Source organism: Acaryochloris sp. CCMEE 5410, assembly GCF_000238775.2.
GTDB lineage: Bacteria > Cyanobacteriota > Cyanobacteriia > Thermosynechococcales > Thermosynechococcaceae > Acaryochloris.
In genome coordinates, this window is record NZ_AFEJ02000001.1 from 115,343 (window position 1) to 173,013 (window position 57,671).

The 57,671-nt window shown below is 48.6% G+C and carries 44 protein-coding genes and 3 pseudogenes (1 of these 47 cut by a window edge); 18 read left to right on the top strand and 29 right to left on the bottom strand.

From position 1 onward, the window contains the following. On the top strand, positions 1–746 hold the 3' portion of the coding sequence (locus tag ON05_RS00505) for a hypothetical protein (RefSeq protein WP_010467588.1). 169 nt of this gene lie to the left of the window's left edge; only the last 746 of its 915 coding nucleotides appear in the window; the start codon falls outside the window, past its left edge; it ends in the stop codon at positions 744–746. A 169-nt stretch (positions 747–915) separates the two neighbouring features. Here ON05_RS00505 and ON05_RS00510 read toward each other — a convergent pair. Then, positions 916–1,797: pseudogene (locus tag ON05_RS00510) on the bottom strand (ISAs1 family transposase); the annotation flags it as partial. A gap of 47 nt (positions 1,798–1,844) precedes the next feature. Here ON05_RS00510 and ON05_RS00515 point away from each other — a divergent pair. Beyond that, entirely contained in the window at positions 1,845–2,111 is a 267-nt protein-coding gene (locus ON05_RS00515) for a helix-turn-helix domain-containing protein (RefSeq protein ID WP_262560989.1), read from the top strand. Positions 2,112–2,134: 23 nt separating this feature from the next. Beyond that, entirely contained in the window at positions 2,135–2,902 is a 768-nt protein-coding gene (locus ON05_RS00520; RefSeq protein WP_262560990.1) for an IS630 family transposase, read from the top strand. Between the two features lie 39 nt (positions 2,903–2,941). On the opposite strand, the pseudogene ON05_RS00525 reads toward ON05_RS00520, so the two are convergent. The 12 genes and pseudogenes from ON05_RS00525 to ON05_RS00580 all read right to left on the bottom strand — a co-directional run. Next, positions 2,942–3,151: pseudogene (locus ON05_RS00525) on the bottom strand (transposase family protein); the annotation flags it as partial. A gap of 96 nt (positions 3,152–3,247) precedes the next feature. Further along, on the bottom strand, positions 3,248–3,679 hold the full coding sequence (locus ON05_RS00530) for a hypothetical protein (RefSeq protein ID WP_175307167.1): 432 nt from the start codon (positions 3,677–3,679) through the stop codon (positions 3,248–3,250). Continuing rightward, positions 3,676–4,218 carry an IS630 family transposase gene (locus ON05_RS00535; protein ID WP_262560991.1) on the bottom strand — a complete coding sequence of 181 codons (543 nt, stop codon included), beginning with the start codon at positions 4,216–4,218 and terminating at the stop codon, positions 3,676–3,678. Before ON05_RS00535 ends, ON05_RS00530 begins: the two co-directional genes overlap by 4 nt. Before the next feature lie 13 nt (positions 4,219–4,231). Continuing rightward, positions 4,232–4,735, bottom strand: coding sequence for a winged helix-turn-helix domain-containing protein (locus ON05_RS00540; RefSeq protein ID WP_010482719.1), 504 nt, complete (start codon positions 4,733–4,735; stop codon positions 4,232–4,234). 3 nt (positions 4,736–4,738) lie between these two features. Continuing rightward, positions 4,739–4,963 (bottom strand): hypothetical protein, encoded by a 225-nt coding sequence (locus ON05_RS00545; RefSeq protein ID WP_010479586.1) that lies wholly within the window; start codon positions 4,961–4,963, stop codon positions 4,739–4,741. A gap of 75 nt (positions 4,964–5,038) precedes the next feature. Then, positions 5,039–7,501, bottom strand: a complete 2,463-nt coding sequence (locus tag ON05_RS00550; RefSeq protein ID WP_010479584.1) for a hypothetical protein — start codon at positions 7,499–7,501, stop codon at positions 5,039–5,041. A 16-nt stretch (positions 7,502–7,517) separates the two neighbouring features. Next, complete coding sequence (locus tag ON05_RS00555) at positions 7,518–9,761, bottom strand: hypothetical protein (RefSeq protein WP_010479582.1); 2,244 nt, start codon at positions 9,759–9,761, stop codon at positions 7,518–7,520. A gap of 3 nt (positions 9,762–9,764) precedes the next feature. Then, positions 9,765–11,498: a cyclic nucleotide-binding domain-containing protein gene (locus ON05_RS00560; RefSeq protein WP_010479580.1), complete on the bottom strand. Its 1,734-nt coding sequence runs from the start codon at positions 11,496–11,498 to the stop codon at positions 9,765–9,767. A 4-nt stretch (positions 11,499–11,502) separates the two neighbouring features. Next, a complete protein-coding gene (locus ON05_RS00565) occupies positions 11,503–12,885 on the bottom strand; it encodes a hypothetical protein (RefSeq protein WP_010479579.1) in 1,383 nt (460 codons plus the stop codon). Positions 12,886–12,982: 97 nt separating this feature from the next. Next, positions 12,983–14,038, bottom strand: a complete 1,056-nt coding sequence (locus ON05_RS00570) for a phage tail protein (RefSeq protein WP_010479576.1) — start codon at positions 14,036–14,038, stop codon at positions 12,983–12,985. Positions 14,039–14,068: 30 nt separating this feature from the next. Then, positions 14,069–16,246 carry a putative baseplate assembly protein gene (locus tag ON05_RS00575; protein WP_010479574.1) on the bottom strand — a complete coding sequence of 726 codons (2,178 nt, stop codon included), beginning with the start codon at positions 16,244–16,246 and terminating at the stop codon, positions 14,069–14,071. A 7-nt stretch (positions 16,247–16,253) separates the two neighbouring features. Then, entirely contained in the window at positions 16,254–16,658 is a 405-nt protein-coding gene (locus ON05_RS00580) for a GPW/gp25 family protein (RefSeq protein WP_010479572.1), read from the bottom strand. A 477-nt stretch (positions 16,659–17,135) separates the two neighbouring features. On the opposite strand from ON05_RS00580, the gene ON05_RS00585 reads away from it, so the two are divergent. From ON05_RS00585 to ON05_RS00595, 3 genes are all read left to right on the top strand, one after another. After that, positions 17,136–17,480, top strand: coding sequence for an NAD(P)H-quinone oxidoreductase subunit M (locus tag ON05_RS00585; RefSeq protein ID WP_010479570.1), 345 nt, complete (start codon positions 17,136–17,138; stop codon positions 17,478–17,480). 3 nt (positions 17,481–17,483) lie between these two features. Continuing rightward, positions 17,484–17,903: a secondary thiamine-phosphate synthase enzyme YjbQ gene (locus ON05_RS00590; protein WP_039781808.1), complete on the top strand. Its 420-nt coding sequence runs from the start codon at positions 17,484–17,486 to the stop codon at positions 17,901–17,903. Between the two features lie 297 nt (positions 17,904–18,200). Further along, positions 18,201–18,485, top strand: a complete 285-nt coding sequence (locus ON05_RS00595) for a hypothetical protein (RefSeq protein WP_010479566.1) — start codon at positions 18,201–18,203, stop codon at positions 18,483–18,485. A gap of 121 nt (positions 18,486–18,606) precedes the next feature. Here the strand turns inward: ON05_RS00595 and ON05_RS00600 are convergent, their stop codons facing one another. The 5 genes from ON05_RS00600 to ON05_RS00620 all read right to left on the bottom strand — a co-directional run bounded on the left by ON05_RS00600 (position 18,607) and on the right by ON05_RS00620 (position 27,650). After that, on the bottom strand, positions 18,607–21,105 hold the full coding sequence (locus ON05_RS00600) for an acyl-CoA dehydrogenase (protein WP_010479564.1): 2,499 nt from the start codon (positions 21,103–21,105) through the stop codon (positions 18,607–18,609). Positions 21,106–21,651: 546 nt separating this feature from the next. Then, the gene (locus ON05_RS00605; protein ID WP_010479561.1) at positions 21,652–22,833 is read right to left on the bottom strand and encodes a thiolase family protein; all 1,182 of its coding nucleotides are present in this window, start codon (positions 22,831–22,833) and stop codon (positions 21,652–21,654) included. A gap of 353 nt (positions 22,834–23,186) precedes the next feature. Beyond that, entirely contained in the window at positions 23,187–25,571 is a 2,385-nt protein-coding gene (locus ON05_RS00610; protein ID WP_010479559.1) for a 3-hydroxyacyl-CoA dehydrogenase/enoyl-CoA hydratase family protein, read from the bottom strand. A 37-nt stretch (positions 25,572–25,608) separates the two neighbouring features. Further along, positions 25,609–26,469 carry an AMP-binding protein gene (locus ON05_RS37990; RefSeq protein WP_316964253.1) on the bottom strand — a complete coding sequence of 287 codons (861 nt, stop codon included), beginning with the start codon at positions 26,467–26,469 and terminating at the stop codon, positions 25,609–25,611. Continuing rightward, on the bottom strand, positions 26,400–27,650 hold the full coding sequence (locus tag ON05_RS00620; RefSeq protein WP_262560996.1) for an AMP-binding protein: 1,251 nt from the start codon (positions 27,648–27,650) through the stop codon (positions 26,400–26,402). The genes ON05_RS37990 and ON05_RS00620 overlap by 70 nt, the downstream gene beginning before the upstream one ends. Positions 27,651–27,913: 263 nt before the next feature. Between ON05_RS00620 and ON05_RS00625 the strand changes: the two are divergent. Then, a pseudogene (locus tag ON05_RS00625) lies at positions 27,914–27,988 on the top strand (CopG family transcriptional regulator); the annotation flags it as partial. Here ON05_RS00625 and ON05_RS00630 read toward each other — a convergent pair. Continuing rightward, positions 27,956–28,927, bottom strand: coding sequence for an alpha/beta hydrolase (locus tag ON05_RS00630; RefSeq protein WP_010479554.1), 972 nt, complete (start codon positions 28,925–28,927; stop codon positions 27,956–27,958). The pseudogene ON05_RS00625 and the gene ON05_RS00630 sit on opposite strands and share 33 nt — an antisense overlap. Positions 28,928–29,277: 350 nt before the next feature. Between ON05_RS00630 and ON05_RS38295 the strand changes: the two genes are divergently transcribed. Beyond that, positions 29,278–29,370, top strand: coding sequence for a hypothetical protein (locus tag ON05_RS38295; protein WP_396149713.1), 93 nt, complete (start codon positions 29,278–29,280; stop codon positions 29,368–29,370). 17 nt (positions 29,371–29,387) lie between these two features. Continuing rightward, positions 29,388–30,485 carry an IS630 family transposase gene (locus ON05_RS00635; protein WP_010482591.1) on the top strand — a complete coding sequence of 366 codons (1,098 nt, stop codon included), beginning with the start codon at positions 29,388–29,390 and terminating at the stop codon, positions 30,483–30,485. A gap of 50 nt (positions 30,486–30,535) precedes the next feature. On the opposite strand, the gene ON05_RS00640 is transcribed toward ON05_RS00635, so the two are convergent. The 5 genes from ON05_RS00640 to ON05_RS00660 all read right to left on the bottom strand — a co-directional run bounded on the left by ON05_RS00640 (position 30,536) and on the right by ON05_RS00660 (position 34,117). Continuing rightward, complete coding sequence (locus ON05_RS00640) at positions 30,536–31,546, bottom strand: RimK family alpha-L-glutamate ligase (protein ID WP_010480624.1); 1,011 nt, start codon at positions 31,544–31,546, stop codon at positions 30,536–30,538. Between the two features lie 18 nt (positions 31,547–31,564). Continuing rightward, a complete protein-coding gene (locus tag ON05_RS00645; protein ID WP_010480623.1) occupies positions 31,565–32,518 on the bottom strand; it encodes a DMT family transporter in 954 nt (317 codons plus the stop codon). 52 nt (positions 32,519–32,570) lie between these two features. Continuing rightward, a complete protein-coding gene (locus ON05_RS00650; protein WP_262560998.1) occupies positions 32,571–33,278 on the bottom strand; it encodes a cysteine dioxygenase family protein in 708 nt (235 codons plus the stop codon). A gap of 322 nt (positions 33,279–33,600) precedes the next feature. Next, the gene (locus ON05_RS00655; protein ID WP_010480621.1) at positions 33,601–33,789 is read right to left on the bottom strand and encodes a CPXCG motif-containing cysteine-rich protein; all 189 of its coding nucleotides are present in this window, start codon (positions 33,787–33,789) and stop codon (positions 33,601–33,603) included. Positions 33,790–33,895: 106 nt separating this feature from the next. Further along, positions 33,896–34,117 (bottom strand): DUF2949 domain-containing protein, encoded by a 222-nt coding sequence (locus ON05_RS00660; RefSeq protein ID WP_010480620.1) that lies wholly within the window; start codon positions 34,115–34,117, stop codon positions 33,896–33,898. A gap of 564 nt (positions 34,118–34,681) precedes the next feature. Here ON05_RS00660 and ON05_RS00665 point away from each other — a divergent pair. The 4 genes from ON05_RS00665 to ON05_RS00680 all read left to right on the top strand — a co-directional run bounded on the left by ON05_RS00665 (position 34,682) and on the right by ON05_RS00680 (position 40,272). Then, positions 34,682–35,869, top strand: coding sequence for a sigma-70 family RNA polymerase sigma factor (locus tag ON05_RS00665; RefSeq protein ID WP_010480619.1), 1,188 nt, complete (start codon positions 34,682–34,684; stop codon positions 35,867–35,869). Next, positions 35,866–37,002 carry a DUF1822 family protein gene (locus ON05_RS00670; RefSeq protein ID WP_010480618.1) on the top strand — a complete coding sequence of 379 codons (1,137 nt, stop codon included), beginning with the start codon at positions 35,866–35,868 and terminating at the stop codon, positions 37,000–37,002. The genes ON05_RS00665 and ON05_RS00670 overlap by 4 nt, the downstream gene beginning before the upstream one ends. 74 nt (positions 37,003–37,076) lie before the next feature. Continuing rightward, positions 37,077–39,557 carry a CHASE2 domain-containing protein gene (locus tag ON05_RS00675; protein ID WP_010480617.1) on the top strand — a complete coding sequence of 827 codons (2,481 nt, stop codon included), beginning with the start codon at positions 37,077–37,079 and terminating at the stop codon, positions 39,555–39,557. A gap of 46 nt (positions 39,558–39,603) precedes the next feature. Continuing rightward, positions 39,604–40,272 carry a COP23 domain-containing protein gene (locus ON05_RS00680; RefSeq protein ID WP_010480616.1) on the top strand — a complete coding sequence of 223 codons (669 nt, stop codon included), beginning with the start codon at positions 39,604–39,606 and terminating at the stop codon, positions 40,270–40,272. A gap of 223 nt (positions 40,273–40,495) precedes the next feature. Here the strand turns inward: ON05_RS00680 and ON05_RS00685 are convergent, their stop codons facing one another. The 5 genes from ON05_RS00685 to ON05_RS00705 form a co-directional block, all read right to left on the bottom strand. Beyond that, the gene (locus tag ON05_RS00685) at positions 40,496–40,933 is read right to left on the bottom strand and encodes a universal stress protein (protein ID WP_010480615.1); all 438 of its coding nucleotides are present in this window, start codon (positions 40,931–40,933) and stop codon (positions 40,496–40,498) included. A 55-nt stretch (positions 40,934–40,988) separates the two neighbouring features. Beyond that, positions 40,989–43,721 carry a cation-transporting P-type ATPase gene (locus tag ON05_RS00690; RefSeq protein ID WP_010480614.1) on the bottom strand — a complete coding sequence of 911 codons (2,733 nt, stop codon included), beginning with the start codon at positions 43,719–43,721 and terminating at the stop codon, positions 40,989–40,991. A gap of 253 nt (positions 43,722–43,974) precedes the next feature. Continuing rightward, positions 43,975–44,478 carry a universal stress protein gene (locus ON05_RS00695; RefSeq protein ID WP_010480613.1) on the bottom strand — a complete coding sequence of 168 codons (504 nt, stop codon included), beginning with the start codon at positions 44,476–44,478 and terminating at the stop codon, positions 43,975–43,977. A 258-nt stretch (positions 44,479–44,736) separates the two neighbouring features. Further along, positions 44,737–45,849 (bottom strand): cell wall metabolism sensor histidine kinase WalK, encoded by a 1,113-nt coding sequence (locus ON05_RS00700; RefSeq protein ID WP_010480612.1) that lies wholly within the window; start codon positions 45,847–45,849, stop codon positions 44,737–44,739. Then, positions 45,843–46,559, bottom strand: a complete 717-nt coding sequence (locus ON05_RS00705; RefSeq protein WP_010480611.1) for a response regulator — start codon at positions 46,557–46,559, stop codon at positions 45,843–45,845. Before ON05_RS00705 ends, ON05_RS00700 begins: the two co-directional genes overlap by 7 nt. Positions 46,560–47,034: 475 nt before the next feature. Here ON05_RS00705 and ON05_RS00710 point away from each other — a divergent pair, with 475 nt between their 5' ends. From ON05_RS00710 to ON05_RS00730, 5 genes are all read left to right on the top strand, one after another. Continuing rightward, the gene (locus ON05_RS00710) at positions 47,035–48,282 is read left to right on the top strand and encodes a transposase (RefSeq protein WP_262561000.1); all 1,248 of its coding nucleotides are present in this window, start codon (positions 47,035–47,037) and stop codon (positions 48,280–48,282) included. Continuing rightward, positions 48,233–49,228, top strand: coding sequence for an IS4 family transposase (locus tag ON05_RS00715; protein WP_262561002.1), 996 nt, complete (start codon positions 48,233–48,235; stop codon positions 49,226–49,228). The genes ON05_RS00710 and ON05_RS00715 overlap by 50 nt, the downstream gene beginning before the upstream one ends. Positions 49,229–49,261: 33 nt before the next feature. After that, positions 49,262–49,600: a transposase gene (locus ON05_RS00720; protein WP_071826412.1), complete on the top strand. Its 339-nt coding sequence runs from the start codon at positions 49,262–49,264 to the stop codon at positions 49,598–49,600. A 110-nt stretch (positions 49,601–49,710) separates the two neighbouring features. Further along, positions 49,711–53,748, top strand: coding sequence for a serine protease (locus tag ON05_RS00725; RefSeq protein ID WP_010481923.1), 4,038 nt, complete (start codon positions 49,711–49,713; stop codon positions 53,746–53,748). A gap of 323 nt (positions 53,749–54,071) precedes the next feature. After that, on the top strand, positions 54,072–57,200 hold the full coding sequence (locus ON05_RS00730; RefSeq protein WP_262561003.1) for a serine protease: 3,129 nt from the start codon (positions 54,072–54,074) through the stop codon (positions 57,198–57,200). Positions 57,201–57,671: the final 471 nt, after the last annotated feature.

The window sequence follows — 57,671 nt, forward strand, 5'->3', positions numbered from 1 at the left end:
AGGAGGATGTATTGGAGCAAGTGATTGTGCCCAGTCTTTCGAGCAATTTGCGCTGGTTTTTCTATAGCCTCCAGCCTACGCCTCAGGTATTGAACCTTTTAGTCCATCAAGTCTCCCCCCATACGAGTGATCAATGGGGATGTCCACCGATTCCGAAGTTGTATCGGCAGGGAGATGCACTAATGGAATGGGATCACAACTGTTTTTGGCTGAAGTTGACAGAACAGGAAGCCCAAACGCTCTATGCTACAGGGATACCTGTAAGCGGTCCCTACACCCATCGTCGTCAATATCATCTTGAGTTACAGGATCTGGAAGCAGATTGGTTGACGTTACTAGATTTTTGTATCCCTAAAGCTGATCACGTTATGTTTCAGGCGGACCCAGTTAAGATCTCTGCCCAGGATCAAACGGATGAGAAGATTTGGCAATGGTCTCCATCTGCTGAATTACAGGTTGAAGGGAGCTGTTCTAAAGATGGAAAGACCTGGACCTTTCCGCTTACCTCAACGGTAGAAGCATTTTTACGATCAAACGATTGTCTAGGGGAATGGCATTTGGGCAATAAACTGCCAGAAGATCCTTGCTTGCTGGCTGGGAATGAACAGATATTAATCACCGTTAGTCATGAAGAGCTGATATGGGTAAGGTTGCTGGAATCAGAGTTTCAAGCGCTAAAAGCATCAGAACTGGGAATGCTATTCCCTTATCCAGACTGTGAGACTTCGACTGGAATGAACTGTTGATAGGTTGTTAAACTCTGAAAATCCTGATTGCCCCTCAATGTCATTGCAGTAAACGGAACCTGTGGTTGATGTTAATGTACTGCTAATAAAGTCGAGCAATTCTTTTATCCTTAGCATTTATTAACTCTGGCCAATATTTATTAGACGTTGGACTGAGGGCAGGGCTGTTTTAAGTTAGCAGCGAAAAAATAATATCGACCCGATTAGCAAGCTTAGTCATCGCGGTTTTGAGGGATTGATAGTCGTTTAGCCGCAGGATATTAATCCCAATAGTTCTAAGCACTGACCAATTGAGCAGTGCTTGTTCATCTTCGAGTCGATAATCATCTTCGCCAAAAACAACATCCTTCGGCCAATGCAACCGATTTTCAATGCCCCAATGTTCTCGGACCAGAGATTGCCAATGATGGGGTGAGGTGGCAGCTGAACTGATGTAATAGGCGGTATTGTGATACTCCTTTCCTTTGCGAGTACCCCATCGTTGGACACAAAGTACAGAGCGAATTGCTGTCCATTCTTGTAGGGCTATGCCGACAGGCTCATAAACCTGTATACACCGATGTTCATCTCGTCCTCTACTTTGGGCGGAGTGGATGTGCTCAGCCATGGGTTTAAGACACTCAAAGTAAGTCTGGAGGTGGTCGTAAAGTCTTCCCTGGTTGGATTTGACCGCCACGAGATAGTCATTACCCGAGGCCACAATCTTCTCAAGTGTTTTTTTGGGCGTGTAAGGCATCCATGGTAATCAGTAAGCCATCGAGTTGAAGGGTTTCCAACAGTGCCTGCACGACTTTGATTTCGCTATTATCCTCCTGAGTGAGGGCTTCGAGCTTGAGGGTGATGCCTGCTTCCACCGCAAATAAACTCACCAAGCCCACAAACGCTGCTTCCCCTTGGCATCTGTCAGCCCCTGACGAATCCGTTTGCCATCAATGGAGGCTGCATAATTATCGGGAGAGTGAGTCTGGGCTTTCGAGAGCATCCATGCTTCAAATTGGTGGCTCAACGCGTGGAAGTCAAGCCCCTTCATCACTCGACGAAAGGTACAGTGATACCAAATCCGATTTATATAACTCCGATATAATGCATAATTAGAGAATGCCAAGAAAACTATATCTCAAACCCCATTTTTCGCCTGACGAGCTGAAGTCTCATTACCGAGCCAGCCAAGACCCAGTAGAATCGCGCCGCTGGCATCTACTATGGCTCGTCAGTGAGCAAACAACCCTGACTCAAGCAGCCCAAGTGGTCGGTCTCAACTACGATTACGCTCGAGAAATCGTCAGGGAGTATAACCACAATGGCGCCCATGGGTTACGCAACCGACGCAAGATAAGCGACCTCATCAATCTCGCAGTCTTCTGACTCAAGACCAATGTGCACAATTGTTGACTCGTCTACAAACCCCACCCGCCGACGGTGGTCTATGGAACGGACCTAAAGTAGCCCAGGTCATCGCTCAGATGACCGGAGTCGAGAAGGTGTGGCCCCAACGCGGTTGGGACTATCTCAAGCGATTGGAGCAGTCCTTGCAATGCCCACGTCCTCATCATCGTAAAGGTGAACCAGAGGCCCAAGCCGCTTTTAAAAAACTGCCTGAGTACAAAGCAGAATTGGAGCGACGCTACCCTAATGCTCAGGTCGAAGTTTGGTCTTTTGATGAACATCGTTTAGGCCTTAAACCCATTATTCGAAAGATTTGGGCACCTGTGGGTCAGCGTCCAATTGCTGAGGTGGACCATCGCTATGAATGGACCTATCTGTATGGATTCGTTCATCCCGCAACTGGCAATACCGAATGGTTCATTCTGCCTCGGGTCAATGGAGAATGGTTTAATCAAGCCCTACAAAGCTTTGCTCAGCAAGTTGGAGCGGGAAAGCACAAACAGATTCTTCTCGTTCTCGATGGAGCCGGATGGCATACCTGTAAGAATCGGGTGGTGCCACCTGGCATTCATCTGAAGGTTTTACCCCCCTATTCTCCAGAGCTACAGCCCGCTGAACGGTTGTGGCGGCTAGCGGACGAACCACTGGCCAATCGGTGTTTTGAGACCCTGGATGACCTCGAAGATGTTCTCGAGCAGCGCTGTCGAACTTTAATGACCATGCAATCGGACATTAAAGCTCTAACGCAGTACCATTGGTGGCCAGCTTGACAGATGAGATATTTCGGGGGTTAATGAGTCGGATTTGGTATGAGACGGAACTTCAAGGCTCTCAAGTCCCAATAGCTCACTTAAAGGCTGGCGATAATCGCTCGTAAAGGTTTCTAAGGGGCGATATCCCTGGTATCCAGCAAGCATACCCATCACCATCAACAGCAACAGAAGCCATAACGGATGAGTACGGCCATGGGCACTGCGGAAATCCGGGACTTGCTTCAAAGTATCGATTAGATGGCTCATCGGTCTCTCTACTGTTGGTCAGTAGAACCATCCTATTTTTTCTAGGAGTAACGTAAAACAACCCTGGGACTGAGGGTAGAAATGCAAAGCACAATATTATGATTCTTCTGGCAAAATTGCCTCTAGATAAGGTTCAATATAGTTGCGACCCTGTTCAAGATAGTAGGGAGTAAAAAGGGACTCAAACTCTTGAGCTACGACCTGTGTGGCGGATTCTAGCCGCTGGCGGCCATAGACCAAGAATTGTGCTGCGGACGAAGCATAGTATTCTCGCTCCGCACCCTCAATATGCTTTTTAAAGGCAGCATGATAGAGCTCGCGGACCTCATTCATCAGCTGTTCAATCGGGGGTGAGAAGTGAATAGAGTCTCCACTGGGGAGATCGATTTGCTTGGCTAGAATAAATCCAATCACGGTTCTCATACATTCACGGGTCTGGTCTACCGAAAGGCACTGTGGGTCTTGTCGGCGAAATCCCCATTGATACCAAATCCGACTCATTAACCCCCGAAATATCTTATCTGTCAAGCTGGCCACCAATGGTAGTGAGTGAGAGCTTGAATGTCTGATTGCATTGTCATTAAAGTTCGACAGCGCTGCTCGAGCACATCTTCCAACTCATCCAGGGTCTCAAAGCATCGATTGGCCAGTGGTTCATCCGCTAGCCGCCACAACCGTTCAGCGGGCTGTAGCTCTGGAGAATAGGGGGGTAAAACCTTCAGATGAATGCCTTTAGGTACCACCAGATTTTTACAGGTATGCCATCCGGCTCCATCGAGAACGAGAAGAATCTGTTTGTGCTTTCCCGCTCCAACTTGCTGAGCAAAGCTTTGTAGGGCTTGATTAAACCATTCTCCATTGACCCGAGGCAGAATGAACCATTCGGTATTGCCAGTTGCGGGATGAACGAATCCATACAGATAGGTCCATTCATAGCGATGGTCCACCTCAGCAATTGGACGCTGACCCACAGGCGCCCAAATCTTTCGAATAATGGGTTTAAGGCCTAAACGATGTTCATCCAAGGACCAAACTTCGACCTGAGCATTAGGGTAGCGTCGCTCCAATTCTGCTTTGTACTTAGGCAGTTTTTTTAAAAGCGGCTTGGGCCTCTGGTTCACCTTTACGGTGGTGAGGACGTGGGCATTGCAGGGACTGCTCCAATCGCTTGAGATAGTCCCAACCGCGTTGGGGCCAAACCTTATCGACTCCTGTCATCTGAGCGATGACCTGGGCTACTTTGGGGCCGTTCCATAGACCACCGTCGGCGGGTGGGGTTTGTAGACGAGTCAACAATTGTGCACATTGGTCTTGAGTCAGAAGACTGCGAGATTGATGAGGTCGCTTATCTTTGCGTCGGTTGCGTAACCCATGGGCGCCATTGTGGTTATACTCCCTGACGATTTCTCGAGCGTAATCGTAGTTGAGACCGACCACTTGGGCTGCTTGAGTTAGCGTTGTTTGCTCACTGACGAGCCACAGCAGATGCCAGCGGCGCGATTCTACTGGGTCTTGGCTGGCTCGATAATGAGACTTCAGCTCGTCAGGCGAAAAATGGGGTTCGAGATATAGTTTTCTTGGCATTCTCTAATTATGCATTATATCGGAGTTATATAAATCGGATTTGGTATGAGTGCAACCATTGGTGACTTCCAGTACTCGCAATAGGGCCAGTTTATCTAGCTCTTTGGAATCGAACCGTTCTAAGGCCAAAATATGATGCTCAACCCGGTGCTGAAAACTGGCAAAATCAGCCTCAAAATATTGTCTGAGCTCCTTGATTTGGGACAGTTTCTGCCAGTTGGGCAACATGATGGTATTACCTCTATTGTTGCTAACAGTTTAGAGGAGCCCCCCATAAAAGACTGGGTTGTAATTATTCGTGAACTAAAACTGAGGCGGCAATTCTGCTGGTGGTGGCGAATTGCGATCGCGGGGTACGGGTTGAATACCGCCGGGTGGATCGGGTAAAGGCGGAGCAGGTGCTGCCGCTGCGTTGGGATCTACCCCAGGGGTTACCGCTGGAGGAGTTGAATTATTCGCCTCAGCACTTGCGGGGGCATCGGGCGCTTGAGCCACTGGAGCAGGAGGTGCCACGGTTTCAATCACCACGGATCGATTTTGTTGTTCGCCTTTGGCATTCGTGACTTGCAGGGTTAGGGTTTGGGTGGCAGAGGTGGGGCCAAATGATAAATTTGCCTTGCCCTGGAGAGGAACAGTCCCTGGGGCAGGCAGTAAATTGACCTTAGTATTTTTACTCCCTTTAACCTTCCAGGATACCTTCACGATCAACGGCGTTTGATCTTTGAGGGCAAACACATATTTCGGTTTTGCAATCTGGCCATTAATTTTGAATTCCTGGATTTGTACTGGCCCAGGCTGAATCTGGATCGGCTCGGTTTTTTGAATAATCGGAGATGGCTCTGCAGGCGGATTGGCCTGGGTTGGTTTCGGGTCGACTTTGAGCTCAAAGGTATAGGTCCCAGCGTCTTGAACCCCGGTTGGTACATTCAGACAAACTAGGGTTTGGACGTCCAAACGACAATTTTTTTGTAAGGACTGGGGAATACCTTGAGTGAAGTCAAATATTTTGGGAGCTGTGACTGGTGCATTATCTGCTCCCCGACTAATTAGTGTCACTTTGGTCCCTTTGATCTGGGTGATTTTCCAGTTCAGAAAAATCCCTGATGGTCCCTTTGGGGGAACCTGACCAATAGGTTCTGTATAGGTGGTCTTTGTAGATTCAAATTGTTGAATTTGAGGGGGAGGGAAGGGTTGAACCACAATTGCCTCTGTTTTGGCCGCAATGGGTTGAGGGACGCCCTCGGGTTGAGGGGAGAGAGACAGCTCAAATCGATAGGTGCCCGGTTTTCGTGCATCCGTCGGCACCTGCTGACACCGCAGGACCTCAGTTAGGGTACAAAAATGGCTAAGGTCTGAGGGCATTCCCTTTTGGAAATCGTAGACAAAGGGACCACTCATCACGACCCCGTCAGGAGAAACTCCTTTCAGTTGAAGCTGCTTGAATTTCTGAGGATTTTTTATGGTCCAGTTCAGTTCAATGGGACGACCATCGGCCTCTTTGAGAGTGTAGGTTGCTGGGGCAAAGCTGATAATCTCGGCTCGGGCTGGGGGACGGGTCAGTAACCACCATACGAGTAAGGCAATCCCAACTAAGGTGCCAAACAGGGTCAAAATAACCAGCAATAATTGCCACCAAGGTCGAGGTTCCCAAATCAATGCTCCTTGAAAGCGATTATTGGCAAGGGGGAGTTGCTGGGCATCTTCCAACTCCAGGGCAAAGTTGAGGGGGCGACCATAAAAGGGGCGCTTCCACCATTTGGTGGGCTGAACTTCTAAGCTGACCTTGGTCGAGGCATGGGGTAATAAATGGATTTGGGTGGGGTTAAGGGTATAGTCGCAGAGTTCTTCCGCGTCTAGATTTTGGACCTGTAAATTGAGGGTTCGTGGGGTATTCCCAGCATTGTGGAGTCGCAGTTCAAACCATCCGGACTGGCTCTTGACTTGGCTGACCAGGGAAATGAGCTCGATATCAACCTGGTAAATCGGTAAAACTTGTAAATAAACCGCTTCCAACAACACCAGTTCCGGGTTATTCATGGAAAACAGGCGGATGGTGGGGGTATAAATGCCTGCATCCGTACCTAGGGGCGGCTGAATCAATACCTGAATTTGACCCGTATCCCCTGGGTTGAGTTCAAGGGCTTCACTGGCAATCACAACGCCGGTCTGGGGTCCTTCTGGATAAATAATCTTGACCCATTCGGCAGGCAGGTCTGGACAGATGAGGCGGAATCGATCGACGCGATCGCATCGGTTATCCACCAGTACCGTTAAGGCCAACGCATCTCCAGCTTGTAAAGACAGGGGAGACTCGGACGTGGTGGTTGGGGTGATGCCTAAAACCGGATTGCTAACTTCTGCCGTTTCCCGGATGTAGGACAGCACCTGTAGCCGAGCCGGATAGCGGATCGGCGTCTCTTCTGGGTAATGTTTGGGGGCATCAATCGCTAAGGTATAGGGATAAAAGCCCGGTAGGGTTTCCGTTGGCACCTGAATGCGGAAGAACACCTCGCTACTTTCGCCTGGGTTTAGGGCCAGACTTTCGCGGGAGGAGGTACACCATTGGCTGACGATATCCGTGGGGTCCGTGATATCGATATGGATAATGGCACTGTGAATTCCATCGTTGGTGACGGTCACACTCAGCTCGAAAATTTCCCCCGCCTGAATGGCGACATCGCCGGAGGGGTTGCGGATAATGCCCAAGGGATTACCCACTTTCTGGGCTTGCAGGCCAATTTGATCAACATGGGTGAGGTCTGTCATGAGCTTGAATCATCCATTAGGGTTTGCCACAGGGGAGAGTTTGTCGCTGTATTCGGGCCTGAACGTCTTTGACCGTGGTCGAAAATAGACGCACTTGTGTATCATCGCTGCCGCTCAGCACGAGGATCTTGCCACCAATCACCTTCAGGTCCACACTGTTGATGCGATCGGAGGAGCGGGGATGCAGAATATTTTGAAAGAAGTTTGCCATGCTAACGGTAGAGGGTTCGTAGAGTTCAATCCCCTCTCGGAATTCAGGATCTCGTTGACCATTGGGCAACAAGGGCCACAGCATGACCCGACCATCATCACCACCGCTGGCTAGGTAACAGCCATCGTCACTCATAGACACGGATCGCACGGGCTGTATAGCCTCACTATGGGACCAGATTTCAGGCTTTAAGGTTTTGCAGGTGGTCGAATCCTGAAGGCAGGGGGCTAAATTCCACAGGGTAATATTGCCTTGGGTATCTGCGGTAGTCAGGAGCGTTGGCGTATCACGAGCTGTATCAATGCTTTGAATATAGTCGCGGTTGGTGCCTGATTCGGGATAGATAAGGGGCTCTAGGGCTTGTTTGGACTGCCAATTCCATAAGACCAGTTGATTTTGTTGACCTGCGATCGCAAGCCACTGATCAGGATTCCCCAACAGCACTGAATCGTAGATGGCGAAAGGCATTTTTTGCTCTTTGAAGATTTTGCGCTGTTGAGCCGTCCTCTGGGTTGCCCAGGCAACAATCGTGCCACTGCCATGACTACTGAACAAATAGCGAGAGTCTTGACTAAACTCCACATCCAAAACGCGATCAGCTTTTTCGTAGCTAAAGGTTTGCAGCGGATCTGTATGATCCGTATTTAAATCCCATAACTGAATTTGGCCATTTTCCAGACCCACCGCCACCAAATCGTTATTGACAGGGCGATAGGTAATTACACGAATGGCTTTTTGCTGCTGAGCCAATTGTTGGCCCCGCTGAATAATATTTTCCAAGTAGGGGAAAGCCCACCAAGCGCTGAGCCCTTGAACACTCCAACGAATCGCCGTCGTATCGTTAGAACTGGACACAGCCTGATCCGCAATACCGTTAAAGGCGACGGAGGTCACGGCCCCCCGATGACCATAATTGCGGTTGTATTGATTAAAGGGAGAAATCCACCATAGCCATACCCCGCCGACCAAAGCCATTAAAATCACGAGCCACAACGGGATCCGAGGTTTAACTTTTAGCAGGAGAACATGGGTTTCATCGCGACTATCAATGCGTTCGACATTTGACCAAACGGCCTCTACATGCAAGGTATGTTGCTTGGAAAAGCCCAACCAGTGGCGATCAGCTTCAGCAATTAACGACAGTTTGCCAGAATCCCCCAATCCCAACTTGATATTGTCTGGCATCACCTCAAAGGTGCAGTGAGAGGGTGGATCGACGATCTCTGCTTTCGCATGTTGATATAGGTTACTGTTATTTTTAAATTGCAATTCATAGATAACCGGAGGAGATTGCCAAAACTTCAATTGAAACTGCTCTGGAATGCAATGTTCCTCAGGCTGGGCCTGAAAGGCCACAAAACCTAAGGGATCAATTTTCAAATGTCCTTCAATTTGAGTGGGCGGCCCATAGGCATGACTCGCCTCAACCTGGAACCGATAGCCATGACTGGGAGCCTGCACTGGATCAGCAGGTACTTTACAGTTAAAGGTGGTTTGCACCCGCCCTCCAGGAGCCAGTTTTACGGTTTGCTCGTTGCCTTCCGGGAACCAACTGGCATCAATGCCTTGGAGACTGACGGTTGCAGTCGTTTTTAACTGACTGGGGTTATTGACCCATACCGGAATTTGAATTTCCTCTCCCGGATCAGCATCAAAATCTTCAACGGGTAAATTTAGCCCCAAGGGCACTGCCCCTGTTCCTTGCGCCAGAGTGAGCTTTAGAGACTCCCGTTCTTCTTCCTGTAGTTCAATAGAAAAAACCCTTACGGCTAGGCTCATTAAGCCCACAAACCCTGGCACGGGACTATCGGTGATCTCAATTTGGAATTGGGTCGTATCTCCAGGAGGATTTTTACTACTAATGTCTGGTGAAACGTGATACCACTTGTGCCCAGCTAGATGATTGGTCCCTGCCGCTGAGACCTCAAGCTGGAAACTAGCATACCGATCGCTGTGATTGACCACCTCCACGGCAAAGGCTGAGGGAGGACCTCCAGGGGTAAAGGCCAACTGCTTGGGTAATACTTGGGTGGCAAGCTGCTTTTCCATAGTCTAGATAGGGGGTAACTGAGATTGCAGTCGGTCTCGAATCCAGTTCAGACTTGAGATTTGATGTCCCTGCCATTCAGGTTTTCGTTGCCATAAAACATTGGCCGTTATATTCACTAAATGGGGATAGCGTTTGAGCAGCTTCAGCAGATCAGACGTTTCGACAATAAATAAGCTGGTTTGGTAAAACGTTTGCCCTTGAACGGGGGGAAGATCATCGAACAGCAAGCTGAGATCCCCCCAACAATTCCCCGCCGTCAAGGTGATGTTTTGATCGGGGAATTGAAGGCCGCCGAAGATCACGAAATAGACTTTGCCGGATTCGGGTATCAAGGATTCTTCTGCAGCTAGGTTTTGGCGATAGCCTCGATCTAAAAGCTGCTGGAACTCGATTTCAGGCCAATTTTGAAAATAATCTACCTGTCTAAGAATGTCGGCGAGTTGCGTATGGCGTTGCAGGAGGCGGTTACCCAATTGAGGAAATTGGCGCAGTAGCCGCTGAAAAGCCTGATCTTCAATCACAAAAAGCGTGGTTTGTTCAACCGCCAGGATGGTATTTTGGCGGGCAACCCCAGACAGTAAAGCCGTTTCACCAAATGCATCCCCGGAAACCCATTTATTTCCTTGTCGTTCAGGATGATCCATCTGGGACTGAATCACCCCGTTGAGAATGATATAAAATACTTGACCCAGCTCTCCTGCTCGAAAGATCACTTCTCCCGGCTCGTACTGGCGCTGATAGCCACAAGCGATTAAATCTTGAAGTTGATTTTCCGAAAAGTCCTGGAGAAAATCTACACTTTGCAAACACCGGAGTAGATCTAAATCCTGAGATTGTCCCAGTTGTTGCCGGACTTGGCGCGATTTTGCTAAAAGCTCGTGGGTATAGGGGATCTGAATTTGGCTTAATAACGCCTGGACAGAGTTAGGGACGGTATTGGGGGGGGCGACTGAAGCCTGTTGAGAGCTAGAAGGGCGATGGTAAACGTTGGTGAATAAGTGGTGTAAAGCTCCTGCCAATTGACCAATTTCATCCTTATGTCGGGCATGGTGGTGCAAATGTAGAATTTCAGCGCTGGATGCATCCAGAGGTCGAGTCGGAGCTTGCCGAAGCTGATGAGCCAATTGAGTGATGGGTTGGATTGGTTTTAAGACGGTTCGTCGAACTAAGTCATTCACTAACAACAGAATTAGGCCCCATAAGACGACCAACGTCCCCATCTCCATCCAAAAGTTGGCTTTCGCCAACTCTTTTACAGGCGCGGAAGGAATAAAAACGGCTTGAATCTGCAGGGTGCCATCTTGATCTAGACGTTGGGCAAAATAATAGTTTTCCTGGTCAGCATGGGTGATATAGCCGGATAAGGTTTCTTGGTCGATCTGTTTCTGGAATTGGGTTTTGAGGGCTTCGGCTAGCTCATCTATATCCGGGAGCATCGTGTCAGAGTTTGGCACCAAGACTTTGTAACACAAGGAGGGTTGAGTCTCGCACAAGGTGGAAACGACTGGGTAAGCCTCAGAGGCAGAATCGTCCTGATTGAGCTGATCCACCAATGCCATCAAGAGTTGCCCCCGAGACTTCAGCTCGTGATCAGCCTGCCTATGAACAGATTGATGAACGATCACCCCTGCGATTCCGGTCGTGGCCATAAAAACCATTGACAGAATAAGGCTGAATTTGGTGGTTAGGTTTAACCGTCGCCACTGACGTTGTAAGGTGCTGGCAATATAAGGCATAGCACTAAGGGGTAGATGCTGCAGGTGTGGCTAAGAGTTGACGATAATGCTGGCGCTGCCAAGCATAGTGAAGGATATTGGTGCCAAACTCTTGGGCCGTGCGAATCTGGTCCCGGGCAAACCCTTCTTTGCTGCCGCCGCCCCAAACCACTGATAAATCGCCCACCATCATCAGCAGATGGTCACTGAAAAACAGTTCGACCGGCTGTTGGTTGACGATGGGTAACGCACCAAATTGAAAGGGTTGGCATCGAATGGGGTGGTCTGCTTGCATGGTTTGCAGGGACTGTAGAGGCTGCCCCAATTGCTCAGCTAAGGTTCGAAAAGGGAGTCCTGTTTCATTTAGCTTGGCATTGAGAGCAGTTTGAGTAGCAGATAATTCGCGGGTAATATCTTGGCGCAACGGTTGGAGAGTCTGATGATCGGCAGATGCCCCCAACGCCTGTGAACGATCGATTTGAGACAGAGCTGTTTGTAGTTGGGCTTTAACGGTAAATAGTTCTGCTAACTGGGTGCCCCGAACTGAGACTTCCACCCACAAATATCCCCCTTGCATGAGGAAATATCGGAGCGATCGCACTTGCACATCCGTCAAAGATTGAGCCGATTGCGTCTGCAGGTACAGCACATCGTAATCCCTGAGATTAACCGCTTGATTGCGATCTACCAGCTCAATGGGATGGGGCGCAGCCACGGCCAGCAGATTGGGATACAGCACCTCAATGGATCTTAAAAAGGCTTGGAAATTAGTGACTGACTGCTGATTCTGAGGGGAGGGGGCAATGGGACTGACTTGAGCGATCTGAAGCACGGCTTGAGGGCGAGATCGCGGCTGTCGTCGATACCGCAAATCCACCTGGTTAATTTGGGGAAAGAAAGGATCCGTCGGAAGCTTTAGCTGAGCTTGGGGATCAATGATGATCCGACAAATTTCAACTTCTCCGGGGCCAGGGGGATGGGTCTTTTCATCAATTCGAAACACCTCCGTCAGCACAGGGTTTTCCTCCGACTGCTGAAGTTGTTCTGGATCGACGTATTGGAGAACTAAATAGATAGTGGTCGGTTGCTCCACCCGAGAAGCAATCCTAAAGTCGATGGGTTCAGGGACTACGATGCAATTGCCTTGGTCATCAATGGCCATGCCCGGTTGAACCTGCAGCCATCGTTGGTCTTGAAACGGCTGGGAGATTTTGTCCGGTGGGGAAATGGGATGGATGCCTAACCCACAGACAATCCCCGGCTGATGGAGGGATTGGTAATACAAACTCTGGCGTTGGCGATGGTAATCATAGGCCAACCGCCAGCGCTCAGCATTAATCAACAGCCCATCAGTCACCCGCAGACGTTGCAGGGGTTGGACCGGGGGAGTGGGTGGTGAGTAGGTCATGGAGGAACTAGGGTGAGATTGGAATTAATAGGTGTAAATAGGCAGGAATTAATAGGTGTAAATTTAAGAAGTAAGAATTAATAGGTGTGAAATAAAATCAGGACAATTCAATAGATAAGTCGTAGGTGCAAAACGCGGGCTTCTCCTGCTGGATGATCTTGTGGATAAGGGGTTCAGAGAGGGGCTGTTGGGGACGCAAACAAACGGAGAAATGGAAGGGCTTGCCCCCACCGACGGTGGATTCTTGACCCAGGTGAGTTTCCCCCAACACTAGCCCACGATTGAAGGAATCTTGAATGGAGATCTGCTTTTGGTCTTCTGGGACAAACTCTTCCAAGGGAAGCCCCGTATATAAATGCAGATAGAGCCGCAGCCCTTTTCGCGTGCCTCGCCATTGATAGAGCTGAATCGCCTGACGAATCAGGGACCGTTGCCGAGATAACGGCAATTCGGAGGCCAGCTGCCAGCCCACCCAATGGCCCAGAAAGGGAAGCAGGGTTTCAGGGGCTGTCAGGGGATCGAGATAAGCCCACAGGGTATCCAGGGTTTGAACGGCTGGTTCAAAGGCCTGCTCAAAAATATGGAGAAAGCGGCCAATAAAATCCACCTCTTTATAGATGTCGGGTAAGAAGGTGGGATAGAGACTGCGGGGGCGAACAAACAGTAAAAACTCCGCTGTCTCTAAGGTTAAGCCACTGGTCGCTTCGTTCGTCTCAGCATCAACAGTGCCGAAATACACACAGAGCCGCCCCCGAAAATCTAACCCCTGGGTTTGAATAAAGGCTGGACTAGACTCGGCTTCAAAAAAATCTTCCGGTAGGTGGAAGTATAAGACTGCTTCCATTTTGCTGCCAGGAGGCAAGGTTTGGCCTTCTTGCCCAATCCGACACCAGTCTAAAGGAAAGGTTCCTTCTGTCTCTAAGCTGATGCGAAGGGTGCGATCGCAGGTATTCTCCAGCTGCACTACAATTTCGCTCGGTTCCCCCGGATGGAGCACTTGTTGACAGAGATGGCTCTGTTGCCAAGCAAAAGGCGCTATCTCAGGCGTTACGGACTGTGACGCTGTTCTCACAATGGGTTGAGGCATCGTCGCCGCCACGGACATGGGGGCCAGTAGCAGTCTTAAGGGCAGTAGATCAGGGGAGGTGGTCATAGCAGTTACCGGGAAATAAGTTATCTCCTGTTACAGCAGACTGATAGCGTGACTAGAGCGAAGTGGGGCATTCTGCCAGGAGCAGAGCACCCCCAAAGGGCCTGGATCGATCACGGGTTCCTTGGGCAAAATCCGCTGCCAACGAGATTCCTGGCGACGGAGTTCAAACAGCTGTACGGTACCCAAATGACGAACCCCCGGCATGGGCTGAAACAGCGTCACAATATCCGAGGGATACACGGGACGCCCAAAGGGCCAACCTCGGCCATCGGGACCGCCAGTAATCGGATTTAGAAACCGATAGAGGGCGACCTGAAGCTGATGCCGCATCTCCGTTTGGGCCTCTGGATTGTTATAGTTTGGCTCTAGGGCCACTTCTGCCTGAACCGTTACCCCCACATAGTGTGGTTGGTCATAGCGAATGTCCATGCCCAGGAGACGACGGTCATCCAAGTAATCACTAATCTGGGTTTCCAGTTGGGGCGTCAAACTAAGAACATCTGGATGAAGCCCCTCGCCCCGCTCAATGGCGTCGGTACTCACCTGGGGAACAATCAGAAGTCGGACCTGCCCTGGGGTACCCGTTTGATCCGCAGGCAAACAGAGAACGCGTGCGACTGCCCCTCGACCTGCCGTTAAAGCTAACGTCTCAAAATCTTCTTGGGTGACCGCGCGATCGCGAGTCCGCAACATTTGCGGTACACGAATGACCGCAGCATCCAGGGATTCGGCATCAGTCCCATTCTGGGCGGGCTGATGATTGATCACATTAGCGACATAGGGCACCGCCGTTTTCAGAATCCGAATCATCCCGCTTTGCACATTGCCTTTCAGCCCTCCACCTGTGCGATAGGTGGCCATCCTCAGTTCAGCTCCCTTAGGGGGCACCTTGCCATATTGGCGTTTCAGAGCCTGCTGCTCAGGGCCTAGGGCCACGAGATCGGCATTGGATTGGGCCATTCGCTGTTGTGTTTGTACCTTGATTTGAGCGGGTTCTCGAATCAAAGGTCCAAACTGTAGCGCCCCCGTCAGGGCATCAATGGTGTAGTGCAGGTCTTCTGGCCCAGAGTCTGCAAAGTCCGAGACCTCCGTCCATCGCTGAGGAATGCCACCAATAGGGGTCACCAACAGGTATTCCGGGTCTCGGCGAGGCAGAATCGGTGCGGATTGAAGTTGAAAGGTTTGTCCAGGCGTGCCATCACTGGTTCCTAAAATTTCATTGTGGATTTGCAAAGATTGTGTCGTATCAACCGTCGCGCCAATGGCTTGCACAGACACCCCAACAATTTCTGGGGAACAACGATATCCCCATTGGGTGGCTTGTGCCGTTTCATAAACACATCGAATCCAGCGACCTTGATAGCTGGCAAAGTTAGTGACCGGCCAGTGTTGAGGCAGGTGTAAGATTACATCTGCTCCCTGGAGGGGATTACCATTTTGCCGAGTCAACCGGGCAAAGCTAAAGCCATCCGTATGGTCATCGGCTTCATTTAATAAAACGGGTTGCCAGTAGACCCCATTCCAAGCTTGCCATTGGCGGGGTGGACATTCAGGGTTAATCCCCGTGGGAGTTGCCGCTTCCCCCTTAAATGTCACGGAGATAACATTTCCTGCTGGCTGCTCTGGCTCAAAGACGAGATAAAAACAATTGCCTATTTGAGGTTGAGGATTGAAGCAGCTTAAGGCAGACCCTTGCCATTCTCCATCAGGATTTAAATTCCAGGATTCGGCAAAGCGATCTCGCACGAGCTGTGGCTCCATTTCAGCCCTATCAGCTGTCAGAAAGTGCCGCAGCTGGGGTTGCCCAATTGTGACAGGACGATCGGTGCTAAAGACAATCGCTTCTTCCGTCTCCGTGCGTAGGGTTGCCACTTCCGTATCCATCGGAATCGTGTAGTTTTCCGACAAACCTGCACTGAGGTAGAAGGTCACTGGCGTCTTTGCTGGGGAGGGGGGCTGCAGCCTGACCCCCATTAACTCTAAGAAGGTGACATAGTTGCGACGGGGCACCTGATTAAATCGCAGCAACATTTGGTCCGTTAGCCAGCTAAATAGCTCGACCAATGTAATTCCCGGATCGCTGGGGTTATGGTGGGTCCATTCAGGGCAATAGCGAGGGATGCGGAGTAGACATTCTTGCACGAGATCATCGAAACTGCGGTCATCGAGATCTGACTTGGGTAGCTTGGGTAAGAAATCAAACTCCATGTCTTGCCTAGGTAATGGGGGTCAGATAAAAGGGATAGACTAAACTCCGGTAATCGTGGGTTTGTTTAGGATGGTATTCGAGGGTGATATCAACCCGCCCTTCAATGGGGTCTGGTTCTGTATAAACACCATCTAGAACAATGCGGGGTTCCCACCGTTGCAAGGCTTCTGTGACGTACAGTCGAATCAGCAACAGGGTTTGAGTATTCATCGGGGCAAAAGTCAACTCGGAGAGACGGGAACCAAACTCAGGCCGATAGACCCGCTCCCCCAGTTTGGTCCCCAGAATGATTGCGATAGATTCTTCAATATTACGAATGGCGTGGGCACTAAATCGTAGGTTTCCCTGAGTATTCACCCCAATGGGAAACGTCCAACCCGTCCCCAAATGAGCAGTTTGACCGTCCACCATACCCCTGTCCCATCTCGTAGGGCTTACTATAAGGGCTAGGAACAAGAGGGACTATTGGCCAAAAGTCGTACCTATTCGGATGAAGGTCACTAATTCTTTGTCATTGGATCGGCCTTTACTCCTTTGACAAGGCAATCAACCGGGTTGGCCCATGGTTTGATTGCCTTACTTTTTACCCAAGGAAGCCTAATATCCCTATTAGCAAGAACTTCGGTCTTCTCAACAAGACTTAAAAAAAATAGGGCATTGAAAATGCCTAAGCGTAGAGCCGTTAAGTCATCTTGCCCTTAAAGTATTAACTCAAGGGAGCAAGGCTTGGTCTAGGTCAACAGCGTGTTTAGACTTTCACCTCAACCATTAGAAGTGGGAACCAACTATTTGGGAGGAAAGGTCAGATATTCCATAATTCATTGCCCCGAAGTTCCGACCCATGTTTACAATAGGTGCAGAGAAATTCTAGCGCTGAGACCTGAACCTATGCTACTGAAGTCCACGACTCGCCACATCCACATCTATACTGCCGAAGTGGATAATAACGAGTTGATTCCTAGCGAAAGCGTCTTAACCCTAGATGTGGACCCAGACAATGAGCTGGTTTGGAGTGAAGATGCCCTCCAGCGAGTGTATGCCAAGTTTGATGAATTAGTTGAAACTTATTCAGGTGAAGATTTAACCGACTATAACCTGCGTCGCATTGGTTCAGATTTGGAACATTATGTGCGATCGCTGTTGCAAAAAGGCATTGTGGGCTATAACCTCAGTAGTCGCGTACGCAACTTTAGTATGGGTCTACCCCAAGTCATCGCATCAGAATCTAAGTAGCGAATGGCGGTTTATCAAGACCACATTCGGTTCACAACCCATGGACATGGCGACATGCAGGATCTCACGGATCGAGTTCAACAGGCGATCCAAGATTCTGGCATACAAGCAGGTATGGTGAATGTGTTCAATATCGGCAGTACAGGAGCTATTGGTGCTATAGAATTTGAACCGGGTCTAAAACAAGACTTACCAGACCTTTTAAATCGGTTAATTCCTCCTAGCCAGGATTATGGGCATGAGCAAGCTTGGCATGATGGGAATGGACATTCCCACCTGCAGGCCACTTGGTTAGGACCTGAGCTTACTGTCCCCATTACTGCTGGCAGGCCTGTTCTAGGAACCTGGCAACAGATTTTTCATCTCGAATGTGATAATAAACCCCGTTCTCGCCAAGTGCTCGTCACAGTCTATGGTGAATAAGTGAGCTGTATCTTTTTAGAGGTTTCCAATGGCCTGGGAATTGCATGTTGTTTGCTGACATAGGGGCTATTGATATTGCTAACTTAACAGAAGAGCGTTTGCCCTCCGCGCAATAAAGCCTGTCGTAACCAAAGAATCAGTTACTGATTGAAATTGCCTTTGTTTGTCCACAGCATCCTATAAAAGTGAATTCAATCAAAGTGTAAGAGCTGTTAAGGTCCAAAACCGCCCCAGGACTTAAAGTTGTACACCGACTGACTAGCTTGATTGCTAGACGAGCATACGCTACATATCTATATGCGATTCGATTACACGAACGTCAAGATCTTAATTATTGATGAGAACTCATATTACAGGTTGGAGGATGCTGGTGCACTACAGGAGGTGTTGATGATGATGCCGACAGAAAAGCCATCCAATTCAAAACAGGCAAAAGCTAAAACCAAGAAAACGAAGCATCGACGACGCAAAGAAATATACCTGCAAAGGGGGGGTAATATTGGCGTTCCTAAACAGCCATTGCGATCGCGTTCTCCAGAACCTACCCATGAAAAATCAAGGAACTGGGAAGCAGCGTCGTAGCGGATGATTTTCCCTGAATTCAGGCTTTTAATGACTTTTTGGACATTGGTTGGACCTGCAATGCGCGTAGTGGAACATCAATAACGCCCATCGTTTAAGTTCCGTCCTGGGTCATTCACCTCTAGGCAGACGTTACAGGAGAATTTATACGTAAAGCCCCACTAGGTATAGAGTTTTTCTGCTGATATTCCTCTAATGTAAATGAGTCCACTTGAATGGTATTGCTACGTGAGATTTCTGCCTGTTGGAGAGATCTGGCTTCTTGAGTGTTGATGATTCCTTCCTCAAGGGCTTCTTCAACCAGCTTCGATGGTTTGGATGGAGGAAGTTGCCCTCTTGCTATAGCATTCTTAATGGTTTTCAGGATAGGGGCTGTCTGCACCGATAAACGTAAAGCTTCTTCCAGGCGACCCACCGCTTCTTCAGTATGATTTGGAAGATAAATATCACGAGTGAGTCGATCCCGTTCTGGCCCAGGCATCAATAGGATCTGAGCAACCTGGTGCCCCAATTCATCAGATGGCATTGTTCCAAGGGGACTCAGACGCCACAGCCCTAAAATGGGTTGGCGCAGGCCAGCACTTGGGATCGGAAGATTAGAAACAACTCCTTCAAATGCCTGTTGAATTTGAGCAAGGGCATACTGCATCGACCAATGCACTAAGGGTAAATCCTTCACCTGTTGTCCTTCAGCTTCAAAGCGCCGGAGTGTTGCTGACCCCAGATACATCCAGGCAAGCATGTCTGCAAAGCGCCCAGTTAGTTTTTCTCTACGCTTCAGAGAACCTCCCAATGACAGCATGGCTAAATCACTGAGGTTTGCGAAGGTCGCTGAAGCCCAGGCTAACTTGCGATAGTAAATTGCCGTTTCGCCTTGGACAGGAGAACGAGTGAGCCGCCCCCGTGTCAGGCATAACAGACCAGCCCGAACGCCGTTACGGACGATCAGGCCAAGATGAGACCAGAAAGCCTGATCAAAGGCAGCTACATCCGACTGCTCTAAGGCTAAAATCTCATCGTAAATATAAGGATGACTGCGAATCGCGCCCTGGCCAAATATCATTAATGATCGCGTCAGAATATTTGCCCCCTCCACGGTAATGGCAATCGGCATGGCCGTGTAGATACTGGCTAATAGGTTCCGTGGTCCTCGACAAATCCCGGCTCCCCCCAGAATATCCATACCATCCAGTACGGCACGACGGGCCAGTTCTGTAGTTTGGAATTTTGCGATTGCGGATACCACCGCAGGCTGCTCGCCGTTATCTACTGCGCCACAGGTATAGAGGCGGGCCGCATCAATCATGTAAGTGAATCCCCCAATCCGGGCTAGGGGTTCTTCAACCCCTTCAAAGCGGCCAATGGATAAACCAAACTGTTTACGGACCACAGCATGGGCACCCGCTACGCGAGCCACCAGTTTAGCCACCCCTGTACAAGTGGCCGGGAAGCTAATCCCACGCCCCGCTGCCAGAGTTTGCATGATCATTTTCCAACCCTGACCTGCTTGTTCAATGCCACCAATGATCTGCCCAATCGGAACAATGACGTCGTGGCCTTCTAACGGTGAATTATAGAAGGGGATGCCCATGGGATCGTGGCGACGGTTATGAATGACGCCAGGTGTTTCAGTCGGTATCAGAGCACAGGTAATGCCAGGGTATTCCCCTTTACCCAGAAGATTGTCAGGGTCGTGAAGTTGGAAGGCAAGGCCCAGGAGGGTTGCGATCGCACCCAGGGTAATATAGCGCTTGTTCCAATTGAGTTTGAGGTAGAGCTGATCATCCTCCCCTTTAAACACCACCCCACTAGACGTAATGCTGGCCGCATCTGATCCGGCTTGGGGTTCTGTGAGGGCAAAGCAGGGGATATCTTCACCTCTGGCTAAGCGGGGTAAATAGTGATGTTTCTGCTCCTTGGTGCCATAGCGAAGTAAAAGTTTAGCAGGTCCCAGGGAGTTGGTGACGCCAACCGTTGCCACATGGGTAAAGGAGCGGGAGGCCAGTTTGGCCATTACGGCGCTATAGGCCAGATTCGAGAAACCCAGCCCCCCATATGTTTCGGGAATCATCATGCCAAAAAACCGTTCCTGTCTGAGATAGGTCCAGACGTCGGGGGGGAGATCCTGACGCTGATAGATGTCCCAGTCACTGGCCATCCGGCAGACTTGTTCAACCGGGCCATCTAGAAAAGCTTGAATCTCAGGGGTGAGCTGGGGATAAGGTTCGCTGAGGATACGTTCAAAGTTAGGTTTACCCGTGAAAAATTCACCATCGACCCAGACGTTCCCTGCTTCGATCGCAGCTTTCTCCGTCTCTGAAATTTTGGGAAAGATTTGCAGTGTTTGGAGTGTTTTGACGACGAAGGACGTAAGTAGCTTTTGGCGGAGCCAAGGGACATTGAACACCAGCGCTACGAAGAGAAACAGGCTCCACACCCAGATTGGCGGATGGCTGAGGCTAAGGACTGCAGCAGCGAATAGCGACCAGCTCCACAGTGGGACACCGATGTATCCCAATAGGATGATTAGGGAGAGGGTGGCGAGTGAGATGATCTCCGGTCGGGCTACCTCCAGTAGAGGAGCTACGCTAACGACCATCGCAGTATTGATAACAGTCATGGCGGCCTCCGTAGTAGCTAGCGAATTTTGAACAAGGATTACGGCCCACTCTGTGGGTTATTTGAGTTGGACAATGGAACCACTGAATCCTGCATTGGCCCCCCAACTTTGGGAGGAGAAAATATCTAGTCTTGGGTCTAATGCAGTACGTACCGCACAACTTGTTGGGAGTACTTTGCAAAGAACGAGGTCTAGAATCTATGCGTCTTTCCCCCCAGAATTGATACCCCTGGCGAAATTCACATTCAGTTACATTAGGTGATTATGTCTATAGCTTTCACTGTTGCACTCGCCCCCTAAATCCCCCACCAGTGGGGGACTTGACCTGTTGTCTTGCACAGATTCTTAAGATCAGGTTTGAGCGAAAAGGGTTTGAGATTTTTGGCCCCATTATCCAGCCTAGCTATAGGCTCAAAGTCCCCCAGGATGGGGGATTTAGGGGGCACGAGAGGCTTTGCTATGTAAACAAATATTTATTTCGCCAGCGGTATCAGAATAGGGGGTTAGGGGGCCAGGGCAAAGCATTGGGCATAGACAGCAAAACAACTACAACATCAAGTTCTCAAATACTCCCGCAGCACCCATACCGCCCCCAACACACATGGTCACCAGTCCATAGCGAATCCCCCTCCGATTCATCTCGTGCAGGAGCGTGGCCGTCAACTTCGCCCCCGTGCAGCCCAATGGGTGACCCAGTGCGATCGCACCGCCATTCACATTCACAATCTCCTCATCTAGGCCAAGCTTTCGCATGACAGCCAAAGCCTGGGCTGCAAAGGCTTCGTTCAACTCAATCAGGCCGATATCCTTCAGAGATAAACCCACCTGCTTGAGCACCTTGGGGACCGCATCCACCGGGCCAATTCCCATAATTTCTGGCGGCACACCAACCACTGAGTAGCCCAGTAATCGGCCCAACGGCGAAATGCCCAACTCTCTGACCCTATGCTCACTCATCACCACCGTTGCTGCTGCGCCATCCGACATTTGCGAAGATGTCCCCGCTGTGACAGTGCCATCGACCTTGAACACGGGCTTAAGTTTGGCCAATGCCTCTAGGCTGGTATCGGCACGCGGTCCTTCATCCATTTCGAAAACCGTTTCAGTGGTTTGGGTTTGTCCATCCACTAACAATGTTTCCTTAACGGTGAAGGGAATAATTTCATCTTTGAAACGGCCCTTTTCGATGGCGGCGAGGGCTTTGTGATGCGATCGCAAGGCAAAAGCATCCTGATCAGTTCTAGAAATCTGGAATTCTGCGGCCACATTCTCTGCCGTAAGCCCCATCGACAAATAGGCTGCAGGGACCTCAGACAGCAAGTCTGGATTGGGTGTCAGATAATGTCCCCCCATCGGAATCAGACTCATGGATTCAGCTCCTCCGGCCACGATCACCTCTGCCTGACCTGTCATAATTGCTTGCGCGGCCATAGCAATGGTTTGTAACCCCGATGAACAAAAACGGTTCACGGTGCAGCCCGCAACGGAGTGGGGAAGACCCGCCCGCATAGCGATCACGCGACCTAGATTGAACCCCTGCTCCGCTTCGGGAAACGAACAGCCCATAATCAAGTCATCAACTTGTTCGGGTTCCAGGCCGGACACTTTCCCTAAAGCACCTTTGACGGCGGCAGCGCCCAAGTCGTCAGGACGACTGTTCCGCAAAGTGCCACGGGGGGCTTTTCCAACCGCAGTACGAACACTGCTTACGATATATGCCTTGTTCATCTCATTTACCTCGTTTTCAGTGGGTACTCTCCGTATCGCGCATAACTCACAATTTCTGTGCTGAATCGGGTGCTTTGCACTGGCCCCCCCGGCCCCCCAATTCTGGGGGGAGCATTCCTAAACGTTTGGGAAATCCCGATAGGTTGGTTGTTTTTGGTGGGCACATTGGTTGCGTCATCATTAGTTTGAGAATTGTGCCTCTCAGACTTGACCCATTTGGCAATCTCAAGGCTGAGAATTGAGTTCTCAGTAGATCTAGCTAGTGAACTAAAGGCCGCATTCGGTACATCACCCAAGATGAACGCTATTCTCCCCCCAGAATTGGGGGGCTGGGGGGGCGAATGCAGGATCTCCTAATTCCTCAACGGTTTCTTAGTTTTCAATGTATGCATAATCCGCTCCTGCGTTTTCTTCTCCTCAAATAGTGGCAAGAACATTTGCCGCTCCAGCCCTAACAAGTAGTCATCAGAAACCAACGTTGGCGCTGATAGATCACCCCCCGTAATCACGTAGGCTAAACGATTCGCCAAGAAGAGATCGTATTCAGAGATGTAGCCACCCTTTTGCATTAGATACGCCGCCGTTTCAAATGTGGCGCGGGCTGGTTTGCCCAACACCTGGATCGCATTGCGCTTGGGTGGCGGTGCATAGCCTTCATGGTCAAGCCGCAGGACTTCTTCTTTGGCAACATAGAGACGGCGATCGCTATTCATAACAATCAGTGCAGTGGGCGGTAGGTACCCCCAATCCTGAGCTTGGTAGGCGCTCCCAGCTACCTTCGCCATCCCAATATGCTCGAAGGCTTGCTTCAAAAATGGCTGAATATCACTGGGGTCATCGCTGGCAGCCTGTTCAGCAGCCCAGGTTGCCATGGTCATAATGCCGCCTGCACCGGGAATCAAACCGACGCTGAGTTCCACCAAGCCGATATAGGTTTCCGCCGCTGCCACCACGTGGGGAGAGGCCATCACCAGTTCGCAGCCACCTCCTAAGATTCGCCCTCGAATCGCTGCCACAATCGGTTTGGGGAAGTAGTGAATTCGCAGCATCAGGGCCTGAAACTGATCGAGGAGATGGGCAATGGCACCATGCTCACAATCTGTAAAGACATTGACCTTGTCTTGGTGCGAGAACTTGATCATGTCTGCCAGGTTGGCCCCAGCAGAGAAATGCTCCCCGTCATTACCAATCACCAAGCCGCGATAGTCGCCCGCCTCAACGATATCTAAGGCTTCTGAGAAACCATCCACCACAACTTGACCGAGGGTATTGCCCTTAGAGCGAAACTCAAACAGCGTTACACCATTGCCAATATCCAGCAAAGCTGCCTCGGCGTTCTGCCACAGCGTTTGGGCTGGATCAGTCTTGAACTGGGCCACCGTCAATTCATCTTGAGGCCCTTCCGTGGGGAGATAGCCATGCAGGGGTTGATAGACAAACCGTTCCCCTTTAGGACCAATGTCTTGATAGAAGCTATCAATCTCGGCAAGCCGCATTTTCTCCACCCACTGGGGGACCACAATTCCAGCGGCCTGCATATCTTGGATCACCTGACTGAAACCAATCGCATCCCAGATTTCAAAGGGACCCAACTGCCAGCCAAATCCCCAGCGCATGGCCTGATCAATGTTGAGGGGACTATCGGCAATTTCAGGAATCCGATGGGCACTGTAGCTCAAGATCTGCAGCATCGTTTGCCGGAAAAATGTTCCTGCTCGACCGAAATCTCGATAGAGGGTTCGCAGGCGTTCGGGAAGGGATTTAATTTTGGCAATGGTCTTCCAGTTCCCTAGCTGCAGGGACTGAGCCTTTTCGTATGTCAGGGTCTGCGGGTTGACGGAGAGGATATCTCTGCCTACTTTTTGATAGAAGCCCTGACCTGTTTTGGCCCCGAGATGTCCTGCCTCAACTAGGCGTTTCAGAATCTCAGGCACCTGGAAAACTTCACGACTTTCATCGTCAGGGATGGCAGGATAGAGATTTTCAGCTACATACAGCAGGGTATCGAGACCCACAATATCTGCAGTTCGGAAGGTTGCCGATTTAGGACGACCCACCAGGGTTCCCGTGAGGGTATCAATTTCTTCAATGGTGTACCCCTGTTCTGTAAAGGCTCGGATGCCGAGCATACTGATAAACACCCCAATCCGATTGCCAATAAAGTTGGGGGTATCTTTGGCGACCACGACCCCTTTCCCTAGATGGAGATGTCCAAACCACTTCAGTTGCGCCACAATTTGTGGATCCGTTTCAGCCGTGGGAATCAGTTCCAATAGCTTCAGGTAACGCGGAGGATTAAAAAAGTGTGTTCCTAGAAATCGTCGACGGAAGGAATTGGAGCAACCTGCAGTAATCGCTTGGATGGATAACCCACTTGTATTCGTTGAAACCACTGCATCATCGCGAATATGGCCTTCTAAACGGGCCATCAGCTGTTGCTTAACCTCTAACTTTTCGACTACCGCCTCAATCACCCAATCCACATGGGTTAGGCGATGCCAGTCATCCTCAAAATTCCCCAGAATAACGCGGCGGGCTGTATTTTCGGTAAAGAAAATCGGCGGTTTTTGCTGCAGACCTTTTTTGAAGGCAGCTTCAACAATCGCATTTTTATGGACGCCAGGCCCAGGCAGATCCAGGAGATAAACTACTAAACCTGCATTGGCGAGGTGGGCAGCAATTTGAGTACCCATCACCCCTGCACCGAGAACAGCAGCGGTCCGAAATGGTTTTAACATAACAGCAAACCTCCATCAATTCAGCAGGAATAAGTCCCTAAGAAGCTTCCAACGTCAGCGACGTAGACGTTGGTGGCATAGCGGTAGAAACGGGCTGGGTTATCGCAGGCACAACAGCGCTATATAGTGCCTCAATCTCTTCGGCGAAGGCCGTACAGGTGGCTTCCCGATCAAGTCGTCGAGAGGGGGTCAGTAATCCATGAGTAACAGTCAGTATTTCAGGTATTAGACGAAAGCGCTTCACCCTTGACCACGCCGGGAGTTTCTGGTTAGCTGCATCGACCAGTAACTGATATTCAGCAACAATCTGCGCATGGTCTACGATCTCGTTAAGGGGAAGATGGACCCCCAGCTTCTTGGCCAGTCTTAGTAGTCTCCGTCGATTGGGAAAAATCAGCAGACCGCAGTAAGGGCGCTGGTTACCCACTGCCAAAGCCCAGTCGACTAACGAGGATTGAACGAGATGATGCTCAATCCGCTCAGGGGCCACATATTTGCCCGTTGATAACTTAAAAAGACTTTTTTTATGACCGGTAATGGTCAAGAACCCTTCATCGGTGATCTCCCCATAGTCGCCGGTGTGGAACCAACCCTCTGCGTCAATGGCTTCTTGGGTTGCCACTGGATTGTTGTAATAGCCTTTCATCACATAGGGCGCTTTAGCCAAGATTTCGCCATCGGGTGCGATCGCAATTTCAACACCCGGGATGGGCACCCCTACCGTACCAGCTCGATTCAATTCCCCTCGATTCACACACAGGACGGCACTCGTTTGGGTAAGGCCATATCCTTGCAAGACCGGAATACCCGCAGCCGACAAAACCGTGGCTAACTCTGACTTGAGAGCAGCCCCCCACAGAGGAGATACCGAAGCTTTCCCCCAAATCCCTGGCGCCACTGGCGATACACTAACTGGTCGGCTAGTTTAAGCTGCAAAGTATAGAACCCGTCAGACCGAAGACCCAGTGGATATCTCTGGGCTAAATCGAAAGCCCACTGGAAGATCATCTGCTGGAATCGGGGCAATTGGTGGCCTCGCTCCTGAATCTTTTGATAGACCTTTTCTAGAAGGCGGGGCACTGTCGATAAGATGGTGGGCCTGATCTCCCGCATATGCTTTACGATGCGTTGGGGAGTCGTGAAATAAACAGTATGGCCATAGTTTAGATGCCCATACAGCATGACGCGAGCAAAAACATGGGTGAGTGGTAGAAAAGAAAGGACTGTTTCCTGGGGGCCAGTTCGAAGACCCGGCATAACGCTAAATGCTGCCAGTGCGTCCCCTGCCAAATTTTCATGGGTGAGCATTACCCCTTTGGGGAGTTCGCATAGGTAGGGAGCACCATGCTGTAGCCGCTGTCTGAGGGAGGTCACTGCCTGAAAAATGGGTAATACCTGGCTTCTGAATGCCTGACAACGACCCGTCGCACCGGCCACATAAACAATGGTGGCCACATCATCCGGCGAAATCTCAGCTCGTAGCCTCTGCCGAGCTTGATCGGATAATTGCTTCTGTCCCCATTGCCGCAAGGAAGACAAAGCAATCAGCTGAATGCTTGCGGGAAGAGTGACTCGAAGATCGATCAAAGCATCCTCACCAGATGATGAGTCTAGGCCATTGGCCACAATCAGAAATTTCAGTGTAGATAGTTCATGTAGGCAAGGGGCGACTTGCTGCAACACCTGCAGATCAGAAAGCATCAGGGCCGTTGCGCCACTATGCTGCATAATAAACACCATATTTTCTGGTGTTTCACCCATATAAATGGGGACGTTAATCAGGTGAGCTAGCAAACTGCCCATATCGGCTAGGCAGAAGTTGACATCACTATGCATCAGTAGGGCAATGCGATCACCCGCCTTTAGCCCCAGTTCTTTCAGACCTAAAGCGATTTCCTCTGTCGCTTCACGAAATGCCAGTGTTGAGATGGATGCCCAGCCCTCTGGGGTCCAATGACTCAAGGCTTGGGAAGTTGGATGGCCCTCGCAGGCTTCATCGAGCAGTGACGGTAGAGTTCGCCCCAGGACCCCCTGCTCAGACTGCGGGGGTAGGCGGTAAATCTGACTGGGTGTAAACATGATCAGCTAGAGCCGCTGATTGCGACTCTCTCCCACAAACGGTGCTGGCTCTCCTCAACCATTCCGCGCTTTATTGATGTGAGATGGCTTCTTTAACTAATACTCCTAGTTGCTGCAGGAGTGTTAGTTAAAGAAGCACTGCTGGCAAAATTCTGAATGGCATCAATGCAGCGCGTCCTTTGAATTGGAACCTTAAAGTATGCTCAGTAGCGTTGAATGACAATTTTTAAGGTACAATCGCAGTATAGCATATATCTATACGCATGGCTCAGAATCAGCTTTGTATAAGAATTCCAGAGTATGAACTAAAAATACTGGACCGCTATGCAAAAAAAACAGAGCGGACCAAGACCGATATCATTCGTGAGTTCATACGCTCTTTGGAAGAAGCCACAGAAGGCTAAAGATATGCCTATAAGCCGTCGATCCTTGTTTTTCTCAAAGGATGCTAGCTGTTGACGGAGCCATTGGCTCATATCAGCGAGTACTGTTTGGGCATCCAGATTAGCGTGTAAGTCGTGAAAGGCTCCTGGATATTCCAGATGTTGTTTGGTCCTGCTACCGACCTTTTGAAAAAAGGCTACGCTCTCGGTGAGAGAAGCGGTCTGATCGTTGCTGCCATGGAGCATCAACAGCGGGAGACGGAGATTCGCTGCGTGGACTTGTAATTCGGCTTGAATGCGGAGAAACTCAGTGGCTAACCGAGCTGTTCCTTGAGTATGCCGCAGTGGATCCTGAGAATAGTCTAGAAGGACGGCTGGATCGCTAGAATTACTGGCTAGATCGATGCCCGTATTGAGGGAAAATCGAGGCCATAGCTGTGATAGAAGGCTGGAAATTGCTAACTTCCAGGGTGAAACACCGACAGCTCCCATGGGTAGACCGGACACAATGATGCCCATCAATAGATGCGGTGAATGTAGGACATAATCCAGAACAATTGCACCGCCTAAACTATGTCCCCAGGCAAAGAGAGGAACGTGAGGCTGTTGGCGCTCAACTAACTGCAGAAAAATGTGAAAGTCGGTTCTAAACTCTGACCAGTGGTTGATATAACCTCGTTGTCCAGAAGAGCGACCATGCCCCCGTAGATCTAAGACATAGACCGCATAATCCTGAGGAAAAAATGTATTGACCGCATTCATAAAAGTACTGCCATGGCTACCGAGGCCGTGGACAATTGCCACTGCAGCTTGAGGAGGATGTTCGGGGAACCAAGCTCGATAGTAAAGCCTGTGCTGCTTTGCTCCGAACAAATAACCTGATTTAGTGTGCATGTGAAAATTCCTGCCTTTATGCGTAAAAACGCCACCCACTTACGGCTGCAGGAGAAGGCCGAGTTTGCGCTTAGCAAAAGACCTTTAAGATAGTGCCATTATAGCGAATAGCTAATTGATGTTCGGATGGAGCACCAGAGAACAAGGTATGAACTGTCTCGAAAAAAAAGGTGTCAGGAACATCAGAGCTGGACGTAGCCAAGTACTTCTCATGACTGGTTTGCAATGCCTCACGATTTTTCTCGGTATTAGAGCCGAGATTCAGCAGGTGATTGGCAGCAGTGGATAATTTTGAGGTAGTTCCTCAAAGTTAGGCTATATCAACTTCTTGCGAGATAGACGTTCAAGATATTAACCATCTCGGCATCATTTCAGGCATCGTAGATGAGATCGGCATCGTCGAGATAGTGGATCAGTTATACTGCGGACGACTAGTGGCTTAACATTGTAGCGGAGAGATTTGGCACACTGGGAGTATCCCCCAACCGACTCTCCTACTCGCATGATTAAAATTGATTTCACCGCAGAGGAAATCCAACACCTCAACTACGAGCGCTATCATCATCCTCACCCACGGGTGCAGCGACGGATGGAAGTCCTCTACTTAAAGAGTCAAGGTCTTGCCCATGCCCAGATCTGCCAGCTTTGTCAGATTAGCCGTCCGACCTTAGCCAAAACCCTTCGTTTGTATCAACAAGGAGGAATTGAAGGACTGAAGACCCTGGAATATAAAGGTCAACCCAGTTCACTCAACGCTCATAGCGATAGTGTGAGAGCCTATTTTGAGCAACACCCGCCCCGCACCAGTGCAGAAGCTCAAGCAGTCATTGAACAATTGACGGGCATTAAACGTAGTCCAACCCAGATCAAAGCTTTCCTCAAACGCATCGGTTGTCGCTATCGAAAAGTGGGGTATGTGCCGGGAAAGTCGAGTCTACCCGAGAAAATTGAGGAGCAAGAGCAGTTCCGAAAAACTTGCCTTGAACCCTTATTAGAGGGAGCTCAACGCCAAGAGCGTCTTGTCTTTTTTGTAGATGCTGCTCATTTTGTTCATCAGGCTTATCTGGGGTTTCTCTGGTGCATCCGTCGGATCTTCATCCCCTCTCCTTCCGGTCGTCAACGATTCAATGTTCTCGGGGCGCTCAACGCCGTCACTAAAGATATCATCAGCATCACCAACCACACCTACATCAACTCTCATAGCATGTGTTTGTTGCTAGCCAAGCTTGCTCTACTCGACCCTGTCATACCCATCAGCGTGATTTTAGACAATGCTCGATATCAAAAATGCCAGCTTGTGACAGACTTTGCTGAGATCGTCGATATTGAGTTAGTCTACTTGCCCTCTTATTCACCCCATTTGAATTTAATTGAGCGGCTCTGGCGCTTTGTGCGCAAAGAATGTCTCTACTCAAAGTATTATGCTGATTTCCCCGCCTTTAAGGGAGCCATTCAACAGTGCCTCGACCAGTGCAATGGTGAGCATAAGGCGAAACTCACAAGCCTGCTATCACTCAAGTTTCAGTCTTTTAAAAAAGTTAATATCTTAGCCGTCTAGAGTATATTAGGGACTCATGACCAAGAGCATGTCAACAGATCCCAACTCACTCAACGACGCTCAGAAGGTTTCAGGCCACCCGCATAGGCCAACATCCAATTTGCAAACCGATCGCAGATCGGTTTCCCGGTTAAATGTTGCAAGCGGGCAAAGCCACCGATGTTGCCAGCATTAATTTCGCTGATTTTCCAAATACCGTCATCATCCAGCAAAAAGTCGTATCCCAAGGTATGGAGGTTGCGATCGCAATAGGCTCCCACCGTCCCCGCAATCGCGGCTTCTTCCTCAGTTGTTACCTCGGCTAGGGCACAGTCACCATCCACACTGACATTATTTACCCAATATCCGGTCCGAGAGCGTCGCACATAGGCCCCGTAAATTTCACCATGAACCACCACCACTCGCTTATCGCCAGCCGTAACGTTATTCAAATACCGCACAAATTGTAGGGGTTCCGGGACATTGCCCAGTAGATACCCCATCACCCGGTCAAAGGAGGAGAAATCGCGAGTTCCGGTCAATGAGTTATCCACCCAAAAGTGGTCTGCTTCGCGCCAAATCTTGAAAACCCCTCTGCCCCCACAGCTATTGGAGCGTTTGGCCACAATGGTTTGATGGTGTTCTAGGAAACCATAAGCGTCCTCCAATTCACTGGTAATCAAGGTGTCAGGAATATAGGGGCCAGCGACCTTAGCCAAAAAGTCAGGCTGCATTTGCTCTAGCTTACTGATGGGGTCGTTTACAAATCGGACTTGCTTAGACCATTGCCCTAAAATATCGAGATAACCAGGGGGAAAGGGCTTCAGGCGACGACAGAAGACTAAATCAAATTCCGATAAGGTATATTCTGAGCGCGGTAAGGTATCTAACCGTAAAAATTGATCATAGGTGAGGGACTGAGGCACCAGGGCTGCCTGAACTTGATGCGGGTCAGTAACCCATTCTGCAGGGGCATGAAACAACTCAATCTGCGGATGTTGAGCAAAATATTGGTAGGTCGTCGGTACATCCTGTAATGGTGAGGTATAGAGGGATGGATCGCAAATACAAAGAAGTTTCATAATCGTTTTTTTATAGAATTAGGCTGCAGATAAGCTGTTTTCTCCACCCTCCGGGAGACCTTTGGGCTGTTTTTTCCTGACGTTGGAAATCAGCACCCCCGTCATAATGATCAAGAAGGCAATACCTTGGGTGTAAGACGGGCGTTCTCCATTGAGCACAAAGGCATAGACTATGCCAAAAACGGGGGAGAGAATGGTCCACCGCGCTACAGTTTGGGAATCAAGCTGCTTGAGGGCGGCAAACCAGGCAAATTGAGAAATTACAATCACAAATAGGGAATAGATCAGCATAATTAGCCATAGCTGCCCTGAAAAGATGTCGACAAAGTGTACCGGACCAAATAACTTAATTGCGATCGCAAAGAACACAACCGCCGCAAATGCATTCCGGGTAAAGACCACGACTCGCAAACTCGAAGACTTGGACAGCAATATCTTGCTGACCAAAGCGGAGAGGGCATAAATAAACGCAGAAGCAATGATCAACAGATCGCCCTGGGAAAATTGGAACTGGTTTTGCTGCAGGGCTAAGGCAATCACACCCCCACCAATCAGGGAAAATCCTACCCATTCTGCCTTGGTGATCCGCTGCCGAAAAAAAAGCGCTCCTGCCAAGGCATAAATCACAGGACCCAGGCGGCCCAATAGCACTGTATTGGTTACACTCGTATCCATTAGTGCCAGAAAAATCAATGCCGACAAGACCACTGCTAAGCAGCCATTAATCACAAGACCCAGGCGAACTCGATGGTGAAGCCGTTGCCAATCCTGCCAGATAGATTTCCAACCGAATCGCGAAAGAACCACAAGGGCCGCGCAAAGATTGCCTAGGAACAAGACATTACAGAAGGAAATGGGATTCATCACATCTCCAGCTAAGTCAGGGGCATTCAGGAGTAGGAACGCAATCAGAGGTGTTCCCAGGGATCGCAAAGCCCTAGACAACACCAACAAGAATTTGGGATTGAACATAACGTTCGATGTTGGCAATCTATGGAAATGAATGGTTAAAGCTGGAATAGAACTAGCCCTGTAGTTGATAAATCTGGGTGCGGAGTTCTTGGGCCACTTGCTGAAGTTGAGCCGAAAGAGGCTCCTCCATCCGCTGGATCCGGGCCAACATCTGTTGGTGATGACGTAAGGTCGTTTGTCGATCGCCCTTTAGACCTGAAATTTCCCGGGTAATCAGTTCCTCTGGGAGGCAGAAAAAGACGCCCCCATCGGTGAACTGAATTTTGCCCGCTAACAAATCAAAGATGCGAGCACTACCAGTAATCGCTTCTTGGGGAAACTCAGTGCCATACACATGCAAACTCAGAAAAGGGTGTGAGCTAGGATTTCCCATTTGATGGATTAAATCATGATCCACCGGAATAATCGTCCCAGCATTAAACGGCATAATGGCCTGCGTTGTCAGCAAACTATCCTCAAAGTGATAAACACTATGTTCCGCCTGGCCGAATGACTGGACCGCTCCCCATTGAGCCGAACCATGATCATGGAAGGCACTGAAGTCTCCAGGAGCCCAGGACATCACCATAATTTCAAAATGCCCCCCGTCATAAACCAAATGTCGACCATAACTATCGGCAAGGGGATGGTCAAAATCGGCCCATAGCATCAGGTCTTCAGCTTGGATATTGGCATCCTGCACACATTGACAGGCAATCTGAGGCGTTATTTGAGACTGCTTGCGAATCAGCTGGATTAAAGATTCCAGACTTTTGGGCATGCGCAGAGAGGGTATTTCAACTTGCTCTAACATCAACCAAACCGAGTGACTACATAGAAAGATTCTTCCCAACTGTATTGCCCAAAAGGGCAATCAAGGTTAAGAAAACCTCTTATTAGCCAAGTTAGGCCTGGGAACTGAAGGTTCCCTGAGAAATGCGTTAAGCCCTTCTAAAGTAATACAGAAATCTCCTGAGAATCCTGAACTAGGAATACCCCACACAATTCATGCTTGGTATTCAATGTCTATGGACTTTCAGTAAGGTTGTATTGATGAAGCTTGAGTATTCGTAACTCACCCCTCATTGCCCAGAAAAGGACAATTAGCCGTTATATTCAGTAGCAATATCAATTTCTAAACTATCTCGGTCTACACTCACAGACAGCAAGTTGGGACGACAGCAGACTTGACAATCTTCTATGTAGGACTGACTGAAGCCTACACTGATATCGATAAACGTGGTGTTAAATTCTCCACAATAGGCGCATTGATAGTCTGATGTGGTTTCCATGAATTGAGATCGATATCCTTTCAAATTCCTGACTTATTCTTCTTAAGCTTACTGTGGACGGCAAAAGAACAGCGGACTATTGAGGGGTAGGATATCAGCAGCGATGTTAGGCAACCTGCACTTCCAAAGGATTTGAGGCTTCCCGCTCAAGCCATTCGAAGGCGGAATTGAGTTGATTGAGGCTGATCAGTCCATGTTGCCATAGGATAATATGTAGCTGCCCCAATGATGGATCTTGACGACGCAGGGCAACATTCAATTCAGCGGTGGAAATCGCTAGATCATTTTGGAGAAAATTTATAAATTTTTGCTGAAGTGAAGATGACATGATTGCCTAATCCAAAAAAAGAAAGGGGTGTTCATTTGATGTGATTTGAGGAAGTCTCCCTTACTATCCTCAGTCAGCTCGCAACGGTAGCTGGTTAGTAATATAGTGCCAACCCAGACGCCATTAGCTAACGGTAGAAATACTGAAGTCTATGGTTTCCAGGGGTTTTTCCGTATAACTATGGAGAGATTTAGTAACGTGGGTCAGCCGTCTTCCGTATATCTGAGGACAGATCAGGTTGTTTATATTCATATAACAACCCACTTTTCAGTTAATCCCCTTTTTAAACATCATCCAAAGCAAAATTATTTATATTTTCTAAATGTTTATGCGTTTACTTCTCAAAATATTTCGTCAATAAAGAAAATAGACTCCACTAAATAGTCCGGTGGTGAATGGACAGATAGAAGCCCCCTGCCCAGGGAAGTACCAACAGGATTCCTTCTACAAGGGATCAGTATCATGGGGTAAAAACGGAGTATTCATCAGTCCATCTTGCATATTGTGATTAGGACCAACGATACTCTTCAAGAATGACGCCCCCATAACGTTTCTTGACTGTTTATGGATAAAAGAGAGAGTCTGATTGAGCAATTCTCCACCTTTATTGCGTGGTCGGAGGAACGGTTCCAACGCTGGCAAACTGATCCACGATTAAGCCGTCACATGGGAAAAAGTCTCCAACGGGTGAGTAGTGGCGAAAGTCAATACTGGGTCGCTTACTGGCATCAGCAATGGCAACAGCACAACCAGGCGATCAGCCGAGATCATCTATATGCCTATCTCCAAGAGCCTTGCTATCGGGTTGCAGCTCAACTTTGGTCAACCTATCAACATCGCAATGATCGGCCATTGTTCGATTTGTTTAGCCAAGGCGTGCTGTGTTTCCAGAAATTATTGGCCTCCTTCAACCCCATCCTTAATCCCAACTTAGGGGCCTATGCGAGCTTTTTTCTCAAATGGCGCATTCTGGATGAACTCCGTCGTCTGGATAAAAGCTATGGCCATACTCTTTGGAGTTTGTTGCTACACACGAGCGAGACCCGCGTCCGTAAAGCCTTAATCGCGATGGGAATCCAGGGCTCACTGCTGGAGTGTCATCTACAGGCCTGGGATTGCTATGTGGAGCTTTATAAACCAGCAAAAATTAAACGAGAGAGAAAAACGCAAGCCCCCTCTCCAGAAATATGGTCAGATATTGTGGCTACCTACAACCTCTTAATGCCGCACCCTCAAGAGCTTGAGACCATCCAACAATGGGTCAAAACGAGTGGTCAAGCGGTCTTTCGATACATGGCTCCAGCCGAAGTCTCTATCAACCAGCCCCTCTCTACGGAAGGGCAACAGGAACTGATTGATGTGATTGCAGCCCCAGACGCCCCAGAGAGGGCTGACTCCCTTCACGATTATGGTGCGATTCATACCAAAATCTTGGCTTGGTTGCGGGAAGAATGGCAGGGTTTAGACCTCAAAACCTATCGCTTAAATGTCCACACTAAAACGATCGTTCAGCTTTACTACGGAGAAGGGCAAGAACAAAAAGACATTAGCCAACAGCTAGGCATTAATCAATCCACTGTGTCCCGTACCCTCAATAAAGTGAAAACCATTGTGACCGATCGCTTTCTGGAATGGTCTAGGGATCATCTGCATATTTCTCTACAGGTCAACGATGTTGAAACTATTAATGCAGCAGTGAGCCAATGGCTATGGTCTATTTGTCAAACCCAGTCAGGAGGCAACGAATCATGAGTTCCTATGATTTGACTTCTGAGCATGTTTGGTTAGAACTTCCTGAACCTTTGATCCATTCCAACGAGACCACAGGGACCCTCTCCCCACAGATTGAAGACCTTATGGCGCTAAATCAAATCTGTGAAACAGTGGTTTTGCCCTATTTCCGGGAATACTTTCCGAATGCCAAGGGACTGGACCAACAGCATGAGCGGTGGCAGTTGGGACTGAATGGTGTTGGGATTGAGTCTGACAATTTCCGTTTTGTTTGTTTGCCCAGTAAAGCTTGGGATTTAGACGGAGTACAAGTTCCCAAAGAATGGGTCGATAGTCCCGATTTGGCAGCTGATTATTTCGTAGCGGTCCAGGTGGATTTAGAGGAAGGGAGATTACGGTTATGGGGGGTGACCACGCATAAAACCGTGAAGGAAGAGGGGCAGTTTACCCCCAGAAATCGAACCTATAGGCTGGAGCGTGAGCAGTTAACCGAAACCCTAAATTTATTGTGGTTACAGCAGAAGTATTTTCCTGAGACCCAAGTTAGGGGCGAAGTTGCAGCCTTAACTGCCCCAAACTTAGATGAATTGACTCATGCATGGGACTTGCTAAGGGAAACCCCACTACCTTTTGTAGCCCGACGCATTAGCTTTAATACTTGGGCCAGCATTCTCGGAAATCAGCAATGGCGACAACATGCGATCGCACTCTCGCAACCACAGCCCCCAATTCCTCACGCCATTCAGCTCAGCCAATGGTTGAATCATCAGTTTGAACAAGGCTGGCAGGCCATCAATGAGCTGATTGCCCCCCAGCTGGTTGGGGCTTTTATGGATACCCAAATCAAACGGGCCAAACTCATCGATTTGGGGGTTGAGTTAGGGGGCTGCCAGGTGTCCCTGATGATGACGATTTCTGCCACGGAGTCGGGAATCAATCTACAGGCCAGTGTCTATCCCACCGGTGAACGGTTGACTTTACCCCCTCATTTACACCTAAAAATTCTGACGGATTCAGGAGACGTGTTTAAGGAAGTGATTAGCCGCAGTGATGATGAATTTATTCGGTATCGTTTTGATGCATCAACGGGCGATCGCTTCACAATACAGGTCAGTTTAGGGACAGCTTCGGTATCTGAAGCCTTTCAGGTATAGACCTAAAGATAAAATATGGGTCAACCCTATCATTTTAGAAATCCTCTGTTTCAGGTTCGAGAATCATTAAATCTATGACGAAACTGCTAATTCTGGAATTGGATGGTGATTTCGAACAGGGATTTCGTGTCAAACTTGAGATTCGAGAAAACTTGCAGTCCCTTCCCCAAACCGTTGTTCGGGGAAAATTACCCAGTAATTCGGCTCTATTAGCCACTTATCGCCAGTGGCAACAACGCTACGCCAGCCTAGAAAGCTTATTCCGAGCTTTAACCCACAGCGACCCGGATCAGATTACCCATAGTTCGGATCGAGAAGATGCGATCGCAGCCTGTCACACCACTGCATCCCAAGTTGAGCAACAGCTGAACCAGTGGCTCAATACCGGGGACTTAGAAGAGATTCGCCAAGCCTTGTTAATGGCAGGACAGCAGGCTTGTCTGTGGATACAGACTGACAATGTCTGGTTACAACGACTGCCCTGGGAGAGATGGGCTGTGGTGGAAAAGACCGAAGCCACCGTTGCCTTGGCTTTAAATCAATACACCACCGTCCCCAGATCCAGCCATCACCCAGGTAAGATTCGAATCTTAGCCATCCTGGGCTATGCCACAGATTTGCAGCATTTACCCGAAGACCAACAATTACTGGACCAGATTGCAGGACAAGCCGGAGCCGAAATCGTCTGGCAGACTGCTCCGACTCCACAGCAGCTCAATCAATTGCTGCGTCAAGATCGCTGGGACATCCTTTTCTTCAGCGGACATAGCGCCAGCTCAGAAGATGGCAAACGGTTTGCGATTCAGCTGGATGAAACAGAGCAACTCGCGATTCCTGATTTTCGATTTACGCTGCGAGAAGCAGCCGCCAAAGGATTACGCCTTGCCATCTTTAATTCCTGTGATGGCATTGGCTTAGCCCATCAACTCGCCGCTGAGAAAAACATCGCTTTGCCTCATTTGGTCTTTATGCGCGAGAAGCTCCCGGATGCTATCTCTCCTAAATTCCTACGGGCTTTTTTAGACGCCTTTACTCAAAATCAATCCCTCTATCGTTCAGTCCAGCAAGCCCAACGCATTTTGCATGATGACTGGGAGAAAACATATCCCTGCGCCAGTTGGCTTCCGGTCGTCTGTCCCAATCCCACAGAAGAACCCCCAACCTGGCAGTCTCTCCAGCCCAGTCCATCTCCCCCTAAACGTCTGCGTCTGGGAATTGCCCTCAGCATTAGCCTAATCGTGGCAGCAGGGGTGATTGGCATCCGTGAACTGGGGTGGATGGAATCCATCGAGCTGCAAACCTATGACCTGATGTTTCGATTCAAGCCCAAAGAAAAATGGGATGAGCGTTTTTTAATCATCACCATTGATCAACAGGATATGCAGTTTCAAGACCAGCAAGGGTTGGAGCGATCCATCATTCCAGGAACCACCCAACGACGGTCCCTCTCTGGCAAAGCTCTTGCTCAATTACTAGCAAAATTGCAAACCTACCAGCCCAGCGTGATTGGTCTAGATATTCTGCGCCCCATTCCTGCCTCCAGTCCAGCTTTAGCCCATCAACTGCGTCAGAAAAACTTTATCGGTATTTGCACCCCCAGCCGTCCTGCAGATGCGTTTGCGGGCATCGCCCCACCCCCAGAAGTGCCGCTGAATCAAATTGGCTTTAGTGATGTTCCTCTAGATTACGGAGCAACACCTAGTCAGGACATTGTCCGAAGATATCTCTACCAAGCCAGTTTTGATCCAGGGTCACCCTGCCTGTCACCTGGAGCCATCCAGGACTCTCGTACAACAACGTCGTTGGATCAATGTCAATTAGAGGACTATGCCTTTAGCTTTGGATTGCTGATTGCCAAGCAATACCTACAGTCCCAGAACAAAGACTTTGACTGTCAAAACTTCCAGCGAGGGGACTTAGAAGTGAGTGTCGGGGACGCTCAACTTGGCGACTGGCTCCAGCAAAGCACTGGGCCTTACCGCAGCCAGCAAGGAGAAGCTCTGGCAGGTCGCCAAATCATGCTCCACTACCGACGCCTATCGGATACCCCCCGAGGGGCAGTCACCAAAATTTCACCGCAAAAATCCCTGCGGCAGGTTCTCTCCCCTACCTTTAATGGCGAATCCGTTCGAGGCAAGGTTGTTCTCATTGGTGTGACTGAACCGGGGAAAGATGATTTCCTTACCCCCTTAAGCCCAGGGGCGATGGTTCCAGGGGTATATTTACATGCTCACGCCACCAGTCAGCTCTTGAGCACCATGCTAAACGGACGGCCTGCCATCGTCTTTTGGCCGACCTGGGTAGAAACCCTGTGGATCGCAGTTTGGGCAAGTCTCGGTAGTATGAGTCTCTCGACTTTATCTTCTAGCAGGATAAAATGGGCCTTACTTGGCTGCATATTCATTTGTTTAGGGGGAATATGCGCGGTTCTGCTCTATGGAGGCGGCCTATGGGTACCTATTATCCCAACAGGCGTTGCCTTTGTAGCGACCGCTATAGGGGGGCTGGCGATTCGGTCTTTGCCCCGTGCATATGAGAACATCACGCAACGATAAGACAGTGAAGCTGACCCGCTCACCAAATTCAAGGAGATACCACCTTATGACGCATCATCTTTGGCATTGGGGCTTAACCAGTACAATGGCTGTCACCCTCTCTTTGAGCAGTCTGCCAGCTTGGGGACAAACCCCTGTCTCTCAAGCACAAACAGCTTCTCCCGATCAAGTGACCTTTTTTTGCAAAGAGGTCTATGACCCAGCCAGTGGTTCTAAGATTCCAGCTACCCTTGTTTGGATTCCCCAACGGCAAGGTAATATCCGCATTATTGGTTGGAAGTCTGAGTTTTTCTCTCGGTTTGGCTGGAATCCCCAAAAAAGATGTGCAGCAGTAACTCCCAAATTCCAGCAGTTTTATGACGCCAAACAGCTGAAATATCTGACAGCAGGGTATTCCAATGGCTATCCCATTGTCTGCGCTCTGGCCCAGGAGAACGATACCTGCACAAGCAGTCGCCAACTGTTTACCATGAAGCCCCACGATAATCCCAATCAGCTACTGCACCAGCTGATGGATATTCTTAAGGGCAAGACGGCTGATATGCTGCTGCAAAATTCTGGCGGAGAGACCTTAGTTCCTGTTCCAGAGTTATTTCGTCGCGCTCCCATTACCGATCGCACCCCGCCGCGTCGTCGAAAATCCGCAGGAACTCAAATGAAGTCTACTCCAGGGGACGGATCGCTATCCCAAGCTCAAGAGTCGGTCTCCCCCTAGCTCTGTGCATGATCACTGCAAACAAAACGAAGAAAATTTTCCCGATAGCAACATAGCCTTCCAGGAAAAACAGTAAAGTATAGGGCTGAACGCGTTTGATTGAGCTACTTCCAACCCCCCTGGCCAAAGATTTATCTTGGTCCACATTATTCAGATATCTTACCTATGGCAACTGTTTCTATGAGCGAATGTTCCAGGGGTAAATCTTAATCGTATTTGACTCCTAATTAGTTTTTGTAGGAATCACTAACACAGGGATCTTCGAGTCCTGTATGACCGCTTGACTTGTGCTACCCAAAATGAGCTGTTTCATCATGTTTTTACCATGAGAACCCATGACGATAAGGTGCGTTTTGAGGCGTTGAGCTTCTGACAAAATTGTGTCGGGGCAATATCCCTGAATTAGTAAAGCTGTACAGTCAATTTGAGCATTTCGCATCTCTGTTGCTATTGCTTGTATAGCTTTATGTTCTGCGTGAAACTCCTGAGCTACTGCATCCCTAATATACTGAGGACCATCTGCATATCCAATAAACTCTGGTTCAGGATCTGCAACATGTAATAGCCAAAATTTCACATGCGGTAAATTGAACAGCTCTTCTACCTGTTTCACAATTTCTTGAGAGGATGGGGAAAGGTCCAATGCAACTAATATGTTCATCCCAATACCTCATCAAGTATTCAACAGTAATTCAATTGAAAGTGGCTATCCATCATTATGATGGATCTATCCAGTTAGCCAAGGCTGCCATGGGTATCATGGGTAACATCGGTAACAAGCAAATAAGCCATTGCATCAAGGTTAAGGGAGCGGTCTCAAAAAGCTGGTTCATCACAGACCACTGACTGAAAAGGAGTTGAAGAGCCACAGCTCCAACAATACCCATTACCAAAATAGGAGTATGGGTAATCGATAAGTCCCGATGGCAAATAGAGTTGAACAAACTCAGACCCAACTGGCTAATACTAAGAAGATAGACGATGCGAGCAGCGACGAGGGCTTGGATGGCCATTGTTCGAGCTACGGTGATATCGCTTCCAGTGGATTTAGCCCACTCAAATATACCGAAAATCAGAATCCAATTAAAAAGTGAAACCACCAAAATCCGGCGTAATAATTTTCCTGTAATTAAGGGCTCGTTGGGATTTCGTGGAGGCTGCTGCATCAACCCCTTTGACTTCGGCTCAAAGGCCAAAGGTACTGTCATTGTTAGAGAGTTGATCAGGTTTAGCCACAAAATTTGGAGTGAAAGGATGGGCAAATCCCTTGCCAGGAGGGCACTAATCAAAATGGTCATCGATTCACCTCCGTTGACAGGCAGGAGAAATGCGATCGCTTTTCGCAGATTCTGATAGACGGTACGCCCTTCTTCCACAGCCGCCTCAACGGAGGCAAAGTTATCGTCAGTGAGGAGCATATCAGCCGCTTCTCTTGCTACCTCAGTACCGCCTTTTCCCATCGCAGTCCCGATATCAGCCTGTTTGAGAGCAGGCGCATCATTCACACCATCGCCTGTCATAGCAACAATTTCACCTTTAGACTGAAGTGCTTCAACCAATCGCAGCTTTTGGGTCGGAGCAATTCTGGCAAAAACATCTCCCTCTTCAACTGCCTGGGCAAGCTGATGATCATCCATACTGGCTAATTGCTGCCCCCCAAAGGCCACCACTTGCTCAGCCTTTTGAATTCCCATGCGCTGAGCAATGGTCCGAGCGGTCGCAATATGATCTCCAGTAATCATTTTTATCTGGATCCCAGCCGCTTGACAGGCATGAACAGCAGCAATAGCCTCTGGGCGAGGTGGATCAATCATCCCCTGTAATCCTAAAAAAATGAGGTCTGATTCAATATCTTCATGATCAATCGAATGCTGATGGATATGCATTTCTTTTTTTGCAAAGGCAAGCACTCGCAATCCTTGCTCTGCCATTATTTCAACCGCCTTCTGAATTCGTACAGCGTCCAGAGCCATCGTTTGACTATCGCGGTCCATCATCCGGGAGCACCGACCCAATAGTGCCTCTACGGATCCTTTGATATAAATGACTGGGGAGACATGATCATGCAAGGTTGCCATATATTGATATTGGGATTCAAAGGGAATCCCATCTAATCGAGGTTTTGATGCCACTAGACTGGCTTGGTTGAGACTGGCTTTAGAAGCTGCCGTAATCAGTGCCCCTTCTGTCGGATCCCCAACGACTAACCAATCATCTCCTGTTTGTCTAAGCTGGGAGTCATTACAAAGCACTCCAGCTATCAGACACTCTTCCAGAGGTGGTGGTAACTGATATTCGAGCCACTTCTTACAATCACTAGGGTCTGTAGCACTAATGTCTCCTTTGGGACTATAGCCACTACCACTCACCTCGAAATGCATTCCTCCCGCATAAATTGATTGGACAGTCATTTGATTTTCAGTTAATGTTCCAGTTTTATCCGAACAAATAACAGTTGCGCCTCCCAGTGCCTCAACTGCTGGCAGCTTACGAATAATTGCATGCCGGCGTGCCATCCGATTAACCCCAATCGCCAAAGTAATCGTGACAACAGCAGGCAACCCTTCTGGAATGGCACTGACAGCTAGGGCAACAGCAGCCTCAAACATATAAATCCAAGACTCTCCTTGCTCTAACCCAATAACAAAAGTTAGGGTTGCTAAGGTCAAAATTCCATAGAGCAAAATTCGGCTAAACTTAGTAAACTTGCGGGTCAAGGGCGTACTTAGGTTAATTCTATGCATCATGGATTGAGAAATCTGCCCAACTTCTGTTGCATCTGCAGTAGCAACAACAATCCCAGTCCCTTGCCCAAAAGTAATGAAACTGCCTGCAAAGGCCATATTGGTTCGCTCTGACAATGAAATTTCTTCTGGTAAAGATTGGATAGATTTATCCACAGGCACAGATTCCCCAGTCAATGCCGACTCATCAGCCTGCAAATTTTTTATGCTTATAAGTCTCAAATCTGCTGGTACTTTGTCCCCAGATGTCAATAGAACAATATCGCCAGGGACGAGGTCCTGGGAGGGAATTCGTAGCGTTTGTCTATCACGTAGAACCGTGGTTTCGGTGGTTACGACCTTGGCTAATGAAGCGATCGCACCCTCTGCTTTCGCTTCTTGCACGTAACCAATGACAGCGTTAATTACCGTCACCCCCCAAATCACGGCGGCATTAGTCCAAGATCCTAAAAATGCCTTAACTCCCCCTGCAATCAACAGAATATAGAGAAGTGGCTGATTAAATTGCAATAGAAATCTCAACCAAATAGGTTTTCCAGGTTTTATGGGGAGCTGATTCCAACCATAAATTTCATAGCGATTGGCAACTTCCTCTGAAGTTAACCCCCATTCAGAATTACTATCAAAGAATTCAATAGATTCCGTCACAGAAAGTTGATAATAAGAGCGAGATGGGTTTTCAACTGGCTCCATAGTTTTTAGCATTTTAGATAGCTCTCCTAATTAAGCATCGCTCCTCATTTCCAGGAGTTTTGTGCTACTCAGTTTTAGGATGTAAAATCAATGATATTTCGTGATCTCTTTATAAATTCACTAAAGCCCACTTTTGCGAAAATCGGGCTTTAGAAATCCGCTTATGGAGAAGGCATGCATTAACTTTAAATCTCAAATAAAAGTTAAGCCGCCCAGAGCAAAGCTTTCATACGAGTCAAATACACTTCCCATAAAGGGGGGTTCTTTAAGCTTTATTGTCTTGAACGACCAATACTGAGCAGTGTGCATGATGCAACACATAGTTACTCACACTGCCAATAAAAAGCTCTGCCAGACCTGAGTGACCTTTACGTCCCATGACAATTAGATCAATTTGCCACTCATTTGCCAAGGTACAAATTTGATATCCTGGTGCTCCAAAAACAGACTCACAGGTAGCTAATACGCCTCGCTGAGTTGCTTGTTGATAATATTGCAAAAGCCACTCATTAGCTTGTTCAATCTGAGTCTCCCATTTTTGTTGAGCGAACTGTAAATCAGCGTCATCATATGGAGTAAAATAATTAGCGCCTTTGGTGGTTCTTGTTTGTGAAGCAGTTAATAAACTAGACCGCTGCATTGAAGTTTCTACACAATGGAGTAGATATAGTTTTGCTTTGTGGAATTGAGCAGTTTCTAGAGCCTGCTCGAAGACAACCCCACCCGAGAATGAGGTATCAATTGCTACTAAAACACGGTTGTAACTCATGTAAATCTTCCAGTTTTTACACAAAATTCTTGATGGCCATCAGGAAATCAACCCTAGAACTAGTTATCCAATAGTTCTTCAGTAGAAGAGGTTGAAAACTAGAGAGTGATGATCCTCTTTACTAATTTCTATGGATAAAATAGTAGCGATCATACACACAGCAATCACCAATGATGGCATTGGAATTTCCAAATGGCATATTAGGCAAGTAATTAGCGTATAAACCACGTGTGGCAAAGTTGTGTCAAAACTACCGATTTATTGTGTCAACGAAGATACCGTTAGAGGGAGTGAAAACTGAAACTTACTCCCGATACCTAACTGGCTATCGACGTTAATCGTCCCACCCTGCAGTTCTACTAGGCGCTGTGTAATAGCTAATCCTAATCCAGTTCCACTTGAATGACGGGTGCGGGAATGTTGCGATCGCCAGAATCTGTTAAATACATGAGGTAAATCTTTCGGAGCAATGCCTAAGCCTGTATCAGCTACCGTAACCCAAGCATTCCGATCATCTCGTCGGACTTGCACCACAATTTGCCCCTGTTCTGTGTAGCGAAGGGCATTGCCAACAAGATTCACTAAAATTTGTTCTGTGCGATCAGGATCCACCCAAACTGGAGGTAAGTTAGATGGACAGTCTAAGGCCAGAGTGGGGCCATCTTCTCTCAATTGAGTTGAGAGATTTTCGCTGACGTGTAGTAAAAGTGAATTTAGAGAAATTGATTGTAAATGCAGTGGCAAATGTCCGGCTTCTGCTTTTGAAAGTAGCTGCAAATCCATGACTAATCGTTCAACCCGCCGCACTTCTTTGATCAAGCGATCCAATAGATCCGCAGTGGGAGGTATGCGCTCATCTACTATTTCTTCTAAATAGCCTCGAATAGTGGTCATGGGGGTGCGCAATTCATGAGCCAAATCGCCAATCAGCTCTCGGCGTTTTTGTTCAACCTGCTCTAAACTCATGGCCATGCGGTTAAAACTTCGACTGAGCCGATTGATTTCAGGAATAGAGCTAGTAGGTAAACGAATATCTAACTGCCCATCTGCAAATTTTCGAGTGGTCTGTTCTATCTGAATGAGGGGAGCTGTAATTCGTCGAGCCACCCAATAGCTTAATAGAAGAGCAGCAGTCACACCTGAAAGAATGGACCAAATCATACTGATGTGCCAAGCAGTTTCGAATTCTGCAATCAGAATGGACTTTAATTCAGTAATTTCGATTTGGCGCTGCACTAACTGATCAAGATCTTCGTTGAAACGGTTAAAGGAGGTCAATCGGTTAATAATGATGTAAAAATCCAGGCTGATGAACATTACCAGCATATGAGAGAAAAACAATCGCGACTTCAAACCAATTGTTTTTAGCATGGCCCGTCTTCAAACTTATACCCCACTCCCTGAATTGTTTTAATAAATTGAGGTTGGGTAGGGTTAACCTCAATTTTCTTGCGCAACCGAGCAACCTGCGTGTCCACAACGCGATCGTCTCCAAAAAAATCATTGCCCCAAAGATTATCAATGAGTTGAGTACGACTCCAGGCCCGTCCAGGGTAACTCAGGAAAGTTTGCAGAAGCTTAAATTCAAGACTTGTTAAATCCAGCATCTCAGCCTCTTGACCTGACAGATGCCTTTGCGCGATATGGTGCTCAACATCAACGGTGAAAGATCCAGTTCTATAAAGTAAATGGTCAGATTGTTCACCCCGCAAACTCCGACGTAACAATGCTCTTACCCTAGCTATTAACTCTCTAGGGCTAAAAGGTTTCGTTAGGTAATCATCTGCTCCGGTTGTAAGGCCAATGATCCGGTCAAGTTCTTCAGCCCTGGCAGTCAACATCAGAATATAAGGATCCTTGGCGAGTGATTGCTGACGAATTCGGCTACAAACTTCCAAACCATCTAAACCTGGCAACATCAGATCTAATATGACCAAGTCTGGTTGCAGCATGGTTATAACCCGCAGCGCATCTGCCCCATTGCTTAAGGTTTCACATATAAACCCTTCAGTTTCAAGCATATTGCGAACCAGTTGAGCAATTTCTTTCTCATCTTCAACAATGAGTATGGTGGGTTTCATACTTGGATCAAAGAATGACTCTAATCTCCATGATGGCACGTCAAAATCTCTTTGAGAGAATGACTCCTAGCCATTCTCTCCACCAGTTTTTCATAGCTTATACGATGGAATGAATCAGCAATCAACTTCTGTAAACCACTTTTGAATTTGCTGTCATTCTCTTGATTCATCCATCCAATGAAGGAACGTTCTGGGTCATCTAACTTGATCTGTTGGTGAGTGAAAACAAATTCACCATACAAAGTCATACCGATCTGATCTAAAGACAGCAGCAGTTCTCTATCTCAAAGGTAATCGGACTGAAAGCTATGACCATGTGATGAGGCCGCTCAAAGGAGTAGAGTCGGCCAAAAAGTTTGCTGCATCTATTTAAAGTCTCACCAATTTACTGAGATGTTGTTAGTGTCCTGATTTATTCGCCATGGGCTGAGATAGCTGAAATGCTTTGATAATAGAGAATTCAGAGCACTCCTTTATGAACATTGCCCAACGCGAGCAGCAGATTATCCGCATCCAATCTCAAAGTTCCTATGCTTCTATTAACGAAGCCCTAGAATCAACCCTTCGTCTTGAAGCTAACCGAGTCACCCAGATCGCAGTAGAGTCAGCTCTAGACGAAGAAGTTCAAGCTTATCTATCAGAGATTCAAGGGGATCGACCTCGACGTTCAGGCTACTATCAACGGATCCTTGATACCCAGTACGGCAGGATTACTCAGCTGTCCGTTCCCAAACTACGGAAAGGGAATGCAGGCCGAGAGTGGCAGATTTTAGAGCGTTACCAACGAGCCCTTGGCAGCCTGCTAGAGTTTTGCCTAGGGCTGTATGTCATGGGCTTATCGCTTCGAGATCTGCAAGAAGCTCTCTATGAGATCCTGGGTGCAGTCTTATCCGTGAATGCCATTAACCGGATTACACTTAAAGCCCAGAAGCAGATGCTCCAAAGTCGTCAGACTCGTCTTGAGAAAACCCCTTTTATTTTGATTGTTGATGGGGTTTGGGCGAGTGTTCAATGTGCGTCTGAAGACTTTTGGGAAGACCAAGCTGGGCATATTCGGAAACTACGCCGTGCGGAAGACAGAGTCATCTTAGTGGCCATGGCGATATGGCCAAATGGGACACAAACTGTTCTCCATTATGAAATTGCTGTCCAAGAATCTGAGGCAGCTTGGCTACTGTTCTTTGAGCACCTGCGGCAACGAGGATTGCAAACCCATTTGGTGAAGCTGATTGTGAGTGATGGCACCACTGGGCTACCTAAGGTAATTCGCGCTCTGTTTCCCCTCGCGCAACATCAACGGTGCATTACCCATAAGGTTCGAGCGATGCTCCGGCATTTGGGCTATGAGCAATTGCCACACCTGGATGCTCAAGGACAAGAACTGTCCCACTCTGAAGCCAAGAAGCTGCGGTATTCCTGGAGGGGCGACATGCCCTGTGGACACCTTGCTTCTTTGGCTAATAATCAGGTAGACAAGAAAAAAGATGGGCTGAAAATGATGTCTCTCCAGCTCACCTTATTGACAATGATATTGCCACTATACCAACCCCATTTACGCCGTCAACTGTCTCCTGCCCAGTATCTTCTCCTTGAGATTCTGGTTCATCTTTTACAAACGCTTCGCTGTGTCAAAATCGAGACCCTAGCAGAAGGACTGCCACTGCCGATTCTATTTGAGAGTCGCCGAAAAAATACAACGGTTCTTCTCCTTACCGACCCTTGAACTTGAAACGCTTTGGCTACCGCTGGTTGAACTGTGGCTGAGCAAGCAGTACCCTCAAGGCTCCCAGCTTTATGTCGTCATCGACCGTACCAGTTGGGGTGTGATTAATCTATTGATGGTGAGCGTGGTCTGGCAACATCGCGCTATTCCCATATGGTGTGAAGCGCTCGCTAAAAAGGGCAGCAGCAACTATGACGAGCAAACGGCTATTTTGAGCAACGTCATTCGCCATTTATCCGCCTATCGTCTGGTTATCCTCGGTGACCGAGAGTTTTGTTCCGTCAAGCTCGGACAGTGGTTAGCTCAACAGAAGGTCCACTTTTGTCTGCGCCTCAAGCGGAATACCGAAGTGTCTATGGACCAGCAGTTTACTCAACAACTTCAACAGTTTGGCCTTGCCCCTGGTCAAAAGCTGTTTCTCAATGATGTACGCGTCACTCAGGCTAAAGGCTTTGGACACTTCAATGTGGCCGCCAAATGGAAACGACGCTATCACGGCTTTGCGCCTGATGAAGCCTGGTTTATCCTCACGAACTTCTGTGACCTCAACAGCGCTATCGTCAGCTATCAAAAACGCTTCTGTATCGAAGAAATGTTCCGCGACTTCAAACAGGGAGGCTATTGCCTCGAAGGCTCTCAAGCGATGGAAGAGCGTTTGGTTGCGATTGTCATTCTGATTGCCATTGCCTATACCAGTGCAGCCCTGCAAGGGCAAAGTCTTAAGCAAAAAGGACTCCAGCGCTACATTACTAGACCCGAATCTCCCACCTCACCGAACAAGCGTCATAGTGCATTCCGAGTCGGACTCTCTGCTCATCTGTGGGCGATAACAGGGGATGGAGTTCTGGCTCGATTGGTGGATGGGCTGATGAAACTCTCTCCCAATAAGCTACCTGAATATCAACGGGGGATGAGAGCGATGGAGCTTGTCTGTGCTGGGTTATAGTCGCCATGTCGCCCTTGCAGGCGGTATTCACAAATTAAACACGATGCCTATGCTATCTATAAAGCGCCAGACTGGGAAGAAGCTATTGTTGCGTTGCTCGTGTTTGCACAGAAATGGACAGACCTTGAACCCGATGCGGTCAGAACCTTTACCAAAGATTTTGCCCTGACCTTGAGTTTCTATGATTTTGATGAATCCATTCATTCGCTGATTCGTACTTCCAATGCGCTAGAACGGTTGTTCCGAGAATTCCGAACCAAAGCTGATGAGATTGGTGCTTTCCCCAATGAGGAGAGCTGTTTAGCGATTTTCTTCCTCGTCTCACGCAGAGATCATGCCAAGCATGATCGTCTCAATAACCATGGCGAATAAATCGGGACACTAACGAGATGTTGCATATTGAAAGCCTCGTCAACGATATACATCTAAATCTCTAGGTCACGTTTATCTTTACCATTGTTACGGTGAGTCATCCAAAGTCTATGTTGCAACGTTTTCTACCCGTTTTACCTTTTCTTGTGGATTTGCTACCCCTATTGATTTTATCGATAGCCCTCCGTCCTGCCGTCAGTGCAACGCTTCCTGCAACGCCTAATTTATCGACTGTTGCTCCCCTTGCCCAGGCCAAGCCCGACAACGCATTAAAGGACTACGCTCAAGAAATTACGGTTAGGATTCAGACTGACAATAATCAAGGTAGCGGCACCCTGATCGCCAAGCAAAATAATCAATACCTAGTGCTGACCAACGCCCATGTTATTCGTGGCGCAGCGTCTCTACAGATCCAGACCCATAACGGTCAAACTTATACGGCTAAAGCTCTAGAGAAACCATTTGCCGCCAAATACGACCTGGCGCTCGTTACTTTTGTCAGTAACCAAGCCTATACGCTGCCTGAGCTAGGCAACTTTACCCCTCGCAAAGGTCAATCGGTTATCAGTGCAGGCTATGCAGCAGACTCCCAACAATTTCACCTCAGTTCCAACCCAGTACAACAGATTCTCGAACAGCCCCTTAAGGGAGGATATCAACTGGGATATCCAGGAGACATCCAACAGGGCTTGAGTGGCGGGCCGATCATAGAAACCACGACAGGGGAACTGATCGGCATCAATGGTCAGAGTGCCTTCCCTCTAGTGGATGACTACAAAACTATAGATGGTCAAGTCATTCCCCCTGAAACGGTTCAGACCCTACGCCAACAAAGCTGGGGGATCCCCCTCCAAACTGTCCTGGCCCAAATTCAGCCAAGCCTGCTGGCAGCCTATGGTTTACCCCAACCCCTGGTGGCCTCAACAGTAAAAACGGCTCAGGCTCAAGGATGGGTCGCAGATTTGGAAGCTAGAGCGAAAACGTTCACCCTACAGATCAACAGCTCGACCGGGGCCAACGGTTCGGGAGTGCTCATTGCCAAGCAAGGCAAGACCTACACTGTACTAACCGCCAACCATGTGCTCTGCGAAACGCCCAATGGCAAACCGCCTTGTCCCCTGCAACAGTACGCTGTGGTTGCCCCAGATGGACAGATCTTTAAAGTCGATCCGCAAACTTTTCAGCGCCAAGAGGGGGTCGATCTCGCGATCTTTACGTTTACGAGCGATGCGGATTATGCCTTAGCCACCTTTGGAGATTACAACCCCAGAAAAGACGATGAAGTGTTTGTAGCCGGCTTTCCCAAAGTGAATCAATCCGCAGCCCGTTGGCAGTTCAACGGTGGCAAAGTATTCGATAAAACCGATGGATTTCTCAGCGTCAACAGCTATAGCGTCCGCCAAAATGACGCCGTCTTTGCCCTTCCCCAAGCCAGCTTTGGAGGGGGTTATGAATTGGTATATACCAGCATTACCTATGGGGGGATGAGTGGGGGGGTGGTTCTGGATCGTCAGGGTCAGGTGATTGGCATTCATGGCCTAGCAGAAGGGGAATCTGAAACCGAGAATCTAAAGATTCAGTTGGGGCTGAGTTTAGGTATTCCCACCAGTACAGTCTTAGGAACCCTGCCTAAGTTCAACCTCCCACCAGAACTCCTTCAGGTCAGTTCTATTGCACCGACACCCCTTTCGGCGGGCCAACAAACCCAGTGGCAAACCTCGGTTTTGCAGGTGGATGTGCCAACCAGCAACGCTAAAGCAGAAGTCTGGATTGAGCGGGGTAATCAGCTTTGGCGGCTGGAACAATATGCGGAAGCCCTAGCTGCGTTTGATCGGGCGATTCAATTGAATCCCTCTTTTGTCCATTTGGCTTGGTATGGCAAAGCCCTTGTGTATCGGTCTCAGGAAAACTTTCCTGCGGCTGAAATGGCTTTACGCAAAGTCCTTACCCTCAAGCCGAACTATAAGCCCGGATGGAAAGTACTGAGCGCGGTCTATCGGCTCCAGAAAAAACCAGAACAGGCTTTAACTGCCGTCAATTCAGGTTTAAAAATTGCGCCAACGGATGCTCAGTTGCTGAATGAGAAATATGTTGTTCTATCGGTACTTTATCGGTATCCAGAAGCTCTAACGGCCATTGATGCTGCGATCGCCCAGGCTCCTCGGGCAGCCTTTTATATCAATCGCGGCTGGGTGCTGATCAAGATGGACCGATACGAAGAGACGTTGACTGCCCTTAACCAAGCCATCGAGATCGATCCCAATATGGCCATTGCCTATACGAACCGAGGCGTGACGTACTCTTTTCTGAAACGTCCGAAGGAAGCGATTGCAGATCTTAAAAAGGCCATCGCCCTGGACTCGCAATATATCTCTGCCTATGGCGGCTTAGGGATGCTTTATCACTCCCAAGGCCGTTATCAGGAAGCCTTGGCTCAATTTAACCAAGGGATTGCCATTGATCCCAAAAATCCCATCAATTATTCGGGCCAAGGATTTGTCTATTTTGCCCAAAAACAATATCAAGCTGCGATCGCAGCCCATACCCAAGCCATTGAGCTAGAGCCTGACAGTGCCAATGACTACTTCAGTCGGGCCAATGTTTATATCACAACTCAGCAATACCAACCTGCGATCGCAGACTTAACCAAGGCCATCCAGCTGGCCCCACCTGATCCAATTTATTTCAACAACCGGGGCGATGCCTATGCCGCCTTGAACCAGCCAGAAGCAGCCCTCGCCGACTATTCCCAAGCCATTGCAGTGGACAAAAACAATACTCGGGCTTATATCGGTCTGGGGACGGTGTATCAAAGGACTCGCCAGTATCAACGTGCGATCGCGCAGTTTGACCAAGCCATTGAAGTCGCTGATTTCCCCCAACAATTAGAGACAGATAAAAAGTATAAGGGGTTGGCCTACTCCGCTCGTGGCTTTCTTTACAGCGACCTTGGCAAGCTGGAACAGGCCATTGCCGATTTTTCCCAAGCCATCGAACTGTCCCCTAAAGTTACCTATCTCTATCGCGCCCGCGCCCTGAATTACACAGCCTTAAACCGCTATCAAGAGGCCATCGCAGACTATACCCAAGCCATAGAAATTGCCCCCAAGGATTTATCCACCTATATCCAAAGGGGCAAGGTTTACCGCACATTAGGCCAGGAAGCTGAAGCCAATGCAGATTTTCAAAAGGTTCTGCAAACTGAACCGTCGGACAGTCAGGGGTATGAGGCCCGAGCCGATGTTTATAAATCATTAAAACGGTATCCAGAAGCCCTGGCTGACTATACCCAGGCCATTAAGTTAGCCCCCCAGACCCCCCTTCAACGAAGTTTGTTACATAGTAGCCGCGCCCAGATGTATGGCAATTTGCAGCAATATGAACAGGCCAATTCAGATTATTCTAAAGCCCTTGCCCTCCTTCCCAATCCCACCGTTCCCTTTGCGGCAGACTTATACATTGCTCGGGGCAATAACTCTTTAAATTGGCAACGCCAAGAGGATGCTTTGGCTGATTTCAATCAAGCCATTAACATTAATCCCAAAAATGTGATGGCCTATGTCGGTAGAGGTCGCCTGTCCTTGGGAACCCAGAAATATCAGGACGCCTTGGCTGACTTCAATACCGTGATTAAACTCAATCCAAAGCTAGGGTTTGTCTATGACTTTCGTAGTAGAACTTATCAGGCGTTAAACCGTATTGAAGATGCGATCACAGATGCAGATCAATGGATTGAACTCCAGGCCAATGCAGCCAGCTATACCCGTCGAGGCATTTTACATGTCTTAGGGGCCAATCCGTCCCTCGCTTTGAATGACTTTCAGCAGGCTATCACCCTCAATCCCAAAGCGATTATCCCGACCATCAACTTGGGGCTTATTTACTATGAGCAAGGGAATCGAAAGCAAGCGATTGCCCAATTCCGGCAAGCGATTGAACTTGATAGCTCTCTGGCAGAACCTCAGCTTGCTCTAGCTACTGCGCTCTACCCCAGAGATCAACAACAAGCGATTGCCCTAGCCCAATCGGCCCTCAAGCAAGATCCCAAATTCCGAGAAGTCGAATTTCTCAAGAAAAACCTTTGGGGCGATCAGTTAATCACTGAGGCCCAAAAGCTTTTGGCCGATTCGGCTTTACCAGCTCCTTAACTATTTTTTTCTCCAACTTAATGACGGAGCCCATCCCCTTTCTCTGATGAATGAAAAAGCCGTTAGCGTTAGGCAATCTCAGCTGATCCAAAAGCAGTCTATCCCCTCAAATATTTGGGGCTGTGATGGTTTCCAACGGGTAAATCAGACGATCTAAGAGTGATGGGTTGTGCATATTCACCCTAGATCTACACGATAGGGCATAAGACGTTCTACTGATTCCTACTACTATCTTGGCGAGTGATTATTAGCTTATGTTGCGATATTCTCTGTCCCTACTTCCGCTATTGCTGACATCCATGGTGATCAAACCTGCAATCAGCATGCCTGTCACCCCAAATGCCCCACTAGCCCCCCTAGCTCAAGCGAATCCCGGACAAGAGCAGGCCACTTACGCCCAAAAAATTAGCGTTCGAGTCAGCAGCAATACGAACCAAGGCAGCGGGACTCTCCTCAGCAAGCAAGGCAACACCTATCTAGTCCTCACCAATGCCCATGTGATTCGAGGTGCCCAAACCCTCAACGTCCAAACTCACGACGGCCAAACCCATACCGCTCAGGTTGTACCTAACTCTTTTCCCAACAACTATGACCTGGCCCTAGTCCAATTCCAAAGTTCCCAACCCTATACCCTCGCTGAGATTGGCACCTTTCAACCCAAAGTCGGCCAGCAACTATTTACGGGGGGGTACGCGGCTGAATCCGGGACCTTCTCTAGCAACAGTGGCCAAGTCCAGAAAATTCTACCCCAACCCCTCCAAGCAGGCTATCAAATTGGCTTTGATGGCAATGTTCCCCAAGGCGTCAGTGGCGGCCCCCTATTCGAAGCCACAAGTGGACAATTGATCGGTGTTCAAGGTCGCAGTGCGAATCCCCTGATTGATAACTATACCCAAGCCGATGGCACCCCCATCAGCCCTGAAGATAGGAAAAAACTGCGCCAGCATAATTGGGCCATTCCGATCCAAACGGTCTTAGCCCAAATTGAAACAAAGCTATTAATTGCCTACGAGCTGCCTACTCCTCAACAAGATACAAAGCTTGTTCAGCCCAACTGGACGGGCTGGCTAGCTGAACTAGAACAGCAAGCCCAACAATTCACGGTTCGTATCAACAACATGACAGAGAACACCAATGGGTCTGGGGTCATTATTGCCAAACAAGGCAACACCTATACCGTCCTGACCGCAGAGCATGTCCTCCACCAAAAACCAGGCACCCAGCCTAACTTCACTCTCACCACTGCCGATGGCCAAGACCATGCCCTGACCCCCAATCGCATCCGCCGACAGCCAGGGGTTGATTTAGCGGTTATTGAATTTGAGAGCAAAGCCAACTATGCCGTTGCAACTCTGGCAAACTATCGCCAAAGTAAGAATGATGTTGTTTTTGTTGCTGGGTTTCCCAAAATAGGGCAGACCGCCCCTCAATGGCTAATGAGTAGTGGCGGTATTTTTGAGCAAGAACAAGGTCGGTTCAATACCACCAACATCCAAATTACGGGCCGCACTCAAGCGGAAGCCAGTTCTAGTCTTGCCGTTACCCAAGGCAGCTTTGCTCAGGGCTATGACCTGCTGTACACCAGCATTACCTATGGGGGAATGAGTGGGGGGCCTGTTCTAAATTATCAAGGTCACGTTATTGGGATTCATGGCCAAGCAGAGGCGGAAGAATCTTCGTCTGGAGAGAGCGTGATTCAATTAGGGAATAGTTTGGGAATTCCTATCAATACATTTTTGGGATTAGCCTCACGACTGCAAGTTCCTCTCCAGAAGCAAGCAACGACACCACCCCCAACTTTAGATCAACAACGAAATTCAGAACGGCGACAGGCGTTATTGAATATAGCAATACCCACAGAAAACGCCGCTCCTGAGATTTGGATTCAGCGGGGAAACCAATTACGTCGATTGGGTCGTGATTCCGAAGCAATCGCAGCTTTTGAACGAGCGATTCAGTTAAATCGAGACTATGTGCATCTGGCCTATTTTGGCAAAGCCCAGGCATTAAGCAATCAAGACAAGCTGCAACTAGCCATCACGGCCCTCAAAGAGGTGATCCGCAGGCAGCCGAGCTACACGCCAGCTTGGGAATATCTAGCCAGTTTCCACCGCAAACAACAACAATATGAGCAGGCGCTAGAAGCGATTAATCAAGCGATTGAGCAACAGCCTCAAAATGCCAATTTGTATAGCGAAAAACATAGCATTTTGAGTGAGCTGGGGCGTAAAAATGAGGCATTAGCAGCAATTAACCAAGCCTTGAAATTGTCAGAACGAGCAGCGTTCTACCTTAACCGAGGCTTTACCTACTTTGGCTTAAAGCAATACCCCAATGCGATCGCAGACTCTGACAAAGCTATTGCCCTCAATCCTGAGTATGCGGAAGCCTACAGCAACCGGGGCAATGTCTACAGAGTCTTAGCGCAATACCCCCAAGCGATCGCAGACTTTGACAAAGCGATTAACCTCAATCCTGAGCTACCAGAAGCCTACTTTAACCGGGGCTTGACCTACTATGACTTAGCGCAATACCCCAATGCGATCGCAGATTATGACAAAGCCATTAACCTCAATCCTGAGTATGCGGAAGCCTACAACAATCGGGGCGCTACCTACACTAACTTAAAGCAATACCCCCAAGCGATCGCAGACTTTGACAAAGCCATTGCCCTCAATCCTGAGTATGCACTCGCCTACAACAACCGAGGCATTGCCAACGATGCCTTAGCGCAATACCCCCAAGCGATCACAGACTTTGACAAAGCCATTGCCCTCAATCCTGAGTATGCGGAAGCCTACAGCAACCGGGGCAATGTCTACAGAGTCTTAGCGCAATACCCCCAAGCGATCGCAGATTATGACAAAGCCATTGCCCTCAATCCTGAGTTTGTACTAGCCTACAATGGCCGGGGCTTAGCCTACCACGCTTTACAGCAATACCCCCAAGCGATCGCAGATTATGACAAAGCCATTGCCCTCAATCCTGAGCATGCACTCGCCTACATGCATAAAGGCACTACCTACAGAAACTTAAATCAATACTCCCAAGCAATCGTAGAGTACGACAAAGCCATTAACCTTAATCCTGAGTTTGTACTAGCCTACCAAGGTAGGGGCATTACTTACTTTGCCTTAAAGCAATTCCCCCAAGCGATCACAAATTTTGATGAAGCCATTAACCTCAATCCTGAGGATGCGATGGCCTACAATTTTCGGGGCATTGCCTACAAATTCTTAAAGCAATTCCCCCAAGCGATCGCAGATTATGACAAAGCCATTGCTCTCAATCCTGAGTATGCGGAAGCTTATCGAGATCGGGGGCTTGCCCATGCTCAGACAGGAAACATTACTCAAGCCAAACAGGATCTACAGAAAGCTGCCAAGCTTTTTCAACAACAAAATAGGCCAGAAGATTCTCAAAAAGTGATGCAACTTCTACAGCAGCTTTGAGATCCATCCAAAGGATCACACTTCCCTGAGAACTGCCCCATTTGTCCTGAATTTTATCGGCAAGCCTGGTTCCCATCATGAATAGCCCTAGATACTGCATCACTAAAGATAACGAACTTAACAACACCGGACAATATAGTTGAACACGGCTCTACTTCCTATCCTCCACAGCCTTAACGCCACTGCTGGCCCCCTTGTGTCTTAATTGATTAGAGCAACAGACCGCTCGACCCACACAGGATCTGTGACAGAGTTGAACCTCAACAGTTCTAGAGATCTCACTGTCTAGATTCATTAGCCTAGATATAGGCTCAAAGTCCCCCAGAATGGGGGATTTAGGGGGCGAGTGCAAAAGCTGATGTTGCCAAAAGAGATGGCAGAAATCTCGGTATTAACCAATTTTCATTCCTAAGATGCCGAAGATTAAATCTACTTAGTAAAATTTACGCTTGCATACGGGGCGTTCACTAC

Coding starts and splice junctions, on each gene's coding strand:
- ON05_RS00680 (WP_010480616.1), top strand. CDS start 39,604: ATGACGCATCATCTTTGGCATTGGGGCTTAACCAGTACAATGGCTGTC.
- ON05_RS00620 (WP_262560996.1), bottom strand. CDS start 27,650: ATGTTTACACCCAGTCAGATTTACCGCCTACCCCCGCAGTCTGAGCAG.
- ON05_RS00655 (WP_010480621.1), bottom strand. CDS start 33,789: ATGGAAACCACATCAGACTATCAATGCGCCTATTGTGGAGAATTTAAC.
- ON05_RS00675 (WP_010480617.1), top strand. CDS start 37,077: ATGACGAAACTGCTAATTCTGGAATTGGATGGTGATTTCGAACAGGGA.
- ON05_RS00540 (WP_010482719.1), bottom strand. CDS start 4,735: ATGCCAAGAAAACTATATCTCGAACCCCATTTTTCGCCTGACGAGCTG.
- ON05_RS00700 (WP_010480612.1), bottom strand. CDS start 45,849: ATGCTAAAAACAATTGGTTTGAAGTCGCGATTGTTTTTCTCTCATATG.
- ON05_RS00710 (WP_262561000.1), top strand. CDS start 47,035: ATGAACATTGCCCAACGCGAGCAGCAGATTATCCGCATCCAATCTCAA.
- ON05_RS00630 (WP_010479554.1), bottom strand. CDS start 28,927: ATGCACACTAAATCAGGTTATTTGTTCGGAGCAAAGCAGCACAGGCTT.
- ON05_RS00695 (WP_010480613.1), bottom strand. CDS start 44,478: ATGAGTTACAACCGTGTTTTAGTAGCAATTGATACCTCATTCTCGGGT.
- ON05_RS00515 (WP_262560989.1), top strand. CDS start 1,845: ATGCCAAGAAAACTATATCTCAAACCCCATTTTTCGCCTGACGAGCTG.
- ON05_RS00550 (WP_010479584.1), bottom strand. CDS start 7,501: ATGACAGACCTCACCCATGTTGATCAAATTGGCCTGCAAGCCCAGAAA.
- ON05_RS00570 (WP_010479576.1), bottom strand. CDS start 14,038: ATGACCACCTCCCCTGATCTACTGCCCTTAAGACTGCTACTGGCCCCC.
- ON05_RS00665 (WP_010480619.1), top strand. CDS start 34,682: ATGGATAAAAGAGAGAGTCTGATTGAGCAATTCTCCACCTTTATTGCG.
- ON05_RS00685 (WP_010480615.1), bottom strand. CDS start 40,933: ATGAACATATTAGTTGCATTGGACCTTTCCCCATCCTCTCAAGAAATT.
- ON05_RS00690 (WP_010480614.1), bottom strand. CDS start 43,721: ATGCTAAAAACTATGGAGCCAGTTGAAAACCCATCTCGCTCTTATTAT.
- ON05_RS00580 (WP_010479572.1), bottom strand. CDS start 16,658: ATGGTGGACGGTCAAACTGCTCATTTGGGGACGGGTTGGACGTTTCCC.
- ON05_RS00560 (WP_010479580.1), bottom strand. CDS start 11,498: ATGCCTTATATTGCCAGCACCTTACAACGTCAGTGGCGACGGTTAAAC.
- ON05_RS00725 (WP_010481923.1), top strand. CDS start 49,711: ATGTTGCAACGTTTTCTACCCGTTTTACCTTTTCTTGTGGATTTGCTA.
- ON05_RS00605 (WP_010479561.1), bottom strand. CDS start 22,833: ATGAACAAGGCATATATCGTAAGCAGTGTTCGTACTGCGGTTGGAAAA.
- ON05_RS00590 (WP_039781808.1), top strand. CDS start 17,484: ATGGCGGTTTATCAAGACCACATTCGGTTCACAACCCATGGACATGGC.
- ON05_RS00705 (WP_010480611.1), bottom strand. CDS start 46,559: ATGAAACCCACCATACTCATTGTTGAAGATGAGAAAGAAATTGCTCAA.
- ON05_RS00650 (WP_262560998.1), bottom strand. CDS start 33,278: ATGCCCAAAAGTCTGGAATCTTTAATCCAGCTGATTCGCAAGCAGTCT.
- ON05_RS00585 (WP_010479570.1), top strand. CDS start 17,136: ATGCTACTGAAGTCCACGACTCGCCACATCCACATCTATACTGCCGAA.
- ON05_RS00565 (WP_010479579.1), bottom strand. CDS start 12,885: ATGACCTACTCACCACCCACTCCCCCGGTCCAACCCCTGCAACGTCTG.
- ON05_RS00730 (WP_262561003.1), top strand. CDS start 54,072: ATGCCTGTCACCCCAAATGCCCCACTAGCCCCCCTAGCTCAAGCGAAT.
- ON05_RS00610 (WP_010479559.1), bottom strand. CDS start 25,571: ATGTTAAAACCATTTCGGACCGCTGCTGTTCTCGGTGCAGGGGTGATG.
- ON05_RS00545 (WP_010479586.1), bottom strand. CDS start 4,963: ATGTTGCCCAACTGGCAGAAACTGTCCCAAATCAAGGAGCTCAGACAA.
- ON05_RS00645 (WP_010480623.1), bottom strand. CDS start 32,518: ATGTTCAATCCCAAATTCTTGTTGGTGTTGTCTAGGGCTTTGCGATCC.
- ON05_RS00670 (WP_010480618.1), top strand. CDS start 35,866: ATGAGTTCCTATGATTTGACTTCTGAGCATGTTTGGTTAGAACTTCCT.
- ON05_RS00595 (WP_010479566.1), top strand. CDS start 18,201: ATGCGATTCGATTACACGAACGTCAAGATCTTAATTATTGATGAGAAC.
- ON05_RS00640 (WP_010480624.1), bottom strand. CDS start 31,546: ATGAAACTTCTTTGTATTTGCGATCCATCCCTCTATACCTCACCATTA.
- ON05_RS00660 (WP_010480620.1), bottom strand. CDS start 34,117: ATGTCATCTTCACTTCAGCAAAAATTTATAAATTTTCTCCAAAATGAT.
- ON05_RS00555 (WP_010479582.1), bottom strand. CDS start 9,761: ATGGAAAAGCAGCTTGCCACCCAAGTATTACCCAAGCAGTTGGCCTTT.
- ON05_RS00600 (WP_010479564.1), bottom strand. CDS start 21,105: ATGACTGTTATCAATACTGCGATGGTCGTTAGCGTAGCTCCTCTACTG.
- ON05_RS00575 (WP_010479574.1), bottom strand. CDS start 16,246: ATGGAGTTTGATTTCTTACCCAAGCTACCCAAGTCAGATCTCGATGAC.